Annotated in this window: 56 protein-coding genes (1 of these 56 running past the window's edge); 28 read left to right on the top strand and 28 right to left on the bottom strand. The window is 32.2% G+C overall.

From position 1 onward, the window contains the following. Window positions 1-529: the 3' portion of a hypothetical protein gene (locus ACWVCY_RS09390; RefSeq protein ID WP_455142366.1), read on the top strand. 65 nt of this gene lie to the left of the window's left edge; only the last 529 of its 594 coding nucleotides appear in the window; its start codon lies off the left edge, out of view; its stop codon occupies window positions 527-529. 42 nt (window positions 530-571) lie between these two features. On the opposite strand, the gene ACWVCY_RS09385 is transcribed toward ACWVCY_RS09390, so the two are convergent. The 7 genes from ACWVCY_RS09385 to ACWVCY_RS09355 all read right to left on the bottom strand — a co-directional run bounded on the left by ACWVCY_RS09385 (window position 572) and on the right by ACWVCY_RS09355 (window position 7,557). After that, on the bottom strand, window positions 572-1,246 hold the full coding sequence (locus tag ACWVCY_RS09385; protein ID WP_455142364.1) for an SCO family protein: 675 nt from the start codon (window positions 1,244-1,246) through the stop codon (window positions 572-574). 25 nt (window positions 1,247-1,271) lie between these two features. Further along, window positions 1,272-1,628 (bottom strand): cytochrome C oxidase subunit IV family protein, encoded by a 357-nt coding sequence (locus tag ACWVCY_RS09380; protein WP_455142362.1) that lies wholly within the window; start codon window positions 1,626-1,628, stop codon window positions 1,272-1,274. Next, complete coding sequence (locus ACWVCY_RS09375; RefSeq protein ID WP_455142360.1) at window positions 1,621-3,243, bottom strand: cytochrome c oxidase subunit I; 1,623 nt, start codon at window positions 3,241-3,243, stop codon at window positions 1,621-1,623. The genes ACWVCY_RS09380 and ACWVCY_RS09375 overlap by 8 nt, the downstream gene beginning before the upstream one ends. Before the next feature lie 14 nt (window positions 3,244-3,257). Continuing rightward, entirely contained in the window at window positions 3,258-3,908 is a 651-nt protein-coding gene (locus ACWVCY_RS09370; RefSeq protein ID WP_455142358.1) for a cytochrome c oxidase subunit II, read from the bottom strand. Between the two features lie 87 nt (window positions 3,909-3,995). Continuing rightward, the gene (locus ACWVCY_RS09365; RefSeq protein ID WP_455142356.1) at window positions 3,996-5,450 is read right to left on the bottom strand and encodes a cytochrome c oxidase subunit 3; all 1,455 of its coding nucleotides are present in this window, start codon (window positions 5,448-5,450) and stop codon (window positions 3,996-3,998) included. Next, window positions 5,451-6,239 carry a DOMON domain-containing protein gene (locus tag ACWVCY_RS09360; RefSeq protein ID WP_455142354.1) on the bottom strand — a complete coding sequence of 263 codons (789 nt, stop codon included), beginning with the start codon at window positions 6,237-6,239 and terminating at the stop codon, window positions 5,451-5,453. A gap of 508 nt (window positions 6,240-6,747) precedes the next feature. Then, on the bottom strand, window positions 6,748-7,557 hold the full coding sequence (locus tag ACWVCY_RS09355) for a BtpA/SgcQ family protein (RefSeq protein ID WP_455142352.1): 810 nt from the start codon (window positions 7,555-7,557) through the stop codon (window positions 6,748-6,750). A gap of 190 nt (window positions 7,558-7,747) precedes the next feature. On the opposite strand from ACWVCY_RS09355, the gene ACWVCY_RS09350 reads away from it, so the two are divergent. The 4 genes from ACWVCY_RS09350 (at window position 7,748) to ACWVCY_RS09335 (ending at window position 12,021) form a co-directional block, all read left to right on the top strand. After that, window positions 7,748-8,182 carry an SRPBCC family protein gene (locus ACWVCY_RS09350; RefSeq protein WP_455142350.1) on the top strand — a complete coding sequence of 145 codons (435 nt, stop codon included), beginning with the start codon at window positions 7,748-7,750 and terminating at the stop codon, window positions 8,180-8,182. A gap of 35 nt (window positions 8,183-8,217) precedes the next feature. Then, complete coding sequence (locus ACWVCY_RS09345) at window positions 8,218-8,490, top strand: hypothetical protein (protein ID WP_455142348.1); 273 nt, start codon at window positions 8,218-8,220, stop codon at window positions 8,488-8,490. Window positions 8,491-8,841: 351 nt separating this feature from the next. Next, a complete protein-coding gene (locus tag ACWVCY_RS09340; protein WP_455142346.1) occupies window positions 8,842-10,704 on the top strand; it encodes a tetratricopeptide repeat protein in 1,863 nt (620 codons plus the stop codon). A 165-nt stretch (window positions 10,705-10,869) separates the two neighbouring features. Further along, window positions 10,870-12,021, top strand: a complete 1,152-nt coding sequence (locus tag ACWVCY_RS09335) for an aminotransferase class V-fold PLP-dependent enzyme (RefSeq protein ID WP_455142344.1) — start codon at window positions 10,870-10,872, stop codon at window positions 12,019-12,021. Between the two features lie 46 nt (window positions 12,022-12,067). Here ACWVCY_RS09335 and ACWVCY_RS09330 read toward each other — a convergent pair whose 3' ends face one another. From ACWVCY_RS09330 to ACWVCY_RS09320, 3 genes are all read right to left on the bottom strand, one after another. Further along, window positions 12,068-12,694, bottom strand: coding sequence for an acyltransferase (locus ACWVCY_RS09330; protein ID WP_455142342.1), 627 nt, complete (start codon window positions 12,692-12,694; stop codon window positions 12,068-12,070). 99 nt (window positions 12,695-12,793) lie between these two features. After that, on the bottom strand, window positions 12,794-14,461 hold the full coding sequence (locus ACWVCY_RS09325) for an MFS transporter (RefSeq protein ID WP_455142340.1): 1,668 nt from the start codon (window positions 14,459-14,461) through the stop codon (window positions 12,794-12,796). Window positions 14,462-14,593: 132 nt separating this feature from the next. Further along, the gene (locus tag ACWVCY_RS09320; RefSeq protein ID WP_455142338.1) at window positions 14,594-16,177 is read right to left on the bottom strand and encodes a hypothetical protein; all 1,584 of its coding nucleotides are present in this window, start codon (window positions 16,175-16,177) and stop codon (window positions 14,594-14,596) included. 90 nt (window positions 16,178-16,267) lie between these two features. Here ACWVCY_RS09320 and ACWVCY_RS09315 point away from each other — a divergent pair, with 90 nt between their 5' ends. After that, on the top strand, window positions 16,268-17,311 hold the full coding sequence (locus ACWVCY_RS09315) for a M42 family metallopeptidase (protein WP_455142336.1): 1,044 nt from the start codon (window positions 16,268-16,270) through the stop codon (window positions 17,309-17,311). 23 nt (window positions 17,312-17,334) lie between these two features. After that, on the top strand, window positions 17,335-19,014 hold the full coding sequence (locus tag ACWVCY_RS09310) for an MBL fold metallo-hydrolase (RefSeq protein WP_455142334.1): 1,680 nt from the start codon (window positions 17,335-17,337) through the stop codon (window positions 19,012-19,014). 6 nt (window positions 19,015-19,020) lie between these two features. On the opposite strand, the gene ACWVCY_RS09305 is transcribed toward ACWVCY_RS09310, so the two are convergent. Beyond that, window positions 19,021-19,254 (bottom strand): hypothetical protein, encoded by a 234-nt coding sequence (locus tag ACWVCY_RS09305; protein WP_455142332.1) that lies wholly within the window; start codon window positions 19,252-19,254, stop codon window positions 19,021-19,023. 388 nt (window positions 19,255-19,642) lie between these two features. On the opposite strand from ACWVCY_RS09305, the gene ACWVCY_RS09300 reads away from it, so the two are divergent. The 7 genes from ACWVCY_RS09300 (at window position 19,643) to ACWVCY_RS09270 (ending at window position 26,478) form a co-directional block, all read left to right on the top strand. After that, complete coding sequence (locus tag ACWVCY_RS09300) at window positions 19,643-20,197, top strand: Rab family GTPase (protein ID WP_455142330.1); 555 nt, start codon at window positions 19,643-19,645, stop codon at window positions 20,195-20,197. Between the two features lie 20 nt (window positions 20,198-20,217). Beyond that, entirely contained in the window at window positions 20,218-20,991 is a 774-nt protein-coding gene (locus ACWVCY_RS09295) for a hypothetical protein (protein ID WP_455142328.1), read from the top strand. 17 nt (window positions 20,992-21,008) lie between these two features. After that, window positions 21,009-21,503, top strand: coding sequence for a GNAT family N-acetyltransferase (locus ACWVCY_RS09290; RefSeq protein WP_455142326.1), 495 nt, complete (start codon window positions 21,009-21,011; stop codon window positions 21,501-21,503). 111 nt (window positions 21,504-21,614) lie between these two features. After that, complete coding sequence (locus tag ACWVCY_RS09285; RefSeq protein ID WP_455142324.1) at window positions 21,615-22,091, top strand: hypothetical protein; 477 nt, start codon at window positions 21,615-21,617, stop codon at window positions 22,089-22,091. Between the two features lie 58 nt (window positions 22,092-22,149). Further along, window positions 22,150-23,217 carry a M42 family metallopeptidase gene (locus ACWVCY_RS09280; protein WP_455142322.1) on the top strand — a complete coding sequence of 356 codons (1,068 nt, stop codon included), beginning with the start codon at window positions 22,150-22,152 and terminating at the stop codon, window positions 23,215-23,217. 126 nt (window positions 23,218-23,343) lie between these two features. Beyond that, a complete protein-coding gene (locus ACWVCY_RS09275) occupies window positions 23,344-25,722 on the top strand; it encodes a HEAT repeat domain-containing protein (RefSeq protein WP_455142320.1) in 2,379 nt (792 codons plus the stop codon). Window positions 25,723-25,758: 36 nt separating this feature from the next. Beyond that, window positions 25,759-26,478, top strand: a complete 720-nt coding sequence (locus tag ACWVCY_RS09270) for an ERCC4 domain-containing protein (protein ID WP_455142318.1) — start codon at window positions 25,759-25,761, stop codon at window positions 26,476-26,478. On the opposite strand, the gene ACWVCY_RS09265 is transcribed toward ACWVCY_RS09270, so the two are convergent. The 6 genes from ACWVCY_RS09265 to coaBC form a co-directional block, all read right to left on the bottom strand. Further along, a complete protein-coding gene (locus ACWVCY_RS09265) occupies window positions 26,475-26,717 on the bottom strand; it encodes a hypothetical protein (protein ID WP_455142316.1) in 243 nt (80 codons plus the stop codon). The two genes, ACWVCY_RS09270 and ACWVCY_RS09265, sit on opposite strands and share 4 nt — an antisense overlap. A gap of 127 nt (window positions 26,718-26,844) precedes the next feature. Further along, window positions 26,845-27,657: a 3-methyl-2-oxobutanoate hydroxymethyltransferase gene (panB, locus tag ACWVCY_RS09260; protein ID WP_455142314.1), complete on the bottom strand. Its 813-nt coding sequence runs from the start codon at window positions 27,655-27,657 to the stop codon at window positions 26,845-26,847. A gap of 9 nt (window positions 27,658-27,666) precedes the next feature. After that, window positions 27,667-28,458 carry a phosphopantothenate/pantothenate synthetase gene (locus ACWVCY_RS09255; protein WP_455142312.1) on the bottom strand — a complete coding sequence of 264 codons (792 nt, stop codon included), beginning with the start codon at window positions 28,456-28,458 and terminating at the stop codon, window positions 27,667-27,669. After that, a complete protein-coding gene (locus ACWVCY_RS09250) occupies window positions 28,455-29,342 on the bottom strand; it encodes a GHMP family kinase ATP-binding protein (RefSeq protein WP_455142310.1) in 888 nt (295 codons plus the stop codon). Before ACWVCY_RS09250 ends, ACWVCY_RS09255 begins: the two co-directional genes overlap by 4 nt. Before the next feature lie 12 nt (window positions 29,343-29,354). Further along, complete coding sequence (locus ACWVCY_RS09245; protein ID WP_455142308.1) at window positions 29,355-30,275, bottom strand: ketopantoate reductase family protein; 921 nt, start codon at window positions 30,273-30,275, stop codon at window positions 29,355-29,357. Then, entirely contained in the window at window positions 30,275-31,528 is a 1,254-nt protein-coding gene (coaBC, locus tag ACWVCY_RS09240; protein ID WP_455142306.1) for a bifunctional phosphopantothenoylcysteine decarboxylase/phosphopantothenate--cysteine ligase CoaBC, read from the bottom strand. The genes ACWVCY_RS09245 and coaBC overlap by 1 nt, the downstream gene beginning before the upstream one ends. A gap of 203 nt (window positions 31,529-31,731) precedes the next feature. Between coaBC and ACWVCY_RS09235 the strand changes: the two genes are divergently transcribed. Then, window positions 31,732-32,619, top strand: a complete 888-nt coding sequence (locus ACWVCY_RS09235; RefSeq protein ID WP_455142304.1) for a sulfite exporter TauE/SafE family protein — start codon at window positions 31,732-31,734, stop codon at window positions 32,617-32,619. 166 nt (window positions 32,620-32,785) lie between these two features. Next, on the top strand, window positions 32,786-33,181 hold the full coding sequence (locus ACWVCY_RS09230) for a response regulator transcription factor (protein ID WP_455142302.1): 396 nt from the start codon (window positions 32,786-32,788) through the stop codon (window positions 33,179-33,181). A 36-nt stretch (window positions 33,182-33,217) separates the two neighbouring features. Here the strand turns inward: ACWVCY_RS09230 and ACWVCY_RS09225 are convergent, their stop codons facing one another. After that, window positions 33,218-33,526: a hypothetical protein gene (locus tag ACWVCY_RS09225; protein ID WP_455142300.1), complete on the bottom strand. Its 309-nt coding sequence runs from the start codon at window positions 33,524-33,526 to the stop codon at window positions 33,218-33,220. After that, a complete protein-coding gene (locus ACWVCY_RS09220; protein ID WP_455142298.1) occupies window positions 33,523-34,320 on the bottom strand; it encodes a fumarylacetoacetate hydrolase family protein in 798 nt (265 codons plus the stop codon). The genes ACWVCY_RS09225 and ACWVCY_RS09220 overlap by 4 nt, the downstream gene beginning before the upstream one ends. A 214-nt stretch (window positions 34,321-34,534) precedes the next feature. Here ACWVCY_RS09220 and ACWVCY_RS09215 point away from each other — a divergent pair, with 214 nt between their 5' ends. Next, the gene (locus tag ACWVCY_RS09215; RefSeq protein ID WP_455142296.1) at window positions 34,535-35,464 is read left to right on the top strand and encodes a GDP-mannose 4,6-dehydratase; all 930 of its coding nucleotides are present in this window, start codon (window positions 34,535-34,537) and stop codon (window positions 35,462-35,464) included. A gap of 20 nt (window positions 35,465-35,484) precedes the next feature. Here the strand turns inward: ACWVCY_RS09215 and ACWVCY_RS09210 are convergent, their stop codons facing one another. Then, on the bottom strand, window positions 35,485-36,483 hold the full coding sequence (locus ACWVCY_RS09210; RefSeq protein WP_455142294.1) for a hypothetical protein: 999 nt from the start codon (window positions 36,481-36,483) through the stop codon (window positions 35,485-35,487). 198 nt (window positions 36,484-36,681) lie between these two features. On the opposite strand from ACWVCY_RS09210, the gene ACWVCY_RS09205 reads away from it, so the two are divergent. After that, window positions 36,682-39,105 (top strand): immune inhibitor A domain-containing protein, encoded by a 2,424-nt coding sequence (locus ACWVCY_RS09205; protein WP_455142292.1) that lies wholly within the window; start codon window positions 36,682-36,684, stop codon window positions 39,103-39,105. Between the two features lie 2 nt (window positions 39,106-39,107). After that, window positions 39,108-39,857, top strand: coding sequence for an SDR family oxidoreductase (locus tag ACWVCY_RS09200; protein ID WP_455142290.1), 750 nt, complete (start codon window positions 39,108-39,110; stop codon window positions 39,855-39,857). A gap of 16 nt (window positions 39,858-39,873) precedes the next feature. Here the strand turns inward: ACWVCY_RS09200 and ACWVCY_RS09195 are convergent, their stop codons facing one another. Next, the gene (locus ACWVCY_RS09195) at window positions 39,874-40,773 is read right to left on the bottom strand and encodes a DMT family transporter (RefSeq protein WP_455142288.1); all 900 of its coding nucleotides are present in this window, start codon (window positions 40,771-40,773) and stop codon (window positions 39,874-39,876) included. 90 nt (window positions 40,774-40,863) lie between these two features. Here ACWVCY_RS09195 and ACWVCY_RS09190 point away from each other — a divergent pair, with 90 nt between their 5' ends. From ACWVCY_RS09190 to ACWVCY_RS09175, 4 genes are all read left to right on the top strand, one after another. Next, a complete protein-coding gene (locus tag ACWVCY_RS09190; protein ID WP_455142286.1) occupies window positions 40,864-41,727 on the top strand; it encodes a deoxyribonuclease IV in 864 nt (287 codons plus the stop codon). After that, complete coding sequence (locus ACWVCY_RS09185; protein WP_455142284.1) at window positions 41,724-42,329, top strand: flavin reductase family protein; 606 nt, start codon at window positions 41,724-41,726, stop codon at window positions 42,327-42,329. Before ACWVCY_RS09190 ends, ACWVCY_RS09185 begins: the two co-directional genes overlap by 4 nt. After that, window positions 42,322-43,338, top strand: a complete 1,017-nt coding sequence (locus ACWVCY_RS09180; protein WP_455142282.1) for a DNA-methyltransferase — start codon at window positions 42,322-42,324, stop codon at window positions 43,336-43,338. The genes ACWVCY_RS09185 and ACWVCY_RS09180 overlap by 8 nt, the downstream gene beginning before the upstream one ends. A gap of 487 nt (window positions 43,339-43,825) precedes the next feature. Continuing rightward, complete coding sequence (locus ACWVCY_RS09175) at window positions 43,826-44,029, top strand: histone (RefSeq protein ID WP_455142280.1); 204 nt, start codon at window positions 43,826-43,828, stop codon at window positions 44,027-44,029. Between the two features lie 146 nt (window positions 44,030-44,175). On the opposite strand, the gene ACWVCY_RS09170 is transcribed toward ACWVCY_RS09175, so the two are convergent. Then, on the bottom strand, window positions 44,176-44,580 hold the full coding sequence (locus ACWVCY_RS09170) for a response regulator (protein ID WP_455142278.1): 405 nt from the start codon (window positions 44,578-44,580) through the stop codon (window positions 44,176-44,178). Window positions 44,581-45,052: 472 nt separating this feature from the next. Then, window positions 45,053-45,655 (bottom strand): hypothetical protein, encoded by a 603-nt coding sequence (locus ACWVCY_RS09165; RefSeq protein WP_455142276.1) that lies wholly within the window; start codon window positions 45,653-45,655, stop codon window positions 45,053-45,055. A gap of 234 nt (window positions 45,656-45,889) precedes the next feature. Here ACWVCY_RS09165 and sfsA point away from each other — a divergent pair, with 234 nt between their 5' ends. The 4 genes from sfsA to ACWVCY_RS09145 all read left to right on the top strand — a co-directional run bounded on the left by sfsA (window position 45,890) and on the right by ACWVCY_RS09145 (window position 50,270). After that, on the top strand, window positions 45,890-46,618 hold the full coding sequence (gene sfsA, locus ACWVCY_RS09160; RefSeq protein WP_455142274.1) for a DNA/RNA nuclease SfsA: 729 nt from the start codon (window positions 45,890-45,892) through the stop codon (window positions 46,616-46,618). Between the two features lie 154 nt (window positions 46,619-46,772). Then, entirely contained in the window at window positions 46,773-47,918 is a 1,146-nt protein-coding gene (dinB, locus tag ACWVCY_RS09155) for a DNA polymerase IV (protein WP_455142273.1), read from the top strand. Between the two features lie 61 nt (window positions 47,919-47,979). Then, on the top strand, window positions 47,980-49,536 hold the full coding sequence (locus ACWVCY_RS09150) for a hypothetical protein (RefSeq protein ID WP_455142271.1): 1,557 nt from the start codon (window positions 47,980-47,982) through the stop codon (window positions 49,534-49,536). 200 nt (window positions 49,537-49,736) lie between these two features. Next, complete coding sequence (locus ACWVCY_RS09145; RefSeq protein WP_455142270.1) at window positions 49,737-50,270, top strand: hypothetical protein; 534 nt, start codon at window positions 49,737-49,739, stop codon at window positions 50,268-50,270. Here the strand turns inward: ACWVCY_RS09145 and ACWVCY_RS09140 are convergent. Further along, window positions 50,261-51,439: a M20 metallopeptidase family protein gene (locus ACWVCY_RS09140; RefSeq protein ID WP_455142268.1), complete on the bottom strand. Its 1,179-nt coding sequence runs from the start codon at window positions 51,437-51,439 to the stop codon at window positions 50,261-50,263. The two genes, ACWVCY_RS09145 and ACWVCY_RS09140, sit on opposite strands and share 10 nt — an antisense overlap. A 115-nt stretch (window positions 51,440-51,554) precedes the next feature. Here ACWVCY_RS09140 and ACWVCY_RS09135 point away from each other — a divergent pair, with 115 nt between their 5' ends. Next, entirely contained in the window at window positions 51,555-51,782 is a 228-nt protein-coding gene (locus ACWVCY_RS09135; protein WP_455142266.1) for a hypothetical protein, read from the top strand. A gap of 22 nt (window positions 51,783-51,804) precedes the next feature. Here the strand turns inward: ACWVCY_RS09135 and ACWVCY_RS09130 are convergent, their stop codons facing one another. The 4 genes from ACWVCY_RS09130 to ACWVCY_RS09115 form a co-directional block, all read right to left on the bottom strand. Further along, complete coding sequence (locus tag ACWVCY_RS09130; protein ID WP_455142264.1) at window positions 51,805-53,031, bottom strand: MFS transporter; 1,227 nt, start codon at window positions 53,029-53,031, stop codon at window positions 51,805-51,807. 413 nt (window positions 53,032-53,444) lie between these two features. Further along, window positions 53,445-55,775 carry a hypothetical protein gene (locus tag ACWVCY_RS09125; protein WP_455142263.1) on the bottom strand — a complete coding sequence of 777 codons (2,331 nt, stop codon included), beginning with the start codon at window positions 55,773-55,775 and terminating at the stop codon, window positions 53,445-53,447. Between the two features lie 5 nt (window positions 55,776-55,780). Beyond that, on the bottom strand, window positions 55,781-56,191 hold the full coding sequence (locus ACWVCY_RS09120) for a PadR family transcriptional regulator (RefSeq protein WP_455142261.1): 411 nt from the start codon (window positions 56,189-56,191) through the stop codon (window positions 55,781-55,783). A gap of 216 nt (window positions 56,192-56,407) precedes the next feature. Then, window positions 56,408-57,244, bottom strand: coding sequence for a hypothetical protein (locus tag ACWVCY_RS09115; RefSeq protein ID WP_455142260.1), 837 nt, complete (start codon window positions 57,242-57,244; stop codon window positions 56,408-56,410). Between the last annotated feature and the right edge of the window lie 427 nt (window positions 57,245-57,671).

The raw sequence follows: 57,671 nt of genomic DNA, 5'->3' as shown, positions 1-57,671 counted from the left end.
TGGAAAAGGAGGTATTTGTTCAGCTTGTGGAGCACGAGAACGTGCTTTTATACCTTTTGAGCATAAAGCTTCAAAAAACAGACGAGAATATTTAAAATTTGATGTTCATCCAGTTATAGTGCATTTCACAGTCAGCTACACCGCAACCATGGTTATTCTTTTTCTAATAAATGAATTCATAACTGATAATATTCTTGGGATGGAAATCTCTCCCGCTTTAGATCTTATAATTCTTTTACTTCCTCTTTTAGTAATGTTAGCAGGGATAACGGGCTTGATAGATGGAAAAGTTAGATATCGAAAATTACTAACTCCTTATTTACGACTTAAAATCTCAATGGGTGTAGCTTTATTTATTGATTCATTATTCATTTTATTATTTCATATATTCATTGCATCTCAAAATGGATTATTTTTTATTCTCAAAGTAATCCTCATTCTTGCCGCGATTGGATTAGCTAGCGGACTGGGTTGGTTTGGAACGAAGCTCGTTGGTTTTATTGTCCCAAGAGGGATCGAGTTAAAATAGTTTACAAATAGGAATGGGTTGTGGGAAAACTTTCTTTTTATATTAGATTAATCCAAGGATATCATCCTTTGCGATACTATAGATCCAGCTAACACTAGTATAAATTTTTCTAATCATTAGTGTTCTATCAATTAAAACACTAACCCAAGAATGAACGAGTTCAGCAGGATAAGTTTCATTTTCATGGTGAATACTTAGTTTAAACCCAGATGTGGAATTATTAATAGTAGTATTAAACCACTCAAAGAAATCTTTGGCATAAGAAATAACATTGTAATCATCAACTACTTTATTGATTTCTGCTTGAGTATGAGCAGTTAAAAACTGCCATACAGAAAAGTTAGCTCCATAATCACTCCCATATGTTTTTAATCTTTCGGGAGTATCATAAAGAGGATCCAATGTTATACTGAGCATTTGAAAATCTGTATCTAATTTTGGAAAAAGATCACTTTGAAGCAATTTAAAATGAGTTGTCATTAATGGACAGAATTCATCTTGACAAGCTGTATACATAAAACCAATTAAGATAATCTTATTCTCAAAATTTTCCAATGTTACAGTTTGATTATCTTGATTAATTAATGTAAAGCTAGGGGCTCGTTTAATTACTGTAAGAGGTTGATTCTGAGCAAGTGGTGCTAATATAAATGCCATTAAAACACCTGAAGTAATCATAAAACCAATAAATAGACCAACTAAATTTTTTTTATCCATTTTAAATCCTCAAGAAGAATATTCACTAAATCCCACAAAGGTAAACAACTGTTCCCATTGCTGGAATTAAGACAACTGGTAACGCGATAAAAAGGGGGATTCCAAACATGATGCCTGCTGTTACCCAAGGGCGTTTTTGATATTTAATTCCCATAAAAAATGCAGCAACAAGAGCAGCTTTTATAAAAGCTAATGAAATAAGAGTAATTGGAACTAATAGCTCTACAATATTCTCAAATGTCGGTATATTTTGCATAATATCCCCGATAAAACTTACATTAAGCTCTAAAATTGTAAGAATAGCTAAAGATAAAAATACTGTCGTATAAGGACGTTTTACTGGTAAGGATGGCTTTTCTTCTGGTTCTCTTTTTTCATTCAAGTTTATCATCTTCAAACGTTAGTTCTTCTGTTTTCTTTACAGGCTCTTCATCTAAGGCTGATAATCCAAAGGGATCCTCACCTGCTTCAGGTCCCCATTTCAAGCTAAAAACCATATTAACAAAAAAGATTAAAATTGAAAAAGCCATTAAAAACGCACCTATGGTTGCAAGAAGGTTTAATATCGTAAAAATTTCTACTTTACTTACTTCTCCAAAAATTCCGAACGGGATAGTCTCTGTAAACGTTGTATAATCAAAATATCGACGTGGCATCCCATAAAGGCCAACAATCATCATCGCATTAAAGGTAATGAAAACTCCTCCTAACCACGTAAAGGTATGTATCCATCCTAATCTACGATTATACATCTTTTTTTTTCCAAACAGAGTCTCTGTAAATTCAGGGAAAAAATTATAGAAGCCGCCAAATAAAGAAGTTACTGCCCCACCAATAATAATCATATGAAAGTGTCCTACAACGAATGCAGTATCATGAGCAATAATGTCAATAGGAATAATGTTAAGCCATACTCCAGTTATACCTCCAATGACAAATCCAACAACAAAACCCATAGGAAGAACCAAAGGTGATTCAAATTTTATTTTTCCGCCCCACATGGTAAGTAACCAATTAAATGTTTTAATTCCTGAAGGGATGGCAATCAAAAAGGTTAGTGCATTAAAAAATGTAGTTGTTACTGCATCTGCTGCCGCCCCATATATTGTATATTGATGATGACCCCATACGAGGAAACCAATGAATGTAATAGCTAACATTGAATATATCATTGATCTATAACCAAAAATTTTGTTTTTTGAAAATTTAGATATTAACAAAGATGTAATTCCCATTGCTGGAAGTATCATAATGTATACAGCTGGATGTGAGTAACTCCAAAATACATGTTGCCACAGAAAGGCTCCAATACCTGATCCCAAGGCAGTAAAGAATGCAGTATTAAGAACGCGATCAGATAAAAGGAGAATTAGTCCGGTAGTAATTAGAGGAGTAGCACAAAGCTGAATAATTGAAGTACACAATATCGACCATGAAAAAAGATCCATATCAAACCATTTAAGTTCAGGTCGACGCATAGATACAATCGTCATAATAAAATTGATAGCAGAAACTAATGATGAAACTCCAGCAATTAATACACCAATTATCCATGTATCAACACCAATACCCCAATCAATAGAACTTAATGGAGTATACAATGTCCAACCAACACTCGCTTCACCAAAATAAAGTAAAAGAGCTGCTGGAACTAATAACCAAAATGCAGCATTATTCCACCTAGGCCAATACATATCGGGTGCTCCAATTAATTTGGGAACTAAATAATTAGCTAATCCAGCTCCTATTGGAAAAATGACCAGAAAAATCATAGCTGTTCCATGAGCTGTGAATAAAACAGAATAAACTTCATCATTGACAATTTGACCGCCAGGTAATGCCAATTCAATACGAATAATCAAGGCTAATAATCCAGAAACCGCAAAATTGAATAAAGCAAAAACTATGTATAAAATTCCGATTTCCGCATGATTGGTTGTACCAATTAAAGTATTGAGACTTTTGTAGAAAGGCTTGTAATGAGATCGTTCATTCATATTTTAATCACCAACTAAGAAACTATAATCGTCGCTTCCATCGTATAATGACCGAACCCACAGTATTCCGCACAATGAACTGCATAGCTACCAGGTGTTGAGACTTTTAGGTAAATAATATTGAATCGTCCAGGAATCATATCAAGTTTAATTGACAATTCATGGCAATAAAAGCTATGAATAACATCTGTACTAGTTAAATTTAACTTATAGGATTTATTAACCTGTAAATATACAATGTTTGTTGTAGCATTTCCAGTTTGTTTATTATAAAACTGGAAGTAATATTGGTAGCCTACTACTAGAATTTCTTCATCATATTCTTGATCAGTCAAATAACTTGTAGTTACTGGAAGACTTGAAATGAATAGAATAACAACAATAATTGCAGCAAATAAGATCCATGCTAATTCAATCCTAGTTTCATTCTGAATTAGCTTTCTGATGGTTTTAGAACCCGCACGGAAACGTACGAGAATATAGGTCATTAAACCATAAACAATCCCTGCAATTAATAAAGAAAAAAATAAAACAACAGCGAAAAGAGACTCAAGTTGAGGGGTGTATTGGGATCCTCCTTGTCCAATGGTTTTAGAAACTAAATTCGTGACTACATAAAAAAAACCTCCCAAGCTTAAGAATTTGACAATATAATTATTCCTCATTCGTCTCATCCTTTAATTTTCACTTATTTCATCTATTTAAGATTTTTTTCGTGATATTATCTGAAAGATTTTTCTTTAGTGATTTTTTTAAATCAGATATACTAATGTGAAAAGAATAATCCAAACTAGGTCTACAAAATGCCAATAGAGTCCTACTAATTCGACTGCTCCATAATTTTCTTTTGTGAAACCCCCACGATAGGCTTTTAGTGTTGTAAAAAATACCAGCAATACCCCAAAAAATACATGAAGCCCATGTAATCCTGTTTGAATGTAAAATGTAGAACCAAATAGATTTGTTGCTGGTGTAAATTGTTCCTGAAATAAATTAGAATATTCAAATAATTGAATTCCTAAAAAAATTGTGCCTAATGTACAGGTGGCTGCTAAAAACTGCCATAAATGCTTTCTATTTCCATATTGAATTGCTTCAACCGCCTTAACCATTGTAAAGCTACTTACAATTAAGATAAAAGTATTAATGGCTGTAAGAGGTATATTAAGAATGTCTCCTGGATTTGGCCAATTAGCTCCTGATGCGATTCTTAATCCAAATGATGTGCCAATTATCATAGAAAATAGAATTACTTCAGAACCCAAAAATATCCAAACCCATCCTTCCTGAGTGTGCTTAAACAAATTCTGAGTATAAGCCTCATTAAAAATAAAACCAATAAGTAAAACGAAAAAAATCCACAACAAAGCAATTGCAGAAATTTCCTGACCTTGAGTAAATAAAAGAATCGCATAAGCAACGAATAAAGTTCCTATTGCCAAGGCAGCTGGCCATAGAACCACCTCATGAACATATTCAGTAGAACTGTTAGAAGGATCTTCTTCAATATCTTTTGGTTTTTTGCTGAATCCAATTAGTATAATAAGTATTAATCCAAGAAATGCAGCTAGGAGCACAATTGGTAATAAATCACCACCACCCCCAGGTAGGAAGTCAGATAGTATAGGAATGTCATAAATAAGAGTGCCTCCATAAACAATTATTGCTCCCGCTCCAGCAACCATTGTCAAGATTAAATAGCCAAAGATTTGACTACCAAGATAGAGAATTTGAATTAAAAAATTTTGTTTGTTATAAAGACGTTCATGACGATAATTAACAAAGTAAATGCGTATTAAACCCGCAAAGATAAAAAAATAAGTACCAAAAATTGACCAAATTACTTTATATGAAATTATTTCGCTCTTTCCTGCTAATTCGATACCCAAAAACAGGTTATCAAGATTTATATTTGATATTCCAATGTTTCCAGAAGCATCTAGGAATCCAGCAATTGCTGCAATAAATAACATGAATAAACCATAAATCAAACATATAAACGCGACAAATTCAAATTTATCAAGAATCTGAATAAATTTAGCCTCAGAAATTTTAACCCTTCTGTCAAATAGTAATGAAAATGGTTTTTTCTGAAATAGATTGAGAGCATTTAAAATTGATATGATAAAAACGATTATACTTGTTATTAAACTAGCTGCAAGTAGTGCGATATGAAAATGTAATAAAATTGGGTGTAACTCAGCCATTCAAGATTCCTCCTTATTATTATGTTTGTTATTGAGTAATTTACGCCCTTTATTATCTACATAAATTAATAAAATAAAAAGAGTTAAGAAAAATACGGTCCCTAGTAAGAATGGTGGTCCAAAGTCAACAAAATACGGACTGGCACCCTGTAAATTAAGTCTACCCGACCCACGAGTAGTTTTAACATGTTGAACTTCAAAAGAATCAGAATCAGAGTAGGCCCAAATGATTTTAATATCCCCTGTAAGAGGGATCGGCTTATCGTAGGAATCTTCTGTATTAAGTAAACGTTTAAACTCAATGGTCGTTGTACCGTCTACTTCAGTTCCATTAAACTGAATTATATCAGAAGTACCTCCAAGCTCAGAATCAGGTGGATGAGGTCCTGTTGGTCCTGTACTGAAAGCATCAATGATTTCTACTTCACCAGAGTCTGTAACCCATCCAAAAACCATATCTGCATCTTGCATTAATAAAACAGGATCAATTCCAATAGCTAGCCATCCAGTTGATTTTGCTCTCATTCCAATAATGATTTCATTCCCATTTCCACTCCAAAAAATTTGAAAGTTTCCATCAACAAAACTGATATTATGCATATACTCTCCATCTGAAATGATACCATCTATTGCATTAATTGTTACACGAGCTGAATTTTTATGAACCTGTGATGATGAAAAAACCAATAAATTTACCAATGAGGATAAGATAACTAAATTTATTATATAATTTTGAAAACGATTAGATTTCTTTTTTCTTAATGCCTGTAACAATTTTGAAGAAGTCATAATCAGACCACCGAGTGATAAACATCAAATTAAAGAGCTAGTTAAACTATAGTAGAGTCTTTTTTAAAATTATTATTCATAGAGGTATAGAATCGAAGCAGGATAATATTAGATTCATAAAAGTTTCTTTAATAAAATTACACTCTTACGAAAAAGGAAATTGAGAGGTTTTTCCTAATTAACTTGACTATCTCACATTAAATTCAAAAAGATAAAAATATAATTTAATAAATAGTAGGAAGAGATCAAATATGATCTCTTTCCGATATCGAGCGGATTGATGTTGAATGAGGAAGAAAATTAGTTCAAATTAACTATAGTGAATTTAGGATTATAAAGATTGCTTAAACATCCTTTACTATGATTTTGATCCCTGACTAACTATTCACTATTTATCTCCTTGGAATAGTCGTTAATTAAAAGCAGCGTCTTCATTGATAACGAATTAATAATTATTAATATTAATAGGGGATTGAGAAAAGAAAGTTCATATATCACTATTGTAAATTTAATATTCTTTCTTGTCTTTTTCAGATTTCCAAATTTGTGACAGTTTTTCAGCTTTATTTTGATCTATTAAAGCACTAAGATCTCCATTTTTTAAAAATGTTCCCACAATAGCCCCAGAAATATATGGAAAGACTTGTTGAACGTTTTTGCTTGTCAATCCACTTCCCAAAATAGGTTTAATTCCTGTTAATTGATACAATTTTTGTAGGTCAACAAGATGAATCATTGATCCTGTTTCTCTTCCTGAAACAATTATAGCATCAGCTTTTCCTCGGATTAAAGCATTCTTAGAGGCCTCTTCAAGAGAAAAATTCCCTAATGGAGAAGCATGTTTAACATGAACATCAGCTAATATCATAATGTTTAATCCAAATATGTTCTTCTTTCGAATAACATCATATGCAACGCTTTCTATTTTACCTTGGTCTGTTATATATGTCCCTTCCCATACATTACAGCGAATAAAGGCAGCTCCATGTACTGCAGCCATGATTAAAGCCTGTTTACAGGCATTACGTAAGATATTGATTCCAAAAGGAATTTTTATTTCTTTAACTATCTCTCCCACGATAGTACTCATCACGAGATATTTATAATCATCTAGACGGTATTTTGGAAAGGGATTATCATGAAAATTCTCGATTAAAATGGCATCAAATCCTGTTTCTTGAAGAACTTGTACATCACATAAACAGTGTTCGATTACTGAATCTAAAGATTTTTCACTAGGCCTTGGAAAAGGAGGTAAATGAATCATTCCAATTAAAGGTTTGGTTGTTAGGTCAAAGGAATTAATCAGCTGAGCCATGATACAACCTCTTATTATTCTACTTCATTTATTAAATTATTTGAGAATCTTATATATATAAGATAGCTTTTGATGTAAAGTTTAAAATACTTTTAATCTATTTTCAAATCACCAAACAATTATTACGAAATATTATAACAAAGAAATATAATTAAACTTTAATAAAATCGTTTTATAAAGAGGGATATTCTTGTCTGAGTTTGACACACCAATAATTCATAAAACTTTTATAAAAGCGAAAAGAGAAAAAGTATTTAATGCAATAACTACCTCAGAAGGTCTAGATGGGTGGTTTACTAGAGGTACATCAGTCGATCTCAAGCCTGGAGGAATAATGCATTTAAAATGGGTAAATTGGGGCGTAGATAAAATTACCACAGAGGCAGTTTGTCCTATTATTGATGTAATTATTCCTGAGAAATTTTCTTTTAAATGGTGGGAAGATCATTATACTACTGTTGAAATATTTTTTGAAGAGGTCGAAGGTGGCACTATTGTCATGTTAAAAGAAACAGGTTACCAAGATACAAAGGAAGGTCGTCGAAGATGTCTTGAATGTGCTGTAGGTTGGGGAGAAGCATTAACACTTCTCAAATTTTTTGTTGAATATAATATTAGATATTAAAAGAAATAAACAATCTAGCTAAAATTGGAATTTAGATGCTCGAAATTCATATTTATGGATCATTCAAAACCTTATTTGTTCCAAAAGCTTCTTTAGCAGAAGATACAATAGTTTCACGAGATTTCTTACCAAATGAGGTTTTTAGTCAACTATTAGATCGATTAAATATTAGCATGGAAGTATGTGGGGATTGCTTCATCAACGGTAGATTAGCAAAACAGACTGATATCATTCCGAAGGGAGCAAGAATTGGAATTTTTCCGAAGGGAATGAATTTAATTGATGGAGGTCTATATCTTAAGATATAGTAGATTTATGATCTCTAAAGAAAAATTCTTAAACTAAATCCTATGAAGTTTTCGTGCATGACAAAATATTGTTATGTAATGACGAAGGTTTTACCGACTGATGATCCAAGTTTTTGCTTAGGAAATGATGAGAACTGGCAACTGACTAAACCTTTAGTAGGGAAAGGGATTAATACGGCTCACATTGTACAGATTCCGATTTTTTTCTCCCCTAGCGTGAAATATCATATTATTTTGAATATACTCTCCTTTTTAATTTTAACATTTAACCTCAATTTTAAATATCTCGTTTTTCTATAAATTTAGTGTTCCTTAATAGGTTCAAATTTTTAATAGGGATGAAGTTCAGAAATGAATGAGGAATTATACAACAATGTACGTAAATTTCTTCTACAAAAAAATCTAAATGAAGCGGAAAGCCTCTATTATAGTAATTTGGAAACTAATCTCTCTGATACAAACTTTGAAGCTTTTTATTGGCGTTCACTTATTGAAGCGGAAATTTTTAGGACAAAAAATGAATATAGGATCTCTAAAGAAAAATTAATGGCAATAGTTCGAAATAGATTTAATACATCATTGAATTTTTCTCAACGTCGACGATTATATGGACGTTTAGGAGTTATTTCATATAATCTAGAAGAGTACGAAGAAACTGTTAATTGGTTAGAACCTGTACTCCCTCTTTGTACTGAAAATATAGGAAGATATAATTATTACAATTTTTTTCTGTTAAAATCCCTTAAACAGCTTAATAACCAAGAAAAATTCTCAAATTTTCTTTTCCAAGGATTATCACTGAACCTTAATATTTTTAATGAAACCAGGCCTTCTTCGACTTTAAATTATTTAAATGATCTTTTAGTAATTTTACAAGAAAGCCCAAATTATCGAATTATTATATCGAATGTTGAAAATTTTATTGGAGAATCCCAGAATAATTATGCTGAGATATTATTATCCTATTTCAAAGCCATAGCGTCATCTAAATTAAAAGAATTGTCACAATTTTGTGATCAATTACAAATATGTGTCGAAAAAATAACGCCTTTCTCCAAAGAATTAAAATTCCAACTATATTGGAATCTTAGTTACCAATTAGAAAACACCTTTAGCGATTACCAAAGAGCAAAAGAATTATTAGAAAAATGTTTAATAGACTACCCAAATCCTTGTTGGCAGCGAATATCACTTTTAAATAAGTTAGGTTCTTTATTACGGTTTATAGGAGATTATAACCAAGCAATTAACTATTTAGAAGAATCTATTGATATCAACACCAAATCTATAAATGATACTTGGTATAAATCGTATTCTCATAACACTCTTGGTATGATTCACACATTTTTGGGAGATGTAACGTCTGCACACAATCATTACGGGGCGAGTTTGTCACTTAGTGAGAATTCAAAAGATTTTTATAGTTTGGGTTATGTTTATGGGGCATTGGGTTGGTTAAATTCCAATCAAGGAAGTTTAATAAAAGCGAAACACTATTATGAAAATGCAATCAATACTTTTTTGAAAATTTCAAAATCACCACCCTCAATCATCCTTCTTGCCTATGCAGAAATGTTAGCTCAGCTTGATTTCATAAAAAACCAAGAAGAGATTGAATCTCTATTAAAAAAGGCAGAAAAATTAGTTGAAAAATCTCAACGACCTTTGGATTATGGTAGATATTATAACTCTAAAGCTTATATTCTTCTTCATCAAAAAGAATTTCAGAAAGGACTTAAAACTTTTAGAAAAGCATTGGAATATTCAGAATCTTTTGAAGTTGAGACAAGAACACTTTTAGGAATGAGTCAAGCTTCTCTTGAGCTCTACATTAGTATCGGAGAAGAGGAATATCTGAATAAAACTGAATTGTATCTTAAGGACTTAAAAAATGCTGTAAAAGCTTCTAAAATTATAACAGGAGAGGTAGAACTTCTACTTGGTATCATTACTTTACATAATTTACAATTTTCTGAAGCTAGGGACTCATTTGAAAGACTTTTGAACTTTATACATCTTAATAATCTTACACAATTAGAAGAAAAAGTATATAAACAATTTAAAATCCTTCAAATTCTCCAAAAGCAACAAGATTTAGATGCTTTTGTTCATTCAAGTCAAGAATTCGTCGAATTTAAAACAACCTCGATACGTGAAATGATTGATTATATTAAAGAAATTTTGATGCTTCTTAGTGCATATGATGAGAAATAATGACCAGTAATTCAACAATAAAATTATTTAGCCTAGGTATTCAAGTAAAAAGGATTATCTTTAGTCGAAAATAATAGAATGATACAGATAAAATATTATTAAATTTATACAATTGCTATCTAAATTTCCATTATCTATAAATTGAAAGAGTTGAAGGAATAGTAAATGAATATTACTCAACTAAGAGAAAATTTTCCAGTGGTTGAAAAAGCTATCTATCTCAATCACGCTGCAATTGGCCCCAGTCCATTACCAGTCCAAGATTTAACCCAAAAATGGATGGTTCATCATAAAACTTATGGAGAGTTATATTTCAGACCATTAAATCAGATGTATGAAGAGATAAATAAGGATCGGAGAACTGTAGGTACTTTCATTAACGCACAGTTTCCTGAGGAAGAAATTGCCTTTACTTACAATACTAGCTATGGTCTTGCTGCTATTGCAGAAGGTATTGATTGGAGAAAAGGTCAAGATAAAATCATATTGAATGATCTCGAATATACCTCGAATTCTTACACATATCAGGTATTAGCACAAAAATTTGACCTTGGTACATCTATAATACGGAATAAGAATGGGATTCTAGAATTAGATGATTTTAATCTTGATCAAGATACCCGACTGGTTGCGATATCTCATGTACAATTTGGAAACGGTTTTCGTATTAACCTTGAGGAATTAGCTAAAATCGTCCATGAAGTCGGAGCTTATCTTATAGTTGATGCTATTCAATCATGCGGAGCTATTCCAATAGATGTTCAAAAAATGAATATAGATTTCCTCGTAGCAGGTGGTTATAAATGGCTTCTTGGACCTATGGGTACAGGTTTTATTTATGTGAAGAAAGACCTTGCCAATCATTTAAATCCTTCCTTTGTAGGATCAATGTCTGATATGAACCCAATGAACCTTTCTCATCATGATTATGTTCCTGGAACGGGAGCAAAACGATTTCAAGCTTCATTAGGACCAAATTCAACACTTTTAAGTGAGGCAGTGAAATTTCTAGCAGATATCGGAATAAATAATATATATCATCAGATTGAAAAGCTTACTTCATTGATTATTGATATTGTACTCAACACACCTGAATTTATATTACAGTCTCCTATCAAGCAGAAAAGTATGCGAAGTGGGATTATCAACTTTAAATGCCCACGAGCAAAAGAAATTGTATCTGAATTACGATATTTACCTAAAAAAGTCGCAATTTCCTATCGAGAAGGTGGATTAAGGCTTTCTCCTCATTTTTATAATACAGAAGATGAGATTATTGAAAGTTTAGAACAAATAAAAAAACTTTCACAGAAATAAACTTGATTTCATTAACTCTTTATTTTCTAAAGAATAGAAGTTATTCTTATTCGCCATTTTTTGACAAGCTACTCCATGGACTCTCACCGTGCCACTCACGAATTTTTTTGACAGGACTACCCGCATAAACCGAGTTGGAGTCAAGGGTACGATTGGCAGGAATCACAGAATTTGAAGCTACGATAACCTGATCTCCGATAGTTACACCAGGAAGAATAATGGTACCTGCACCAATTGTACAGTTTTTCCCAATTTTTATTCGCTTTCTGAATAATTCTCCTTGAGAAATAGCATGCCCTCCAATGATACATCCAGTTCCAATCGAAGTATAATCTCCTACTTCAATTAATTCCACATCCCAAAGTCTTGTGTAAATTGCTACACCTTTACCGAGATTTCCACCAAATAATTTATAAAATATGGCAGGAAATATTTGGTTAATGAAAAATTTGTTAACCATATAGTATGCAGTGTCTTGACAAGTCATGGCAATCCCCCATAATGCCATATCTCTTCCAGAAAGGATTCCTTCCTCATTACGCATGAATGATCTAGCGATTTTATGGATCATTGCAAAAACGAATAATGATGAAAAAAGTGTGAATAATAAAGCCATTAAAAGTGAGAAAAAGAGTTGTAGAGGAAATCCTTGAAAAAGCTCAAAGAATATCAAAAATGAATTTACTCCGATAAAAAGTGTCAAAGCAAGTAGTATGATTTGAAAAAGAACCCATGCAACCAGTGTAATCACCTTAAAACGATTATTTTCAATTTATGTAACATTCTGTTCGAAGTTTATTGAGGGAGCAAGATGACCAAAAACTTCTTCTGCAATATCAACTGCTCCATCAAATAAAGATCGGGAGCCATTCCATGTTTTTAATGTTTCAGAATATCTAGCAACAAATTTTTCAAGGAATTCTTTCAAAGCAAACTGAAGCTCAGGATCTTGTTTATTACTAAATATAGCAGCAGAAGCACCTTTCTTTTTTTCAGTCAAAATAAAATGATGTCCATGCTGAACAAGATTTAAATCGCCTTTCTCTTTCATTGTTTCGCTCATAAAGGAGGCGACAGCAGTTAATGCTCCTGCTAGAAGTGTTAATTCAACTGAGATCTCAATCTTTTTTTGGAATAAGTAATCGAAGATTGGTAATCCTCCTTCTTCCATTACTAGTAAGAGTGTGAAGTCTAATGGTTTATAGCTATCAGAAACCCAAAATAAAGGAAACGCAGAAAGAATTGCCAGTATTATCAGTAAATAAGTAAGAAATTCAATATTTCCACCAATTGGAACAATAATCCATTTTCCTAATCCCGATCCAACCCCTAATCCTAATGTTAGAGAGATTAAACCTAGAGAAAAATATCTTCCTAGTCCATCACGAGGTGATAGATCAGCCCAAATTGAGGAATCAAGAGTAGAATGAATAAAAGCAAATGAAATCCCAAGAATCATCGCAGAAAGCAGATAACTTTCAAAACTTTCTCTTTGCAGACCAAAAATCAATGTCGAGAAAACGATGCCATATATTGTAACAACAATAAGGCTTTTTCGCCCTATTCGATCAGCAAAATATCCTGCAGGCAGTATTGCTATTAAATCACCTAGTAAGACAATAAACCAATAAGTTTTATCAGTAGGTAATTCAAATTGACCAACACTGGGAATAGTTACGCCTAAATCAACATTAAATTCCATCCCAATTTTAGAGAAACTCGTAATTACAAGTCCAACCATTGCATAAAGTAGGAAATGAGTGATTAAATAAGCCTTTACAGAACGTCTTCCAACTATTTTTCCAAATTTAGTTGGCCATTTATCATTTTTCCAAGGAGTTCCTAAATCTCTGGATATTAAGAAAAAAATTAGGGTCAATAGGAATCCAAGAACTCCTATTATTGGCAAAATTACAGCCCAGCTGTGGCTAAATAGCTCTGTATCAGTAAATCGATGAGAAATTAGCCCTCCTACTATAATACTAATAAGCGTGAGTATTATAAAAGAAAAAATAACAACTGAATAAGTCTTTCCCCTACTCCACATATCAGTAAGACCACCAAACAAAGTACCGCTACTTGATAATAATATTGCAAAGGAAATAACTAGACAGGTTAAAGAAAGAAGTAAGATGAAGCTTTGATCGATCGTAAATGTAAAAAAAATTATTGAAATAGAACTTCCTAACATACCGATTATCGTAGTAAGACGTAATCGTTCAGGATATTTGTCTAAATAAGCACCAGTAAAATATAGTGCTATTATAACCAAAATTAAAAAGAAACTTAATAAAACAAGTCCAAAGCCTGAAAAGGGATTATTTGGAGAGTTTTCAACATAATCTAAGATGTCAAATAAATAGATTAAAAGGAGGAGAGAAGCTAAAATCCAAGAGAAGATCGAGGGAATTGTTATTGTTAGTATAGTTTTAACTTTCATTCTTTCACTATCCTAATCTGGGAATTTTTTATTCTTATGACTAAGATTAGTCTCATAACAGAAATTATCTCTATATATTACAATTTAATCTTGATAATAGCGAATCATTTTTCCATATAGAAAAACTTGTTGCTACCAACTTTTACCACTTCGAGCTGGGATTAATGGACCAAATATTTCCTCTGCGTCTTGAACTGCAGAATGAAAAATTGAAGACAAACCAATCCATTTTACAATATCCTGTTGGAATCGTAAACAAAATCTAAAAACAAATTTATCAAGATTCTTTTTTATTTCAGAATCTAATTTGTTTGTAAAGATTGTTCCAAAGATTGTTTTTCCATCCACAGTTTTTACTTTAGATTGAATAATAAAAACATTACCATGGCGAACCAAATCTAAACCACTCCCTGAATTTTCATCAATTGCTTCAAATATTGTACCTAAAGCTGATAATGCTCCACTAACCAATGTTAAATCCTTTCGAGATATATCATCTTGAGATTCAAAGTCATGATGAAACATCAAAATACCACTAGTTGAAACAAGTAAAAGGTAAATTTCAAGGGGTTTATAGGAATCAGCAATGAAAAATAAAGGTGATAAACTCAAAACAGCCAGTGCAATTAATAGATATGTAACTATATCAATTCTACCTAATGGTGAAATTAAAAATCCAATTATAAAACCTAATCCAATCCCCTGTAATAATGAAGTAATATTTAATGCAGAATAACGACCAATTGAATCTAAAGGGGCTAGATCTGCCCAAACTCCACTATCTATCGAAGGATGCATCATTGAGAAACTTATCCCTAATAAAATAGCAGATACATAATACACAACATAAAAATCAGTAACTGCACCAATTAAAACTGAAAAAACAATCATATAAGTTCCAAAAACAAATAAATCTTTTCTCCCAATACGATCAGAGAGTTTTCCCATTACTATAACTGAAAAAAGATCCCCTAAAAATACAAGAACCCAGAATAGATTTGGTTCAATGACCATTTGAGAAATTGTTGTGAAGGCTACCCCAAGCATTATATAAGTTAGGAGATGAGCTATTGTATAAGCTTTAACGGATCTTCTTGTTATTATTTTCCGTGTAGAAGTAGGAAATTGATCATTAACCCATAGAAATTTAGTCTTAGTATAATAAAAAATAATAATTGATGCAATTAAAGAAAAACATCCTATGATAAACAGCGGGACATCAACATTTGATTTTAAGATTTCAAAAATAATAATAAAAATTAATGCAATAAACATGCTAGTAAATACAGCACAAGAATAAATAAAACCTCTATCAGTAGACTTTATATTAACTGTAAATATTGAATGAGCTGCAACAGCAAGTATTCCTAGACTAAATCCTAAAAATGGTAATCCAATTATTATAAAGTGATTGAACGATAAACTGAAAGCGGTACAAATGAGAGAAAGGCCATTTAATAATAATGATCCAGCTATAAGCTTTATAGTATAGGTAGGTTGTTTATCAATAAAGTAACCACTTCCTACTATTGAAAGAGTTGAAATACCAGTTATTATAAATAATAAAAAAGTCCCAAAACTCGTAAATGGATTTGACATTTCTGTTAACGGAATGGAATCTAATAGCTCAAAACCATATATGAATATGAAGAGAGAAGTTTCCAACCAGACTAATGTAACAGGTAATAGGATTAAAAATAGTTCAAATTTCCGCATTTCTGATCACAAATAGTAATCAAAGCATAAGTAGAAATTTGGTAATTTAAATTATTTTAGCTATTACATTCCCTGGAGAGAAATTTGAAAATGCTTGAAAATGAATTATTCAAAAAAATAAAAATGTATAATGAAGTATTTGGCCCAGTGGGGAGAGAAGAGCAAGTACAGGAGTTAGTAAAGAAAAATTGGGAAAAGTTTGGAGTCTTAACAAAATTTGATAATATTGGGAACCTTTTTGGACGAATTGATGGAATAGGTCGGCATTGGGCCATCGTAGTTCACGCTGACTCTATAGGTTTTATAGTCCAACAAGTTCTTGATGATGGTTTCATAAAATTATCGTTTAATACAGCTGCAACAACCCCTGATGCGAGATTCTTATCTGGAGTACCACTAAAATTCTTTACACGAAAAGATACTATCGTAAAAGGGTATTTTGGTTTAAGAAGTGGTCATATAGCTGGTATCGAAGGTAAAGTAACACCTATTCTTTTCGAGGATCTCTTTGTTGACATTGGTGTTTCATCCAAACAAGAGGCGATAGATCTAGGAATCGACATTGGAACTCCCGCAGTTTTTGATATTGAGGTGAAAACAATTCAAAAAAATCTTGTTGGTCCCTCTATGGATAACCGAATAGGTTTAGCTGTTCTTAACTTACTGTTAATGGAATTAGTCAAACTAGAAAAAAAACCTAATCTTACTCTTATTTCAACGGTTCAAGAAGAAATGGGTTTAAAAGGAGCTACTGCAGCTGCCAAATCAGACCAGTTTGATACAGTAATAGTATTAGATATAGGATTATCAGGTGATATTCCAAATACTGATAAAGATTTTATCCCAACAGCTCTAGGAAAGGGCCCTATAATAGTTTATAAAGATTTTTCAGTGCATTATCATGATTCATTAATCAAAGAAATTGAAATATTGGCTGATACAGAAGCTATTCCAATTCAGCGAGCAGTATTTAAGAATTATCGTACTGACGGAGAAGTATTTTTTATGGAGGGACATTCAACTGTGATGCTAGCAATTCCATGTCGCTATACTCATACATACTTTGAAACAGTACGGAAAGAAGATATTTTTAATATGGTAAAATTAATCATCCATTTGATTAATCCAAAATAACAGTTCAGGTGAGACAAGAGTCTATGATTAAAAATTTCACTTTAATTAAATTAGGTGGGAGTTTGATCACTTATAAAAAAGATGAACAGTTGATAAAAAGCTATTTAGATGAAATTAATAGATTTCTTCATAAATCATCTTCTCTTACAGCTCTTACTAAATCTATTTCTGATTTAACAAACTTTTTGACTTTAGAGAAGATATTTAAATCATTAAAAAATTTCATTGACCGCTATCCTAATGAAAAGCTCATTTTAATTCATGGAGCAGGATCAATAGGGCATTCTTTAGTTTTATTTCTACAGAATTATTCAAAAAGTTTCAAAGACACTTATCCAATAGTTAAGCTTGCTGTAGGAATTCAAAATCAGCTAATCATCGGCAAAGCGATTCAATATGGCATTAATGCAATTTCAGCACCTTCCCATCTGATTATACAAGGAGAATCAACACAAGGAATTTCAACAAAATATGGAGATTCACCAGATCTTTCACTTCTTGAAGAAATATTAAATAGTGAAATTTCTCCTATACCTTTTTTTTATGGAGATATAGGATATACAACCAATGGATGGAAGGTTTTTTCAGGGGACATTATTCCAGGCGCATTAGCACGAAAGTTCGCAAAATCACGTATTTCGCGAGCAATCTTTCTAACTAATGTCGAAGGTAAGAAAACAGGGATTTATTCCAAAGATCCAATTGATCCTTCTGCAGAATTTGTAACAACAATTTTAGTATCCGAAAATAACATTGAATATCTAAATTCTAATAACAAAAAATTATTTTTCCATGCTCATGAAAGTTTATCTAATTATGATGTAACAGATGCTATGACTGGTAAATTAAGAAATCTTGTAGAACTAGCTAGAACTAATACAGTCTCATGGGTTATAGGGCTTGAAGAGTTTAATCAAGCTTTAAATGGGGAAGTATGTGGCACAATAATCCGATCCAAAAGAGTCTATTCCAATTACTTAACATTCTATGGTATTGGTGATGCTTTTTCATCTGGAGGAAAAAATAGTTCTGCAATTTACTCTTGGATCGATAATAAAGGAATATTATTAGATTGTGGTCCCCAAACGCTTTCAACCTTAAAACGACATAAGAAAGGAACAGGGGATATTGATTTGATTCTAATTTCTCATTTTCATGGAGATCATTTCGCTGGTTTACCTTTTATCTTACTCGAAGCAATGTTGCTACAAAGAAGAAAAAAGAAACTAACTATTATTGGTCCAGAAGGAACCAAAGAGCAAGTTGAAAATCTATTTAATCTACTTTACCCAAGTATTGCATCATTAGAAAAGGGATTCCCTTGTGAATATGTAATAATAAATGAAGATTTTCCAGTTGAATATGAGGGCATTAAAATTTCTGCATTTAAGATGAATCATACACCAGAAGCTTTAGGATATCGAATAGAGGTTAAAAATAGTTCAGTTGCATATTCGGGTGACACAGGATGGACAAATAACTTAAAAAGTCTTGTTCAAGGTACTCAATTTGCAATAGTTGAATGTAGCTTTCTAGAAATCGAATTAGAGTCACATTTAAATCTACAGGAAGCCTTAATTTTAGCGCCTCTCACCAAAAGGCTTGTTCTTACTCATCTAGGGCAGGATGTTCTTGATCAAACTTCAAAAATCAAAAGGGAAAAGATAATAATCCCAGTTGAAGGTCAAACGTTATGGTTTTAGCTAGATTTAATCGATTTTTAATAGAAACCAAATTATCCTTTTACTCCCTTCTTCTTTCACTTTATCAATTCTATATCCTACCTTCCCTTGCAACCGCAAGGTTGTTAATACATGAGGAATATTATCAGCACAATCGGTATTAAAAATAGCAACACGATTTATAATTTCCTCAGTTGTGGCTTCTTTTAACTCCTTTAATACTAATTCTATCCATTTTTCAGTTCCTGAAAATTCTGACACTTACTAAAGCCGCCTTCTAGGATAAAAAATCAAATATTTAGACATAAATAGAAATTTACCTTAGTTTGCGTTTTTAATCAAATAAAGTTGGTTCCTTTTCATCTTAAGGATGCAGGCTAATAAATTCTTCTCAATACCCTAAAAAAAAATAAGTATTTTAATCTCTAATTCATTTTTTCAGAAATCTTGATTTAGAGTTCTTTTGAATCCTTTTAAAGGAAAAAGCTTAGGTTTACAATTAACTCTCAATTAAATATCATGAAAATAAAAGAATTGATGGATGAAATTAGGAAAAGACAATCCTTTAAAATCAAGATATGATAAAGATTTAGCTAAATTTCTTCATCTATCTTAGAATTAAATCTAAAATAATTTTGAAGTGGATATCTTGAGTAAAGAAGTTAGGCACATATTGAAAATTTTGTTACTTGGAGATGGTGCAGTTGGAAAAACGTCCCTTATACTTCGGTACATCGAAAATAAGTTTAAGGAGGAATATAGCATGAGTCTCGGAGTTGATTTTCTCACTAAAACAGTAAAATTCATTGATGAACAAGATGTTCTCCGTACAGTATCATTACAACTTTGGGATATTGCTGGACAGGCATCTCATGTGAGCTACGCTCATTTGTACCTTAGGGGGGCACATGGAGCGTTATATGTGTTTGATTTAACTCGAAAAGCTACTTTACTTCAGATTCAAGAACGATGGCAATCTCAAGTCCTTCGAGTATCTCCCAGGTGTCTTTCCGTTCTTATTGGGAATAAAGCTGATTTAAAAAAAGAACGTGAACCTACAAAGGCTGAATTAAAAAGAATTCAAGGAGCCATGCATGTTATTGAATATATTGAAACCTCTGCAAAAACAGGTAAGAATGTGAATGAAGCTTTTGGGACTATGACGGCAAAAATTCTCAACGTAAATCCAAAAGAATTTCTTTAGTCACTATAGGAGAAATATTTATGTCTTTAGACGAGTTCAAAACTATTAAAGCATTTTTTATTTTTCAAAAGGACAGTGGTAACACAATTTTAACACGTTCATATGAAATAGATAAAACAACTACACCAGATCCCCATCTAGTAGTTGCTTTTTTATCTGCAATGTTCTCCTTTGCTAGATCCTCAGGATCACTTAGTGATCTAAAAGTTGTCGATATGACTGATATTCGTTTTTCATTTATTGAAAAAGAGGGATTAGTCTTTGCAATATTAGCTTCCCCTTTAGTTTCACCCTTGGATTTACAGTTCAAACTTACAACAATAGCAAGTCTTTTTTTAGCGGATTATGGAGAAGAAATTAATACAATGCATATTATTGATACTGATGCTTTTGTTTCTTTCATTGGAAAGGTAGATGAGATTTTTAAGGGCGAAACCCGAGAGATGCTTAGTTCATCGAAAAACGCTGCTTTATTTTACTTAAAAAAATTAGTTCACAACCCTGATATAGGAGCACGAGGAGCAATGGTTGTTTCTTTCACTGGGGATATTCTTCTTGAATATAATATGGATAAAGAACGAATGGCTGGAGCAATCCGCATTCTAAATGTTAGTACCTACATGCGGAATCTGAATTATCTTGTTGTGTCATCAGAATCGACTCATCTAGTAGCATATAAAATCTCGGAGGGTTTAGTGCTCTACGTTGATGGTGAGCCAAAATCAGGACTTGAGAATCTTGTTGTCAAAGTTTCAGATACAGTCAGACAGATTAAGGAGATAATTCCTTACTAAAAACAGGGGAATTATCCTTGTTGAAGGAAAACCCTCCAAAGGATTTAATATATTTTCGTAAGGCTAAAATGAATGAAATTTCTTTAATTGAAGATATTTTACAGGAAGCTTATCAACCAATTGTTAAAACTCTTTCTCGCCTTCCTGGGGCTTTAGTTGAGACAAAAAGAAAATTATTAGATGATTTTCATAATAATTCTCTATTTAGTATAATCCACAACAATAAAAACATGATTGGCACTTTTTCATTGCGAAAAATTAACAAAAATATCATGAAACTTTATCATTTTGCAATTGATCCCTCCTTTCAACATCAAGGATTTGGTAAAAATATCTTGAACCAAATAAAGGAGGAAATTAGGAACAAGCACCAAGAAATTAAAATTTTAGCAGTTGAAGTCTATCAGAAAACACCAGAGTTACTAAGGTTTTATGAGAAAGAAGATTTTATTTTATTTGATGAGAAAACAATAAATCTTGAGAAAATATTGATTCTACATCATGGAATTTGATGAAAATTTTTTTTTGATTTTCTCACCAAAATGTTATTTAAATCACAAAAAAGCTGTTCTCTTAACATTAATCATTGAATTACTCCCTTAAAGATTATTGAAGGTGTCTAAATGGAAGATTATAAAAGTAAATCCCCTTTCAATGCCTTTCCGTATAAACATGCTCTACAAATTATTGATAAATTAGAATATTTAGGTGAAGAAGCAAGTCCTTATGAAATATCTCCTGGAACGGATTTATGCATTAGTGATACATACTATACATTAGGATTTTTTAATTATCTTCATGCCTTTGGAAAAGTTGTTAAGGATGGGGAAATATGGAATTTAAATCCTAAAGGAGAACCAATCCCTGAAAAACCTTATAGATATGCCCTAATTGAAGATGCTGTTAAAATTTTAAATGTATTACATTCTGGACCTAAAAGCTTAGAAAAGATAGCTGATGAATTGCCAGATTTCTCAAAGACTGAAATAGAAGAATATCTTAATGTCTTAGCTGCATTAGCGCAAAAAGGAAAAGTCAAACAAATATCGAAGGGATGGGACGCAACTTTTGCACTTACTGAATGGACATCTAATGATTAAGCCTTCAAAGTGTAATTGTCGTTCTTAAGCCTAAATTACCTTTTTGAGTTGAATTCCAATGGATTTAGAGAGTATAAAGACCATTCAGGGAGAATTATCTGAAATTATTGGCGTTAGTGGATATGAAAAACCAGTAGTGGATTATATCATTCCTCATATTGAAGGATATGTGGATAAATTCTGGATTGATCGCCTAGGATCGTTATTAGTAGTCAAAAATGGCAATTCAACTAGTGATACGCCCGAAAAGATAATGTTAGATGCCCATATTGATGAAATAGGATTTATGGTAAGTCATATTGAAAAAAAAGGATTTTTAAGATTTGTACCGATAGGAGGGTGGGATACTCGAACATTACTAGGACAAGCAGTAAAAGTTCTTGGAGATAACTCTAGAAGTCATGATGGTATTATTGGATCTAAACCACCTCACCTGACAACAGAAGCTGAAAGGAAAAAACCTCTAGAAATAAAAGATATGTATATTGATTTAGGAATGAATGAAACTGAATTACAAGAGGCAGGAATTTCTATCGGATCAACAGGAACATTATATGATCCCTTTGTTGATCTTGGGAATGGTATGATTAGAGGAAAAGCGTTTGACGATAGAACAGGCGTGAATATCCTTATTCATATAATTCGTGAATTTAGTCAAATTTCTCATGAAAATACCTTAGTATTTAGCTTTTCAACCCAAGAAGAAGTCGGTGGGCGTGGAGCTGCAACAGCAACTGCCCAATTGAATCCTACAATGGCTATAGCTTTAGAAAATACAACAGCAGGAGATGTTCCAGGCATTCCAGACGCTGAATGTCCAGCATATATCGGAAAAGGACCAGCTATTACTGTTGCAGATCGTTCTATGCTGGCACATCCCATGATTAATCGACGTCTTATTGAAAATGCTAGAATGGAAGGGATTCCTTTTCAAATTAAAAAACCAATATTTGGTGGGACAAATGCAGGACGTATTCATCAAATTGGAGAAGGGGTTCCTGCATCAGTAGTTTCAGTTCCCTGTAGATATATTCACTCTCCTACATCATTATTAGCCTTAAGCGACATTCACCATAGTATAAGAATGATTTCAGTCTTTATTCGAAATCCAGCAGGAATTAAATAGCTTTAATTCCAAAAACAATAACTCTAAAATAATAGCTTAGATTTTTTTTTCCGCCTATGAAAAGTAAAATCTTATAATAATTTTCCCTGTTGAATATTAAGTTGAGTATAAAACAAAGTGATTATTATGACTGAGGAATCTGTGATTATCGATTTACAAAACCTTAAGAGTAAGGACTCAAACCAAAAATGGGAAGCAGTAAACAATCTAAAATCTTTCCTGAAATCTAATCCTTCTGATTATCGATCTAAGTTAATTGTCAAATCTTTTTTAATATTAGTAAAAGATTCGGATGATAGAATTAGAGAAACAACCTTTTCAACCCTTATTACGATACTTACAGATTTTAAACAAGTCGAAGATCTCGTTATTAATGGATTTAATGATGCCAATCCTGGAGTAAGAGCTCTCGCCTTAGAATGGATGAATGTAAATAAACATCCTAAATTGACTGATTTTACAATACGTTCTTTGAAAGATCCTAAGGAAGTTGTACAAAAAATTGCACTTGATATAGTAGCGTCACAAGAAATTCATGGTATTGAAAATATTTTAACAAATATGCTTCAAACAAGTATAAATGCCTCAACGGGACTTCGAAGATCTATAATTTATGCTCTAGGAAAACTTAAAACCGAACAAGCCATAGGATTGCTTCTAGAAATTATGCAGAACAAAAATTATGATGATTGGACCCGAAACCAAGCAAGTTCAGCTTTAGAACATATGGGGGGTAGTGAATTAATTATTCCTTTTCTTAAAAACTTAATTGACCCTAATGAATATGTACGAGAAACTGCAGCTTCTTATCTTAGTAAAAATAAAGAAAATATTGTTCCAATTATTCGAAGATCAAGGCAGATTGAATTTCTAGCTTTTTTAAAATTTGGATCTGAAAATACTAAGAAGGATTTTTCTGATAATTTACACATTCTTTTGATTGATTTAGAGCCAGAGCTGAAAGAATTTCATAAGAAATTGCTAGAAAAAGAAAAATTTACATTCAAAGAAATTTCTAGTCAATTAAACACTAGTGAATTAGCAGTCAAAATATTAATTAATGAAATTTTAGAAATTCCACTTTTAGAGCTAAAAGATGGCAGTTTAATGACTGAAACAGGGCTTATAAAGCTAATTACTAGTTTGATTAATGAAAAAAGATCTCTATATTTCCCTGAGTTAATTAAAAAGGATCCTTTTAAAGGAATTCAGTCAGAAAATATTAAAGCTATTTCAAATAAAATAGATAGTATACAATGGAGTTCTCCGAATTTTATTGTCCATAAAACCGAGCTAGAAGAAATTTACAATACCCTACAAACTTCAGGAATATTATCGCTAAAAGAAATAGCAAAAATGCTTAATCAACCAGTTGAAAGAATTAAAATCGAGCTAATAGATGAATTTAAAGAGGAAATTCAAGGATGGTATAATTCCTTAGGAGAATTTTTTACAATAGATTATTTAACTCGCATAATCAATGAAAAAATTTCAAAGGATAAAATTTTAGCAGTCCCAGTACTCTTAAAATCACTTGGTAATCCAAAAGTCGATACTGAAAAAATAAAAGAAATAATAAAGCATACTCATGAAGGGAAATGGCTCGATGATATTCAAGTTTTTATTGACATTTCTGAATTTAATAACCTGATAGAGAACGCCTCTCGTTTAGATGAGGGAATAGTTCAGCACTTACTGAAGCACATAGATTTAAACTTTTCTATTTTTTTAAATAGCCTTAAAAAGATTGTAACCATTAAAACATTTAAAACAAAAGATGGAAAATTAATATCTTTGGAATCATTGTATCAACCAATCCAAGAAAGAATTATTGGAAAAGGTTATCTTTCAATTTTAACACTTTTGAACGAATCTAAGCTCGATAAATCTCTTCAGAATGAAATATTAGATTATATCTCCAATGAGTTTTCAGGACGTTTTAATATAGATAAAACATACTTTTTCTCTGAAGAGTTAATTCTTAAAGTTGAAGAAGAAGTAAAATTATTTTCCCGTTTAAATTTCGATATAATAGCTTATAAGCTTGATCTACCTAAAATTATTGTAGAAATAATAATTCAACAAATTTTGGTTATTAAAGGCTTTGTGAACAAGACTGGGGAATTTATTACTAGTAAGGGTATAAAAGAAGAAATTAATCGAATTCTTGAATACAAAGGAGAAATTCCTTTGGGAGAATTATTTGAGGTATTAGAAATTTCTGAGGATGAAAAACATCAAGAAACAGTTCGTAATTTGATTCTTTCAGAAAAAAAATTCATTCAGGGAGCAAATCAACAAATATTCTTTACACAAAAGAGAGCAATGAATATCGTTTTATTTTTTTTAAAAAAACCTGAAACAAGAACGAAGGAACTTATTGAATGGGCTGAATTGATAAATTTAACTAATCTTCCTAAAGAAATTCTCAAACAAATTTTAGAGTCATTGGTATCTAATCAATTAATTCCAGGTGTCTTAGATAAGAAAGGTTATCGTCCATAAATGGACTATTTCAGATCTCAAGAATGTGAATAAGTAATGTCGAAGCTATTACATATTATTGTAGATCATCGTGAACCCAATTCATTAAAAAACCATTTACGTAAACTAGAAATGAACGTTGAAGAAGCACATCTTGATATTGCCGATTATATCATCTCAGATCAAGTAGCGTGTGAACGAAAAACTGGGACTGATTTAATCGCTTCTATTATGGATAGTAGATTGTTTGAACAAATTGATCGCTTAATTGAAACTTATGATCAACCTGTTTTAATCATTGAAAATTTAACAGCTGCATTTGAACGAGTTGAATGGAAAAAGAGGAAAAAGCATGTCTATGGAGCCTTGACTTATATTTTCTTAAAACGTCAACTTCCAATAATTCCAACGTCAAAAGTGAGTGAAACTGCGATAGTTCTCAACCGAATTGCCTCTTGGGTTCAGGAAGATAAATCTGATCCTTTAATTGCTAGGAAATCTCCTAAGAAAAGAAATTTAAGAGACAATCAAATATTCTTTTTACAGGGATTGCATAATACTGGTCAAAAGAAAGCAGAAATACTTTTAGATCATTTTAATCAAAGCCCAACCAATGTAATAAAAGGAATATTAAAGTCCAAGGTAATTTATACAAAGACAGGAAATCCTAAAGGATTGGAGGGTCCATTTGAGAAACTGGAAGGATTTGGACCTAAATATTTAATAGAAAATAAAAAAATTCTAGGTTCTTCTGAAAAAGAAAAAAACCCTAATTAAATCTTTGACCAATGAAGTGTAGATTCCCATACCCCTATCTCAATCATATCACTTAAAATACATCCAAGACGTAGATTTTGACGACAATACATAATCCAAGGACAATCCAATTCACAAAATGGGTGTGGAGGATTTTCTAGTCGTTTTTTTAATATTAAAAGTTCTTCTAAGAATAGTTGTTTAATGATGGATGGTTTTACATTATCTGAAAAAAAATAATTAACAGAGTCGGATTCCATCCTTCAATCAAATGATTTTAAAGCTCAACTTCTTTAAAAACGCTTCTATCAGCTTTAAATATAATTTAAGACAGGGAGATAATTGAAAGTATTGAATGTGAGGTGATTCAATAATATGAAAAATCATTCATTTAGAGGAAGGCATTTCATAGCTAAAGGTTAAATCTGGAAATACTTTTTCTCGAACTTCTTTGTTGTATTGCTGAACAGCTAATAATATTTGATCTTTTATATTGGCATACCTCTTTACAAATTTAGCCTTAAAATCAAAGTAACCTAGCATGTCATAAGTAACAAGGACTTGACCATCACAATAAGGACCAGCGCCAATACCAATTGTAGGGATTGAAATTGCTTCTGTTATTTTTTTTGCTACTTCCCATGGTATTGCTTCTAATACCAATGCAAATATTCCTGCTTTCTCTAATGCTTTAGCTTCATTTAATATAAATCTAGCTGATTCCTCAGAACGAGCCTGTACTTTAAATCCACCAAATTTATGATAGGATTGAGGAGTTAGTCCAAGATGGCCCATAACAGGGATTCCCGCATCTAGAATTTTCTCGATTGATGTAACCCTCTCACTTCCACCTTCTAATTTGATTGCCTCTGCATTTCCTTCTTGAACAAGCTTCACTGAATTTCTCACTGCTTCTTCAGGAGATACTTGAAATGTACCAAAAGGTAAGTCTCCAATTACTAAAGCAGATTTCGCTCCTTGAGCCACAGCTTGCGTATGACGAATAGAATCCTCTAGGGTAACTTTCAATGTCGTTTGATGTCCAAAAACAACCATTCCCATGGTATCACCTACGAGTAACATGTCAGTCCCTGCTTCATCTAATATTGATGCCATTACATGATCATAAGCAGTGAGCATAGTAATTTTAATGTTATTTTTCTTCATTTCCATTATATCAATGACATTTTTCTTCTTCATCAGATCACCTTAACTTAGATTAAACAATTTCTCTTCACGAGAAAGTAAAATTAATCGATCAGCCATAAATTTCAATGATTCTTGCAATAATGCTTTATTATTTAATTTCATAAGTTGATTCGTTATTGAATCATGAGAACATGCTCTATATTCTTCTACAAACTTTATCATTTCTGGAACTGCCCTGATGATATTGTTTGTTATTGTAACTGAGGCAGCAAGTGATGTTCTGGACAAAGGGTTGAGGTCGATTGTTATAACTGATTTTCCTAATTTTCGTAAAGCCAGAGTACGATCCCCATCTTCAAGGGGAACGAAAACACAATCTGAACTTGCAATCCCACGAGAATCAACAATTCTACGAGAATGAGACAATTCTTTTATAATCTCCTGATAGTCTGGGTCTATACCAAGCAAATGATCAGCCCCTGCTTTTAATAAAACCTCTTTGATAGCGTCTTCACGCTCTTTTGACCTATAAAACAGATTTATTTCAAGAGGAGCATTGACTATTTTACTAAATCGAACAATATCATTAGGACAAAGTGCTGCTACATTCCCATTCACAGAAATAATTGGATGTTTTGCTTCTAAAAGATTTAATACAGCTAATCTTTCCTGTTTTAACGCAAATGGAGGAGTTTCTTCTCCTAAAATATAATCAAAAGCCTCTCCTCTTCCATGAGCTATTAAACCTGCTTCAGCTACTACTTTATTATGCATGCCATTTATAATAGATTCTCTTATAGTTAATGATAGATATCTAGGATGATCTTTAGGAATTTGATGGTTTCTCATCATGATAACCTTTGTAAAGTTTTATAACAAATTTCTTCTTTTCGTATTAAATCTGAATCTAGGTTTAACTCATTTAAATCATCATCATTCTGATAAAAAAGTAAAATTGCGTCTCCTAACATGATTTGAGACCCAAATATGCTACTAGGAAGATTTAAAATAATTTTTTTAACTTTCTCAGACCAAAGTTGAACACCTAAGGTAAATTTATTCGCTATTTTGATAAAATTACTAAATATAGGATTAAGAAGTAATTGGTCAATCAGTGCTGCCCCTGTTGAATTAACCCTAAACCGTTTATCAGAATCTGAAAGTACACTTGATGTAGGTAAACCACTAAAGGATATAGTTGCGATTTTCCACTTTTGATCCATTTCTATGCCAATTGTTTCTCCATAACCAGGAGCCCCTGCTCTAATACGGATCTCTAAGCCTCCTTGATATAATGCAATAATATCACCTAGTCCAGATTTAGTTAAAACTTCAGATCTATGGGCAATTTGATATAATGTCAAATCATTATAACCTAATTCAAAAAAATCGTTAATACAGAACGCTGCACCTAATGCTCCAGCAGCAGATGCTCCAAATCCTCCTCCAATTGGGATATCAAAAGAATGACTAATTATGAAATTTTGTTGTTCTTCTGGAGAAAGTAATAAATTCATAACTTGTACGGAGACCATTGAATCTGATAAAGGCTGATTTTTGCCATTGAAATGAATTTCAGGCTCTTTTTTATTGTTATCTAGGATGGTAGTAGTTACACCTCTTTTAATAGAAATTCCAGCACCACGAGAACCTTTTTCTAATATATTAGATGATTGGTCACGAATTTCAAAAATGCAAGTCAAATGAGCCGCGATCCAATAACTAGGACACTTCATTAAGCTAATCCTTCAGTTCAATGAATGATGTTCAATATGATGTATTAAATCTGTTATAGCTGTATTTATTGGGGCTTTTAATCCTAATCGACGGCTTTCACGTACAATAAATCCATTAATAAAGTCAATTTCAGTTTTTCGCTTCCTTTCAACGTCTTGAAGCATACTACATTTATTTTTCTTCGTTTTCTCAAGTACACTAAGTGTAAAGTCTCGAGTCTCAGAGAAATCAACTTCAGGGAGGTTAATTTGAGCGATAGCCAATCCTTCTTCTATAATTGCATTAAAAATCTTTTTAATAGAAGATTTCTCTAAAATCTTTCCATTAGGAACCTGTAAAATTGCTCCCAAAGGACAAATAGCTGCATTTACCAATAATTTCTGCCACATTTTAACTTCTATATCAGGTGTAAATTGAATTGCAAAACCTGAACTTGATATAATTTTTTGAATTCTATTACTAAATCCATTTTCAGAACCCTGAACTTGACCAAAAACTGTTTTCCCAGATGCAACATGATTAACAATTCCAGGATAGACTAACTCAGCTGCTTCTGTAGTTATTGCACGGAAAATCGGATTTCGAGAAAATTTAGACATAAAAATTTCTTCATTTCCCATACCATTCTGGAGTACAACTAATGGGACATCAGCTCGAATTTTCTGATGGAGACTATCTGCAACAATTGGATTGGAATATGCCTTTGTAGTAATGAAGATTGCTTCAGAAGAGACTATTTCATTGGGAAATACAGTGTCAGCAGGTAAATGGGTTAGTATCTCTTCATATTCCTCAATAATCCGTAATCCATGGCGATTAATCTCTGATATGTGAGGATCTCTGCCGATTACAGATGTTGAATGGCCCGAGTAGGCTATTTTCCCAGCAAAAAGTGATCCAATACTCCCAGCACCAAATACAGTTATAGGCATTATACTCCACCTCCTAATTGAAAATCTTCAATAATTAATTTAACTAAATTATGTGCTATTTGATCTTTTCTAGTTTTAAGATGAATTACTTCTTCCTTACCCTTTCTTAGAATAAATACCTCGTTTGTTTTAGCAATAAAACCCTTTTCAGGCTCTCCAACCCAATTTGCACAAACAATGTTTAAATTTTTAGAATTAAGTAGTTTTCGTCCTCTAGTGATCAATTCACTTTCTGAAACTCCCACTTCAGCTTTAAAGGCTAAAATATAAAGGTTTGGATATTGAGTTCTGACTTTATCAATAATCTTAATTGTAGGTACTATTCGAATAAACAAATCTTGTTGTTCTGAAGCTATTTTTCCTTTGGAAAACTCAGGTTTATAGTCAGATACTGCAGCAACGGATATGAATCCATGATAATCACCATTGGACAACTCTTCATGTATTAAATTATACATATCAGAGGTTGACCTTACGATCATTGTTTTAAATGCATTATATTCATCTTTAATGTTATTACCCTCTCCTAGTATAAACATAATCTCAGCTCCCTCCGCAACAAGTGCTTTACAAATTTGAAGTGCAGTAAATCCTGTGGAGGGATTAGAGAGAAATCTAACATTATCAAAATACTCTCTTGTCGCCCCACCACTAATCAAGAATCTTTTTCCTGTTAAAAACTTCTTCGGAAGAAGGATTTGAAAAATTAATGTCATTAATTGCTCAAGAGGAGGAAATTTAAACTTTTTTTCATCTTCGGAAACTGGAGAAAAATAAGTACCAAGTTCTTTAAGGAATAAGACATTTCGTTCTGTAACAGGATTTTCAAGTAAGACAGTATGTGCTGCTGGAACTATTAATACTGGTATTTTTGCTCCAATCGCAGCTAAAGATACAAGGGTTACTGAAGTATCTGCGATACCATTTGCTAGTTTAGAAATAGTATTGGCAGATGCAGGGCAAATCATGCAAAGATCAATTTTACTGTTTGGATCTACAGTCCACTTTATATGTTCTGATAAGCCTGAAATTTCGGTAATGGGTGGTTTATCCATACACCACGTAAGGGCATCAATAGCAACAAATCGAGTAGCTTCTGGAGATAATACTACGATTGGTTCCCCTGAATGTCGGATTATTTCACGAATTAAATGAGGTACTTCAATCGCTGCTATAGAGCCAGTTACGCCAATAAGAATGCGTTTACCCTTTAAATTGGAACTTTTTGTCCCATAAATTTCTAGTATTCCCATCAATAAGCTCTATATACGATTTAGTTATTTATAATTCAGGGTTATACCCCTTTTTGATGTATATACATATTATACATTGGTACAATTTTGATTAACATTTTATGAAAACAAATAAATGTATGCTCTTTTTACTCCTATAACCAATTTAATTAAATACTTAGGGATTTTTTATCTACACTCATTTTAGACAGAGCGAGAAGATTATGGTAATTACACAATTAATCGGAGAACTAATCCTGAACAATTTTTTCGAAGGATTGCTCTTTACTTTTTTTGCATTTTTTGTTGGAATAATTTCTTCATCTTTAGGTGTTGGTGGAGGATTCATCACAACTCCTTCTCTAATAATTTTAGGAATAAATGAAGCTTTTGCAGTAGGAACAGTGTTATTTATGATTATATTTACAGCAATATCATCTACGATTGCATATTCACGACAATCAAATATGATCCAATTTCGAACAGGACTTTTGGTAGCGATAACTAGTGTGATTGGTGCCGTTTGTGGAAGCTTTACTAGTTCATACTTTGCAGTTGAATCCCCTGCATTATTTCGACTTATTTTTACCATCTGTCTTATTCCCATTGCCATTAAAATGATTCTTTATCCTAAACAAAGGAAAAAAGGAATTAATACAAAAGGGGAAGGAGAAATAGAACATGATGAGATAATTTGGTTTGGATTTGAAAAACGTGAAATATGGTGTACTTTGTTCGGATTCATCGCTGGTTTCTCATCAGGATTGTTGGGGATTGGAGGAGGTGTTGTAATGGTTCCAATATTAATCCACCTCGGAAAGATTCCAATGCATAAAGCTGTAGCCACTTCAATGTTTATTATGATATTCACGAGTATTGCAGGAGCGGTAATCAAACTCGGTATGGGACAGGTCCATCCAGATTTAGCCTTATTTCTTATTCTAGGAATAATTTTAGGGGCCCAGATTGGCCCGTTAATTGTTCAACGGATTGACACTGTAAATTTACAAAAAATTTTTGGAGGGATGATGATAATAGCTCTTATTTCGATAGCAGTAGGTCGAGACCAAGTGGTTGGATTTATCCAATCTTTTTTATCCTTATTTAAATAGTGATTTTTCATGATATATCTAAATAATATCCTCGAATTTTTCAAAATGATATGGTTATATACTATAAATTAAAAGTAAATATTAGAAATTTGATATAAAAAACTCAATTACTAAAAAGGCCTTAGATCTATTGAATACAATTCCAATACACCTAAGAAGTGAGAAAATGCAGGGAGATATGATTTTTGTTGTCGATGATGAAGAGGACACTGTTGAACTCGCTCGGATGGTGCTTGAATACGAAGGCTATCAAGTTTTTTCTGCTAGTAACGGAGAAGAAGCTATAAAATTCCTTAAGAAATCAACCAATAAACCAAATCTTGTTCTTTTAGACGTACTAATGCCAAAGATGAATGGACTAGAAGTCTGTAAATGGATTAAAAATGATGATAGACTAAATACAGTACCTGTTCTTTTATTTACAGCAAAAGTTGGAAAAAAGGATAGAATAGCAGGAGAAGAAGCAGGAGCTGACGCGTATATAAATAAACCATTTAGTGCCGATGATCTTGTCTCTTTGATAAAAATGCATCTTGAAAAGGCTAAAAATAGAGCTCAATGATCTGATGTACATTTAGACTCAAAAAGTCATTCTTTGCTATAAAAATGAAGAAATTATTGGAAAAATAGCTTTTAACTCCTTAAAGAAGTTAGAACTAGGATTATAAACACGAAGAGTAATATTAAATGGTATCTTATGAAAAAAAAGAACAGAATGAATATCTAACCAGTAATCACGAGTTTCTACAAACCGTAACTTAAAAAAATTAAGATTTAATTGGTTTAAATATTTTAGTACTTCCAATTCAGGAACTACAAGGAGAATATTAGATGGAGAACTTAGAAGCGCTAGAGAAGGATTGAAAAAATTCGATACTTCGGATAAAATTAAATCAAGGCTGCTCATTTTTTAACTCCAACCTTTAAAACGCCTATTGGATCTATAATTGCTTCAATTTCATCTCCTACATGTAATGGCCCTACTCCCTCTGGAGTACCAGTTGCGATAATATCCCCTGGTTCAAGTGTAACAATAGAACTACAATAACAAATAATATTTTTAATATCAAAGATCATATCTTTTGTATTTCCTTTTTGTCTGAGTTCCTTATTTACATATAATTCTATTTCAAGATTTTGAGGATTTTTAATCTCATCTGGAGTTACAATCAATGGACCGAGCGGAGCAAAAGTATCATAACCTTTTGCTTGAAACCATGGTTGACCATTTTTTTTAGCAATGGTTTGAATATCTCGAGCAGTTATGTCAAGTAGGATAGTATAACCGAAAATGTAGTCTAAACTTTCTTCAACAGAGATATTTTTACCTTTTTTGCCAATGATGACTGCTAGTTCCACTTCATGATGAATTTCCTGAGAATTACTGGGAAATATAATGTAATCATCTGGACCTATAAGTGTAGTTGATGGTTTTAGAAATAGTGAAGGTGTTTTAGGTAAGATTTTGGGATCTACACCCATTTCTTTGGCATGTTTTTCATAATTTTTTGCTAAACAAATTATTTTGTTTGAAATAATTGGCAACTCAAGATCTGGAGAAGATTGTAATTCTTCATATTTAGCCAACTTTAGAATTGATGGATTAAGTATAACATCTAATATATTTTGAATTTGTGGATATTTTCGAATTGTATTATCTTTCCAGACAATTAAAGAGCCTTCACTTTTCCCAATTTTCATAAAGCAACCTCAAAGCTTTCACTTTTGATTAGAAATTAATAGTTAAAATTCTTGATCAAACAAAAAATATCCTTTGTTAAATATTCTTATTGATTTCTCATTAATTGATTAACATAATACCTTTTATCAAATCATGATTATTTTTTTAATTCTGTTCTTTACTAAAGCAATTATATAGTAAAAAGAGTAATAACCAGAATATGGAGAGTTGAATTTGAAAATCTTGATTACAGGAGGAGCAGGATTTTTAGGTAGTCATTTAATTGAAGACTTGTTGTCACAGGACTATGAAGTCACTTGTTTAGATAATTTCAGTACGGGTAAATTGAGGAATATTGAATCATTTAAAAAAAAGATAAATCTAGTAGAAGGTGATATTCGTGACTCAAAAATAGTTATGAATGCTTTGGAGGGTGTTGATTTCACATTTCATTTAGCAGCTCAGATTTCTGTATCTCGCTCAATGAGAGATCCTATTTTTGATGCCTCTGTTAATATAATCGGATTTCTCAACCTACTTGAATCAATGCTAAAATGTGGAATTAAGAAATTAGTTTATGTATCTACCGGTGGAGCTATTTATGGAGAACCTAAAGAAATACCTGTACAAGAAACTGCATTTGAAAATCCCATCTCCGCATATGGGTTAAGTAAACTCGTTGGAGAACGATATCTGAAATTGTTTCATGAAACCTATGGTATTTCTTACTCAATAATTCGCCCAGCAAATATATATGGACCGAGACAAGATCCAATGGGGGAAGCAGGTGTAATATCGATCTTTTTAGGAAATTTCTTAAATAAAAAACCAGTTGTAATTTTCGGAGATGGTTACGATACACGAGATTACATTTATGTTAAGGACATTACAAATATGTGTATTAAAGCAATGCATGCTAATCAGAATGCAACATTTAATGCAGGAACTGGTATTCAAACAAATTTAATAGAATTAGTTAATACTATAGAAAAAGTAACCGAAATGAAAACAATACGAAATTTTGAGTCGCCACGCCCTGGTGACGTTAAACATATATCCTTAGATTCCAGTAAAGCAAAAAATAAACTCAATTGGGAGCCTAAAGTCACTCTAGAGAAGGGAATTAAGATAACTTGGGATTGGTTTAGGGATTTTATGAATTAAAGCCATTAAGAGTATTTAATTCATTTTATTAAGTCTTTTATTATTGATACTTTTTGATGAAACCATTCTTCATTGATTTCAGGATAACCAAACCATTTCCAAAAACTTCCTACAACCCAAGGATCAAGTTTGACTTCAGTTCTGGGATTTTGTGCTACAAGAAAATATGCTTGCCATAATTCACCAATTGAAGTCTCAAAAAGTCGAGTCGATAGATTTATGTCGTATTCTTTGGCTGCAATACTTTGGGTTAATCTTTTTTCTGATTCATTAAGAGCCACAAAAGCTGCTAGTATCCACATCTCACGATCGGTTTTGATATTATCTAAATATAATCGATCAGCAAGTTTTTCAAGTTCTCTCCTTGACTCTTGCAATTTCTCTATAGAAAACATTTCAATTCTTAGAAGAGACTTGAAAAATAAAAAAATATCATTATGATGATCTCTAAGAGTATCTAATAAAAGAGGAGCACTCCCAAGACCAAAAGAGTTTTGTTTCATTAGAGGAACACATATTGCTTCTTCCGCAGCCTTAATCAACCATATATAGGCATCAGCGAGCATATCTTCTTTAATAAATTTTTCCATACGTTGTAACAATGATAAAGTCGTTTGTTGTTTTAATTGAATCACATCAGGAGTCCACTTAATTTGATTTATTCTATTAACCCACTCCTTTAATCGGCCTTTGGGGTCATAAATGATTTCACTATTATTTAAAACACGATAAACAGTAGCTACTTGCCAATAGGGAGTATTTCGTCCATCTAAAACTTCCAAAAAGAATGAAGGAGGAGCATAAGTAAGTTTGAGTTCTAGCTCTGGTTGTTCAACCATTGGGGTAAGAGCTACTTCCTTTAAGTCTCGAGCACTTTCCTGTACAGCCCAAAAAGTTATATGTAAATCAAGGGTATCAAAACTATCCTTGACTAAAAAGCGACCCCATTCCTGATTTTTTGCCTCTATTTTTGACAATACATACTCTATTACTCTTTTTTTGACACTTAATTCAACCATTAGCTTTTCTTTCCATCAAAAATAGTATTATTACTTATTTGATAATCAAGACTTTATAAAATCTAATTTTTTAAAATCTGTTCACTGATTTTCTATCTAAAAATATTAAGAGTATTTTTTTAACTACGAGATAAGGGATGATATTCCTTATATTTTAATCTGAATGGTATTCATAATAGACATTCAAGGTGAGTCTCAATGCCAAAACGATTTTGTTTTACAATTTATACCTTTTTTGGCTTTCTAATTTTAATATCGCTCTTAACATATCATTATTCGTCAATTAATGGTGATAATACAAAAGTAAACATAAATTTAAAATTTAATATCTCACAAACGACTTTAAACGTCTTGGTAGTGTTAATGGAAATACCAGATGATCCTTATAATCCAATGCACACACCTCTGCACTATGAAGATCTATTTTTTTCAACTGGTACAGATTCGATTCGACAATATTATCAAAATGTTTCCTATAATGAAGTATCATTAACAGGAGAAGTTTTAGGATGGTTCCCAACCTTAAATAATCGTAGTTATTATGGAGCTGGGGAACGAACCCCACCTGGACAGGATTTCAGAGCAGATGAAATAGCATATGAGGCTAGAGGCCATGCTATATCTAGTGGGAAAAATCCCCAGAACTATGATCTTTTTGTTGTTATACACTCAGGAGATGGACAAGAGTATTCAGGAGATTCTGAGGATATATGGAGTCATCAATGGAGTTTATGGCGATTTGAGCTTCCTGAAGTAGTCTATTCCATGAATCATGAATATGTAGATTATGAAACACCCTCACATGAATTAGGACATGCTCTTGATTTTCCAGATTTATATGATCTTAGCTATACACATGATTTTGCTGGTCCATATTGCATTATGGATGGGGGTCCTGGACACTTCTCTATCTGGAATAAATATTATAGTCATATATCAAAAGCTAGTTCCCCCCAATTTATCAGCAGTAATCATCGATTACAAATTAATAATTATTCAAAAGATACTATTGTAACAATAAATCCAATTGCATCCAATATACCTTCTGGAATTATGTGGCTAGAATTAGGATGGAATTCCTCAGGTTTCATTAATACAGAACATGGAAGAGGTTGGACGGTAACGGTTAGAGAAAATTTAGATTATGACAAATATCTTCCTAAACATGGATTAGTAATTGCTGAAATTCAAGTCGGCCCACGCACTTCAGGACAAACCCAAGTTAGTTTGGATGTTTCCCCTCCATGGAATGTGATTGATTCAATTCCTGAAACAAGTGAAAATAAAGATGATGCTGCATTTTCTTTAGGTAATGGAGAAGTCTCATCCTATTCATCAGGAAAAGGTTGGGCTGTTCAAATAATTGAAAAATTAACAAATTTATCCTACCGTGTACGTGTCACTAATGAATCAAATATTCCCAAAGTCTCATTAATCCATCCTCTTAGTTCAGTTTCCGATAATTATTCCCTACTTGTTTATACAGATATTACATCTAAAGCATCAATAGAATCAGTTGAAGTATCAATTGATTATGGACCTTGGAGTGAATGTTCTGCTGTATTAGAAACTCCAAACTTGTACACGTTCACCTGGCAAACTGATCTAGAAAGAGAAGGCAGTCACATAATCAGAGCTAGGGCTTTTGATAATAGTACAATCCCTTATATTGGTTATTCAGATTTTAAAATCTATGAAGTGGATAACAATAATGGTTCAATTTTGGTTATTGATGATGATTTAGGACGAAATTCTGAAGCTTCTGTTCTTAGTACTTTAGATTTGTTAGGGTTAACTGGAGATTATGAAGTATTTCAAACTTCCTCATTTATTAATGCAGAAATCACTGCAGAAGAATTATGGAAATATAATCTAATTCTTTGGGTCGGAAATCCAGCAATCAGTCCTCTTAGTAACTCCCATATTAATTATAATGAATTTTTAGTTATTAAAGAATATCTCACAAATTCTCCTTCTGAAAAAAACCCTCGAATAATATTTATGTCTAGCTATAACATTTTTGATTTTAGTAATCAGGGAGATTCAATTCAGCAAGAAACATCTCTCATTTTTAGAGCAACAAGTCCTAAAAATTTTAGGGCTCCTAGTACAAGAATTCATGGATTGGAATTCCTCAGTACACTTCCTACATTCACACTCGGATCAAATGATACATTGAGAGCAACTCGAAGTAGTGATGGTGAAGTGGTTAACTTACTTTCAGGAGCAGTTTCTATTTTAGAAGATGAACTTCCTGTATTTCCAGGATATAAATCTAAAGGCTATTATGTTGATAATGGAAAATTTCGCATTTTAAATTATCTATTCCAGCCAGAAATGGTTCCCGAATATATTTTAAACGATCTACTGTCACTTTCCATCAATTTTATGAATTCAAATATTAATTCAACATTCTCATCGACTTCGTTAACTTCAACATCAAACACTATTTCAAAATCAAATGGATTTCTTGATGGTTTAGGACTTATTGATGATCCAATTCTTATTTTAGGGACATTAGTTTGTGCAGGAGGCCTTTCAGTCTTTATTCTGTTCAGATTACTTAAAAAAAGAAAAACAACCTCATCTCGTTCTTACTGGCTTAAAAAATTTGATCAATAAAGGTGATAAATATAATAACTAATCAACGGGTAGTAATTACTGGTGCAGCAAAAGGGGGCATTGGAGAGGCTGTTTTAAAGAAAATTAGCACACAAAATAATACTATTATTGTTTCAAGTAAAAATATATCATCAAATAGATTTCCTGGCTTCCATTCTTTAGCAGTAGATTGTACAAAAGAGAGGAATATCCGAAATCTAGAAAATTTTATCAAAGAAACCATGGGAGGGATGGATTGCCTCATCAATTGCATAGGAGGGTCATTGAGAAGTATCAATCCACTTGAAGTAACTGAGGATTTTTTTCAGCAAGTTCTATCACTAAATCTTACATCTGCTTTTTTATTATCACAGATGGCAACTCGACTTATGAATAAGATGGGGGGTTCTGTCGTTCATATTGTTAGTTCCTCTGCTTTTGAGCCAGAGATAAAAAAAATGCCCTATGGAATTGCAAAGGCAGGATTAGCATACTTAATAAGATCTTTCGCAGTTTATTTAGCTCCATTCAATATTCGGATTAATGGGGTTTCACCAACCTATGTGTTTACTTCTCGCCATATAGAGGAACTTCAGAATACCTCACAAGATTCAATATCCTCATATGATGAATTAAAAGCAAAAAAAATCAGCAAACAACTGCTTCAAAAACCACTTTTACCCGAGGATTTACTTGATATGATTGAATTTGCTGCTGTTTCCCCAATCATGACAGGAAAAATATTACACGCAACATTAGGTAGAATTATTTAAACTTCTATTCAGATATTCAACCTTCAGACTCATAAATAACATTAAGAGCAATTCCACTTAAAATAAACGAACCTGCAATACCAATAATTGGGGATAGAGATTCACCCAAAATAATCCAACTGAGAAAAGAAGCTCCAATCGTTTCACCAATTACTGCTAATGATACTGTTCTGGCAGATAACTGCTTCATAGCATATGTAAACATAGCATGACCTAATAAACTTGGTCCAAGAGCTAATAATATGAACCATACTAAATCTATAATGGGAAAATCAATGATGTTGTTCCCTAAAATCAGAGAAAAAATTAATAAAAAAATAGAAGAATAAAAGTTAACAAAAAAGACATAAGGAATATTTGGTACAGTATAATTTGCACGCATTCTTCTTCCAATAATAAAATATGCAGCAACCATATTTGCACCAATTAATGCTAGCACCACACCGACGATAAGATTTGAACTAAACTCTCCAGAAAAATATGTCCAAGATATTAGGATCATCCCAATAAAAGTGAATAATACGCCAAGAATTTGGATTTTATTTATTTTTTCTTTAAAAAGGAGGAAGGAAAGTATTATAACCCAAACAGGAGATGTATTTACTACCAGAACCGATATTGCAACAGTTGTATATTCTAAACTTTGAAACCATGTAAAAAAATGCAGGGCAAGAAAAAATCCTGAAATAAAAAAAAACTTCATATATTTTAACTGTAGAATTGCTGAAAAATGTAACCTTACATTCTTAATTAGCAATAAAGGAACAAGAAAAAGAACAGAAAGAAATAATCGCCAAAATGCAGTTACTACAGGTGGAGATTGTGCAAAACGAATGAAAATAGAAGCCCATGATACAAAAAATATCGCGACAAATATACTAACCTTACTTTTCTCACGATATAATTGGTTAAACATAATTCAACATCTTTAAACTTTTCAAATACCAACTCTTCAAATTATTTTTCTGACTAATCTATAAAAACAAATCTGATTATGGTTCCAATAATGCCAATTCCAAAACCCAGAATAGGTGCTCATAAATCTATCTCTACTTCTATTGATCTCTCAATAGATCGTGCTATTAAAAGTACATGTGAATGTCTTCAGATATTTACTCGCCCACCAAGAAGATGGGAAGCTGGAAAAAATACATTATCCAAATCTTCAATAGTTAAATTCATAGAAAAATCTGAAAAAGCTAATTTCTTTGATACAACAATACATATGCCATATCTTCCGAATATTGCGACACCCTCTGAAGAACTTTTTAATAAATCAGTCAAGGTCTTGATTGAAGAAATTACTACTTCAAAAATTTTGAAAATTCCCTATATTGTAACACATCTAGGGAGTCCATTAAAAGAATCGGAATCATTTGCTTTAAATAAAGTTGTTAAGGCACTTGATATAGCCTTGGAATCTAATTCTAATCATGTTTTAATTTTGCTAGAAAATTCAACTGCCAAAAAGCAAAAGTGGGGAACATCTATAGAACAAATGGAGGCTATAATCAAGAAAATTACTCAACCTGAAAAAATTGGAATCTGTTTTGATACAGCTCATGCCTATTCCACAGGATATGATATAAAAAATCCAGAAATTTTGCATGAGATTTTTGACCAGATTGATGAGATTTCACATGATTTGGTAAAAGTAATTCATATTAATGATACCAAAGGAGGATTAGGGTCAGGTATTGATCATCATGAGCACTTAGGCTGTGGTAAAATAGGAAAGGAATGTTTTCGTGAATTGATGCAACACCCAAGATTCCAAAATATTTCAATGATTCTTGAAACTCCTAAAGAAGATGAAAAGAGTGATCAACGAAATCTCGAATTTTTACGGAATTATCGGAAATTAAATTGAATGAGTATTTGAAAAAGGTGAGAAAAATAAAACAATCAATTGAAAATTTAGACCTTGCTTATAGATTCCTCTACCCCCGATTGACTATTATAGTGTCATGTGGTACAATGGAAAAAGCTAACGCATTAACTATTGCTTGGTCAACCCCTTTATCTGTTAATCCTCCTCTAATGGGAATTTCTATAACAAAAAAACGTTTTTCACATCAAATAATTAAAAATCAGGGAGAATTTGTTATAAATATCCCTAATTTTTCCCAAGTAGACTCAGCTTATTATCTAGGCACAATTTCAGGGCGCGAGGATACAAATAAAATCATTAAAGCTGGATTTACACTAGAAAGATCATCTAAAATAGATGCACCTAAGCTAAAAGAATGTCTGATTAATATAGAATGTAAGTTAATTGAAATAGTACCAACAGGTGATCATGATCTTTTCATTGGTGAAGTAATCAATTTAACAATTGAAGAAACCATTAGAAATGACTGGGGAATCGATATACATAAATTTGCTAATATTTATTGGAGACAATCCAAGAGAAAAGACGATATTTTTATTCTTAGTAAAATTAGCTCATCTAGGAAAGAAAATAATGAATAAAGAAAAATTGGAAATCGCTGATCAAGTGATCTATTTTGGTTCTGCACAATCGATGGCTGAAATTCCATCTGAATCGGTTACTCTTATAGTAACATCCCCACCTTATTGGAATGTTCGAGATTATGGAACTTCTCAAATTGGTTTTGGTCAAAGTTACAAGGAGTATATTTCTGATTTAAATCATGTTTGGAGAGAATGTTACAGAGTATTACAACCTAATGGAAAATTTGCCATTAATATTCAACCTCTTCCGATTGCAAGCGATCAGTCAGGGTATAATCGACGTGTTATTCAAAATATAATGTGGGATATAGAACACTTCATGCGAAAAAATAATTTATATCTTTCAGGAATGCATTATTGGTCTAAAATACCCTATATCTCGAATGTTTCATGGGGAAGCTTTCCAAAACCTACAAATATTGCTTCAAATACTGCTTTTGAACAAATTTATGTTTGGGTTAAAAAAGGATCCACCAGAAAAATCTCCAAGGATATTTTAGAAAAAAATCTTTTAACAAAAGAAGAATGGAGACATTGGGCTGTTAGATGCATTTGGGATGATATAGTCCCAGTTTTCAAAATTAATTCAAAGGGAGAAAATATCTTTGGTCATTCTGCTCCATTCCCTGAAGAAATTCCTTATCGATTAATACGAATGCATACTGTTAAAGGAGAGACAGTCCTTGATCCTTTTCTTGGATCTGGTACCACTTTGAAAGTATGTCGTTTAATTGGTAGAAAAGGAATTGGATATGAAATTAATAAGAATTATCGAAACTTGATAAAGAATAGAATAATGGAGGAATGGACACCTGAGTGCATTCAATCACAATATAAAGTTTTTGGGACATCAGATTTTCATGAAATTATGAAATTTCTTATTATTAAACTGAAAAATAATCCGGAAGAAAACTTCAAATCACTCCTAAGCTCGCTACACAGACAATATCCCGAGAAAATTACAAAATCTTGGGTAAAACATTTACTAAGTCAAAAGAAAATATAGAAAAAATTTTAGCTTGAGCTTAACCAATAAATCTCCATTTTTTCTATTTATAATAGTTAGGATTTCTGACTAAATTCTAGGTGATAATAAATTCCTTCTAAATGTTTAAAACAAGTAGTAATCAATTTATTAATGAGTTTTTATTAATTTTTTTAAATTAAAAAAGTCTTTTAAAGCTTAGAGTAAAAATTAGACCATTTATTAGAAAAAAATCCAGTTTTAACAGAGTTTGAAATTTTATTTTTGCCACCTCAACCACCACACTAGTTATACATTTTCTATAATCATGACTAGTTACCACTATCACTTATACAATATATGTGTTCGGTAGGCTAGGAACATCCCCCGTATAGGTCACTAGAACACAAACAAAAAGAAAAACTTTTTAAAGATTGAAGGAAAGAGGGAATTCGCTGAAGAATATTCAGCGCTAAGATAAATTATCTTAGAAACAAATAAAAACTACGGAGAAAAGGTGAAAAGAAAAATGGCCGGATTTGCTTCCGCACGTGTTGAAAAAATCATTCGTGATGCTGGTGCCCGACGGGTTTCCGCAGACGCGATTAACAGACTGAATGAAATTCTTACTGACTATGGTATGGGCTTAGCCAAATACGCAGTCGAAATTGCTCGTCATTCTGGTCGAAAAACCATTAAGGAATCAGACATTAAACTAGCAGCATCCAAATAAATGGATTAAAGCTTTATTTAATGCTGTTTTTCCTCCTCCCTTTTTTTTCTCATGATAATAATATAAAATTATTTTAAATAAATCAAACTTTCAAAAGAGATACTGCCCCTTCATTAATAAATTTTTATATTAATTAGGAAAAAAAATCATGGGATTGAAGTTGATTGCTGCAATTTCAATCTTTCAGATTGTAATTTTTGAATCCGATCGATTTCAGCTAATAAGGTACGAATACTTGTGGGTTTAGTAAAAAATCCAATCGCTCCAGATTCTAATGCTTCCTTCTCGACACGTTTCTCTGCACTAACAAATAATACCTTAGCATCAGGATTTTTCTTAAGAATTTCTTTCATGGCTACCAATCCATCCAGAACAGGCATACGGTAATCCATAATTATTATGTCTGGTTTTATTGGCAATTCTGCGAACTTTTGAATGGCTTCTTTTCCATTAGAAGCATGATCTACTACATCGTGACCTTCCATCATGAGAAGTTTAGTATAGATTAAAATTAGATCACGTTCATCGTCAACTAAAAGGATTCTTGCCATTTGATTTCCTCAGTAATTACAAATAGATTTTTGGGATAGAGGTGCAATTTCATTTTTTGTTTTCAATATCTTATATATCTTGTTAAACAATAAAAAAATCATTTGTTCAAGTTTAATAAATACTCGTATAATAAGGTGTCTTTTTCTTTAAGGAAATAGAATAAATTTATTGATCGTGACTTATTCATCAATTCTTTATTAGGATATTTGCTTAGGTATAAGTCCTAAGAAATTTTTAAGTTAAAGAATAATTTTGGAAAGGGTAGAATAAAAATAGATTGGTTTTAATCGTGAAATTTAAATCCTTTTTAATTCATAATGGCCAAGAGAATGAGATCATAACTCTCAGAAATATTTTAATTATGAAATAACGAAATACCATGGTTTAAAAACCCAGAATTTACTAAAAATAGAGGAATAAATGTTTGATCTATCATCTAGAGAGTCTCAAACAATATTGGTATAAAATGAATTAAAGCAAGTCTAATGCATCTTTAAGTCGATCTTTCTCCTCATCTGTTAATCCAGCCTCACTAGCGATTAAAAGGTCTGCTTCATCAGACAATTGCATTGAAATTTGTAATGATTTTTCTAAATAATAAGCAGCCTTTTCTTCCATCTTTTTAAACTTATAGGCGGCAGAGATGATATAAAGACTCGTAGCAATACCTTTTTTATAACCTATTGCCTCAGTAACTTCTAGAGCTTCTTCAGTAAAATCAAAAGCTTTAATAAAATCTCTCCTCTCCATAGCAAGAACCCAAGCAAGGTTTAATAACGCCTCTGCTATCCCTTTTTTATATTTATGGGCCTTAGCAAGCGCTAAAGATGATGCAGTTATTTCTAGAAAATGTTGGAAGGAATTATTTTTCCAATGTAAAATCCCCAGTTGATTTCGGACGTCTACTTCAGGTTGAATCATGGATAGTTTTTCAGCTTCTACAAGCTTCGATTCTAAAAAACTAATTGCCTTTTGGAAGTTGCCTTCTTCAGCTAGAGATACAGCTTTTTTTATTACCTCACGATATTGTGATAAAACCTCAGAATCGATATCCAGTGCATTTATTTCAGCCATTATATTCACTCTAGCTGCATTAAAGTTAATTTAAACCTTTCTTGTGAGAAAAAGTTTCCTTGTTAAGAAGCTCACGAGAAGTTAGTATTTATCATGATATTTTAAGCCATTCGTTTTTATCTTTTTCTTGATAATGAAGCATAACAAACATTTGTCTAGTATATCCAATAATCTCCTGAATTTTTTTAATAGAAAAATTAAAAATCTTTTGAAAAACATGGAAGCAACTGGGCAATGAAATATAAAGGAAATTTTTATTTAGCTAGTTTTAAATCTCGTCCTAACCGATTTCTTGCATATGTAAAATTATTAACTAGTTTTGAAGGCAATAAAATTTCACAGGTTGTCCAAGCTCATGTCCCTGATCCTGGAAGGCTTGAAGAGTTATTAATTCCTCAAGCAAAAGTAATATTACAAGAAAAAATTAACCCAAAACGAAAAACTAATTTTTCTCTTATAGGAGTTTTACATAATAAAATTTGGGTAAATATTGATTCTCAACTGACAAATGAATTGTTTCAGGCTGAATTTCATAAAATACCAAGGTTTAAAGATTATCATATTTCTAAACCAGAATTTACCTTTAAAAAAAGCCGTTTTGATTTTTTAATGGAAAATTCTATAATTGATAAGAAAATGCTTGTAGAAATTAAGAGTGTTACTCTAGTAAAAGAAGGTATTGCCTTATTTCCTGATGCTCCTACGGTTCGAGGTAAAAAACATGTGAAAGAATTAGTAGAAGCCTTAGAAATTTTTGATTACGCGATTATTATCTTTATAGTGAAAAGAAGTGACGTTTACGCATTTTCACCTAATAAGCAAATTGACCCATATTTTGTAAAAGCTTTACAACAAGCTATGGATCAAAATGTTGAAGTACTTGCATTAAAATGTCACTATGATCCAATTAAGACACAAGAAATAACAATAATGAATGAACTAGAGTTTATTAATGTTGAGTAATAAAATATTTCTTCTCAGCCCAAAGAAAAATATATACTATCAAATTTATTTAAAATTCCAAAGGAGAATGAAGAAGCGATGAGTTAAAGAAATATATTGGTGTTTCAAACACTTAAGTAGCTAATCATTTTTATTACTAATGGTGTTAAAATCATTGGAATGGCAACATGTGATTATTCATGTTGATTTAGATTGTTTTTTCGCCAGTGTTCATATAAAACACCACCCATTCTTAAAAGGTTATCCAGTGATTATTGGAGCTGACCCATCTAACGGAAGAGGAAGAGGAGTCGTTTCAACCTGTTCATATGAAGCAAGAAAATTCGGGCTCCATTCTGCAATGCCAATTTCACAAGCTCATAAGTTATGTCCTGATGGTATATATATTTGTTCAGGTCATCAGATAGGTTTTTCAAATTATCATGAAGAATCAGAGAAAGTTATGACAATACTAGAGAAATATTCAAATAAATTTCAACCAGCAGGAATTGATGAAGCATATTTAGATGTAACAAAAAATTGGAGAAATTATGGAGAGACTCCATATGCTATCGCAAAGGAAATTCAGACATCTATCCGAGAAAATTTATCGCTTCCTGTAAGTATAGGCGTAGCAGAGACGAAATCTATTGCAAAAATAGCTTCAGATTTAGAAAAGCCTGAAGGAATTTCTGTAGTTCATAATTCAGAACTTAATTCAAAAATTTATTATCTTCCAGTAAGAAAAATTATTGGTGTGGGAAAAAAATCAGAAGAAAGAATGAATAAATTAGGTATTAAGACTATTGGAGATATTAATGACATAACAGAACAAAAATTATATAATTTGTTTGGTACTTATGGATTATATTTAAAAAAGGTAGTTTCTGGACAAAATTTTAAAGAAGTAGGAATAATTAGGGGAGAAAGAAAGTCAATAAGCTCAGAAAGAACCTTTAGTATGGATCAACAAGACTGGAAAGTAATAAATATAAAAGTTAAGGAATTAATTGGAAAATTGGTACATCAGTTACATAATTATGACCTTGTAACTAGAACTGTGTCAATTAAAATTCGATTTCAAGGATTTGAAACATATACGCGTAGCTTTTCTTATCAAAATCATCACGCTGATGAAAAAGTAATTCTTCACACTGCTCTTTCCTTATTACAAGAATTCCATTCTAAAACTAAAAAAATTAGGTTAATTGGTGTACGTGTTTCCTCACTAAAGAATAATAGAAGGCAAATGCCTTTAACGATATTCTTCAATTACAAAGGGCGAGAAAATAGTAAGGAAAAATATTCTTTAGATATTTGATAATATTAAAAAAACAAGAAAGCTAAGTTTTTTTATGATTATTCTAAAGGAATGATTAAAAATGGTATACCGCCTTTCTACAATGCGTAATCGTACTAAAATCACCTTTTTCATTATAATTTGGATTTTTTCCGCTCTTTGTGCTGTTTTAGGCACAATTTTTATCTCTACAGCTGTTATACTCCCTCAAACTCCTTATGAAATCCAAGAAAATGAGATAGTATCTCAAATTCGTCAAGAAATGGGTCAATTGATAGGATTTTCTTATTTTAATCCGGATGCTACTACAGCATATTACCAAAATATCACGATTCAATTCAAAGAAGGTCGGTTACAAGCCATAGATATTGGAGGGAATATAATCCCTGATTTTAAATTGTGGAAAGTGGAAGAAAATAGAGAAAATGGAATGGTATTCTATATCCAAGAGACAGGAGTTTTAACATTTCTTCTGTTTAATAATACTGCTTATGAAGTAAAAATTAAGCATCCAGAATTTTTGTGGATTGATCTATTCCCATCTAGAAGATTGTCTATTCGTTATCAGCCTGGAGAAGAATTTTCTATTGTTCAACGTTATTATGATGATGTTGATCAACGTGAAATTGTTTTAAACCGAGGTAACTACTTTATCGTTAAAAATCGTCCTTTTCTTCAATGGATAAGTGAAGTAGTCAATACTATCTGGGAAAACTTCTTTGACCAATTTTCCTATGTTGCACAAACTCTTCTTCAAACAGTTGCCATTGGAGGAGGAGCAGGAATCATTACAGCCTTCGTGTTAATAATAACACGTATCTCACGATTATTTAGTGGAAAGTTTTGGGGATATCTAATCCTGAAAAATCTAAATGGTAAATTAGGAAAAATTATCGGATTAATCCCATTTTTTGACTTCAATGGCGAATTTTTTGTAGAAGAACGCTTTATTGACATAATTGATCTGTCTAGCTCTTGGTCAACTTTTAAAGAACTTTTTCGACAAAGATGGTATGATATGATTTTTTTCCCTACTGCATTAGCTGCTATCATAACAATAATATTTGTACAAAGCTCTAAAAATAATAAACTTATAGCTTTAGTTTGGTCCCCTGTTCTTTCTCCTATTGTATTAATCTTCCTTCTATTATACTTCCCAACTATCTGGGCTTATAACGAAGGAGGATTTAAAAGGATGGAAATAAGTCCCCAAGGGGATATAATTGCTATAAAACCTCTCGGAAAAATCTTAAGAGATGGAATTGGAATTATTGTCGGATTTTCTGGTATTTTATCTCTTGGAGCTTTAGCAACTGAAATCACCCAAAGTGTGGCTGGTCAACCTACAACTACTGGTCAAATTAATGTAGCAGGATTTACATTAGATCTTTTTGGCCTTTTACTCCTTGTCTTGTGGACTATTGGTTTGTTCTTAGTTTTATTGGGATCTATTATTGTTGGAGCATCACTATTAGCAGTTAATTATCTTCAGACCTCTCATTTGAAAAATATTGAATATTTACGAAAACAATCAGACAAAGATAAGCTAATCACTAATTGGGGATCAGTTACCTACCAGTTCACTCCCATGGCTAAAAAAACTATCTATGTTAAGGATGATAAGGAACCATCTCTTTAATTCCCTCTTCTTTTTTTCCAAAACCCTGGAAATTACACATATCCTAAGCTATTTCTTAGAATAAAGTAGAATTACCCGATTCAAATAACTTTGAATCATGAAACATACAATGGTTGAAAAAGAATTACGATACCCAAAAGCTAGTCAACAAATATTCCTTGATAGATGATTGAATTAAAGTATTAGGAGTTTAATTCCATTTGAATAAAACCGATTTATATAATTATTTTAGGTCTAATTATGATTATCTTGATCCTGAGGATTTTTCAGGAATCTTTCGTTTGGTTGTGGATATAGTCGGTAAATTTTTTAATAAGTCACGAGCAGGAATTCTTTTAGGTTTAGTCGAACTCGGATATGATCGGGGAAATTTCATTGGAGGATTCCATAGAGTAGGAACAAACGAAATTTACCTAAATAAGAGTGCTTTACGAATTATGAGAAAAGAGTCAAAATCAGAATTATATAAAGCATATATTTTCCATCTATTGCTCCATGAATATATCCATGCAACAGGAGTGATAGATGAATATAAAACACGAAAATTGACAGAAAATCTATCAATAGCATTATTTGGGAGGCATCACCCAGTTGGGAAAATAGCTATTTTTGGACTGGGATCCTTTTTCCCTTATAATTTTAATCAAGAACAATATTCCCCCTCGCCAACAGAAATCCTGAATCCGGAATACATTCTATTACGCCATCGAGACAGCGAATTAACTTATATCTGAATATTAAGATATCTAAGAACTGTTTCTGCCATTATAGCAGTTCCGAGATAAAGAACTGAATCATCTATGTCAAAATTAGGAGAATGGTGAACTCGAGGAGGAGTCAGTGCTGTACCTAAATAAAACATAGCTCCAGGAATTGATTCAGAATACACAGCAAAATCCTCAGCACCCATTCCTAAGCCACCTAAAAGAATATCTTCTGGAGGAAAGATATTTTTTGCTACTTCCTGTAGTAATTTAACTAGATCTAGGTCATTATTTATTGATGGATATCCTTGAATTATTTTAAGCTCATAATTTCCTTTAAAAGCTTGTGAAATCTGGAAGGCACTCTCTAGATCTTCATGAAGTTGTTTTCGAACCTTTGAACTTAAAGAACGGATTGTCCCAGAGAGAGCAATTACTTCAGGAATTATATTAGGCGCAGTCCCTCCAGAGATCTCACCGATCGATATAACTGCAGGTTCTAATGGATCTATACGACGACTGATTATGCCTTGAATGGTATTAATGACTTGAGCGGTAATAAATGTCGGATCTACTGAATTATGGGGATACGCTCCATGAGCTCCTTTCCCATATATTTTGGCATAAAAAGTATCTACTGCAGCAGAAAAATAACCTGGTTTTATTTGGAATGTTCCTGCTTTTAATTCAGAATGCACATGTTGACTAATAATTGCATCAACACCCTCAAGAACGCCGTCTTTCATCATCGCATCAGCACCTCCAACTCCATCATCATCCTGGCCCTCTTCAAACGGTTGAAAAATATATTTAACAGTCCCTGTTTTAAAATATTTATCAAAACCTTTCAAAATTGTGGCAGTTCCAAGCAACATTGCTACGTGAGCATCATGTCCACACGCATGAGAAATCCCTGGGTTTTGAGAAGCATAGGAGACTTTTTTACCATCTACTAAAGGAAGGGCATCCATATCTGCTCGAAGAGCAATACAAGGTTTTCCATTCCCAAATGTGGCTGTAACACCAGTTCGTCCAATTTTGGTTTGCACTTCTAAACCAAGCTGGGTCAATACTGACACAATTAAATTAGCGGTTTCAGTTTCCTGAAATCCTAACTCGGGATTAGAATGAATATTCCTTCTCCATTGAATTATTTGTTCTGATAATTCTTTGCATTTTTCCAATACTAAATTTGGCAATATAATCCAGTCCTATTTACTCCTCTGTAAATTATATGATGAAAAAGTAAAGAGTTTTAAGCTTATAAAAAATAGTACATTCCTCAAAAAATAACTGGAAATGGAGTAGAAAAATGTGAAAAGACTTGGAGGACTCGCTAAAGGCGCTGGAAAGGAAGCTGTAAAAATTGCTCTTAATTCAGCTGTCGAAGAAATTGTTAAAGAAACAGGAGTGAAAGATTTAGCTAAAGAGAAGATAATAGAAGCGGGAAAGAAAATAATCGGGGATGAATCTATCCCAAATAAAGATAAGATCGAAAAAGAGATCTTAAAAACCCTAATAAAAAGAGAATTAGGACTTTAAAAGGAAAAAAAGGAAGGGAATCTTATTTAATTAAATGAATTTTACTTGTTCTACTGGTATTTTTAAATAAAATTACCAGAAATAGACCCAATAAACCACAGATTCCAGATACACTGAGAAGGAGGGTAGAATTACGGGAAAAACTACCAAACTTTACAATCCAAGAGATTATTAAGTAGAAAGTCGATCCGATCAATGAGATAATAGAATTGAAAGTCGCTCGTTCATCGGAAGCCAAGTTATTCTGCATAATTGATTGAATCAATGGTGTGCGAGAACCACGGGTTATTTGTCCAATAATGGCAACAAAAAGTACTCCAATAATGGTTTGAACTTGAGTAAGGGCAATAAGATAGAGTCCTTCGAGAATTATAAGACTGATAAGAACAATGGTAGAGGTTAACTGAATCACTCTCGATCGAATAATCACTGAAGTGAATGCTGCGCTAACATTAAGTATAGCCATTATAATTCCCATAGCAAATGGATTAATAGCATAATCATTCACAAAAATATGTTGAAATGCCCAAAAACCCACTCTAGCGAATACAAGTCCTGTTAAAGATACAAGTAGTATTAACTGTAAGTATGGTTTCCTTAGTAGAGAATTACATGCTTTTGAAATAGCAGCTCTTGGAGTTCTAGCTCTGACACGAGGTGGTTCAGTGTATCCATACAATACAATTCCACTAAAACTCACATGCCCCATAAATGTTATGAGGATCGGAAGGCGTATTTGAGTAATTAAGGCAATTATTCCACCTATAATAGCACCAATAGCATTACCAACAAATGTAATGATCATTCTATTGGCAACAATACGCCCAAAGATACCATTAGGAGTTCCTGAATGAACTGATAAAGAATCATAAATTAGGGCAGTTTCAGAACCTGTTTTGAAAGAAATGGCTACACCAGCAAGTAATTCAGCAAAAGCAAATACTACAAAGGAATCTCCAACCGCATAAAGAAACATCCCTAAGCCAAATAATAGATGGAATAAAACGATACAACCTTTTCGTGACCAATAATCAGCGAGAGATCCGCTAGGAACTTCTAGAAGGATAATTGGTAATACAAAGATCCCCTGAAGTAACAACATTTCATCAAAATTTAATCCTGCTTCTAACCAGACTAAAACAATCACAGGAGTGATAAGGACAGTTATATCCAATCCAGTGATAAGAAAGATTTTTTCATTTCGATTTAATTGATCTAAAGTGAAGTAACTCCGATCTTTTCTGGACATTCTACTCACTTCTCAGACATCTTCTCATAATTTTTCAACTCAGGTAGATAAATTTAGACCTAAAAAACTCAAAAGGATGGAATCCATAAGATAATGGCATTAAGTATGATTCAGAAGACTATCCTGACGACGATGAGAAAAAAACACGTTTTGGTTGGAGTTTCATTCAAATCTTCAAAAATTTTAGCCAGACACGGTATCAGGAGTAACGAGTGCTGCAAAAATTGTACAATACTGAGCATTCGTACTCATCATCGATATTCCAACCAAAAATTCAAAAATTGAATCCTCTTTTTAAATGTTTAAGATTAGCCAATCCAATTAAGTCATATAACTAGCATAACTTGATGAAGAATAAAAAAGGAACAAGATAGGTTCCCCTATCTTTTTTTCTTATTTCCTCAATCTTGGTTTCATATTTCGTTTTTAACTGATTTTTTCGAGGTTTTAGAAGGCTTTGGTATTACAAGTCCTAATCTTTTTCGATCAGAACGAATTTTTAGATTCGCAATTTCAAAGAAAAACGTAATCAGAAGAATGCACATTAATCTAATTTGAATGAAAATATCCCAAACCCATCCCCAAATTAGAAGATAAAGAAACATCCACAGAAGATAAATACGAGTAAGACCTCTTCCAATCCTTAAAAGCGAACCCTCTTGATCTCTCTGAAAGAGGCTATACATTCCTAAGAAAATTACAATAAATGCATGAATTGTTACTAAAATTAACGCATAATAAATCCATACTGTATATGGTCCTAGTTGTTTTACATATGGAAATCCAACAAGAAAGGAGAGGTCAATAGAAAAAGTAGGTATAACATAATATCCTTCAACATTATTCCCAGTAACCAAAATCACGTACATTATTACAATTTCATAAATTGTTGCTATAAATATTGCTAAAGTTATAGTTATAGCTCTAATAAAAGGATAAAAGACTGTAAAGACATTTTTCAAAAAACGACCAATGGATTTGAAGAAAAAGAACAAAAATCTTGTTAGTCTACCTTTTTTAGATGCAATTAAAGTCGAAGGGGGTTCCTGAACACTTGGAGGACTTGGGGTTGTGCTTTTCACTTTATTTTCTTGTTTACTTAATGGCGAAATCATCTTTTGAAATGAAGGTAGATTTGGTGTAGTTAACTTTTCTGAGGGAATAATCTGAGTTGGTTTACCAAATGAGGTGGGTGAGATGGTAGCATCAATAGGTTTTATTTTCTCTGAGCTCTCAGCACCACTAAGAGTTAAAAGAAAAGCAGCGAAAAGTGTTTTAATCAAAGATCCGTCAGTTTTACTTAAGAATAACTCAGAAAGGAAAAAAAGACTGATAATTAAAAATGCTAGAGGAATATAATCGAAATGACCACCATGCATCCAAGTTATAACACCCATTTGAAGAAGAACTAAACGATTTAACCATAATTGTGGTTGTAATCCTGCTTCAAAAATAGGTCCATGATTAAGAATAGTAGTATTTAATATATGTTTTTGAAATCGGACTATTACTGAGTAAAAAATTGTTAATGCTATAACTCCAATACCAACCTGGTTAAATATGGTTACGTAATACCAAAGACCGGCAATGTCATACCCTGAACGAGTCCAAGTTTGTGAAGAATAAGTTGTGATTGATAAAAATGTGAAGGGAAAGAGCATCATAATCAAAAATAATAGAAAGGTAAATATAAATAGAATACGTTGTGGAATTGTCATATTATAACGGAACCATTCCAAGTTGAGGAATGAAGGTTTATTCTGAGAATCTGATTTATAAGAGGGATTTGTTAGGCTTAAACCAAAATTAGTTATCCAAGGAGCAATCCTTTGGGCCCATAAGACCGAATTCAACTGACGTTCTAATAAAACAAATAATATAATCCAAACTGGTAAGAAAAAAATGTAATAAGGTACATACAACGCTGCTCCTTTGAAAAGAAGAAGAAGAAAGCCAAATCGAGATACCCAGATAATTAGAGCATCATCAATCCGACGATTAAAAGAACGGGTGAAATGAAGCCAAGTCTTAATTCTATGAATCACAATACCTTCCCAAAAAACTAGTAATATACTCGCTATTGTATAAGTTGATAGAAGGTTGTTGGTTAAATAACTGGCTCCATTTACATCTAATATAATTAGTTCAGGATTAATATAATATGGAGCAATGTCGAAGTAGTAACTAAATATGTCTTCGGGACGACTTACAATTAATGAAATAAAAATAAAACTGATGAAGTAAAGAAAGAAAAATCGATAAAAAATGAAGATTAATGATTTACCATATGAATTCGAGATAGATTGAATTAAAACAGAGAAATAATTACGAGCCTGGATACGGGAGTCAGCAATTTTTTCTTGATAGACAGATTTGGGGGGTGTTGATGGATGAGATGTAGCAGAGGAAGCTTTTGAAAGATTTAGTTTATCAATCATGGGAGATGAAACCCCTATTCTCTTCCAGAAATCCTCACTAGACCCCCCTTCTTCTTGTAACTCCAAAAATGCATCACCAATTTCAGATGGCGACCCACACTCATCAATAGCTTTTAAAACAACATCATAATGCACACGGTCTTCTTCAGATAGCTCCCGACTCCTCAAATGGATAAAATCGTTTATTTCATTAAGGAGGGAATCAATTTCATTGGGGTGTAGATTACCCTTGTTACGGAGATATTCCTCAATACTATCAACATAATTACGAATAAGATGCTTTGCATCTACATCTAATGATTTCATATAATTCACCTTTTACTTGTGTGATTCTTTTCAATTTCATAATAAAGTGATTCAATAATAGCATCATAAGACCCATAGATTTGCATCATTTGGTCAATAATCTGATCACCAAATGAGGTAACAGTGTACATATTTCTTGAGCTTCCAGTATCTGGATCATAAGCGAGATTGGCTGAAATAAGCCCATCTTTCTCCATTCGTCCCAATAAAGGATAAATGGTGCCTGCTTTTATTGTTTTAATTCCTGTATCCTGAATTAATTTAATTAAACCATAACCATGGGCTTCAGGAGTTCGTAAGCGGATGAACATGAGTATCATGAGCTGAAGAAGACCACGACGGAGATCTTTCTCCCACCGATTAAGGAGTGTAACAACATCATAGAAACTATCACTTTGAGACTCTTCATGACCCAATAGAAGTTTACTCCTGAGGTTAAAGTTTTTCTTTTCAATTGTACTCTCTTGTTAGTTAGACTAACACATGTTTGTATGACTAACATATCCTACTAATAAACTTATCATTGAGGCAATTGAAATCTCTCCATACTCCTTTAATCTAAGTACTAAAACATAAAACCACGCTAATTTTCAAAAGGAGTTAACAAAATTAAGAACAGATTAAAGAGTTTTTCATGGAATTTGAATATCTAGGATAAAAGGTTCAAACATCTTCAATCGGGAAACAACCAAGGCCTGATGAGGCTTTAATTGATAATATTGTTGATACAAATAAGATTTCATTTTTCTATCTGTATCTAAATTGTCTATTAATTCCTTTACCTCTTGTGATTTTACGCCAGGAAATAGGATGAAAATATTGAATAAAGTCCTAGCAGGATAAGAAAGATTCACATAACTCTCTAAAGACAATCCAAAACGTAATCCATAATCATCCCCCCATAAATTAAGAAGACGAAAATGCTCGAAAGTTTCAATATCTTCAACGAATAGGGATTTGTCTAACCAAACAAAAGCATGGGGAATACTTTCTACATGCCCTTCAACGAAGAATTTTCGAATTTGAGTGTTAAGTAATTGCCAGTACTTAATACGAAAGGGTGTGGATAATTCTTTCACCGAAATTATTAATCGTGGATTAACCTGAAACAGATCTATAAGACTTCTACTGTCTATGCTTCCATCTAAAATAGCACGTCCTGTTATTTTATGTAGTGCCCAACTAGACCTCAAAAGGGATTGAATAAAATAATTTTCTTTATAATCATAGATAATATAGAGTATAAATTTAAATTGTTTGACAAACAGGTTGTTAAGTTGCTCTTGAAACTCTGGATACCCCCGTGTATTCCCTAATACTATTAACCCACTCTGAGGATGGGCAAATTTTATTTTTTCCTGCAAAAATTCTATGGGAAGGAACTTTTTCACTCGCAGAGTGGTATTATTCCATCTATTCCAGCTTAAGAGAATAACCTCCAGATTAACTGTACTATTCTGATGAACCACTGAATAACTTTCATTGAGTAAAATTTTTCTGATTTAGGAGGAAATTTTGGTAAAGATCTGCTTTAGGTGTTTAATTTCTATTATAGCACTTATTAGTTAAAATTTGATTTTTATTGAGTATTTTCAAGTTGAATTTTCGTAACAATTGGCTTCTCTGTATACCGAAGAGTACAAGTTACAATTTAGTTATAGATAAAGTACCCGGAAAACATAAATGTCTATCTAACCAATTTCTCCGCAATCCTAGAGAAACTCTCCGTATATGAGGATTGAGAGCCTCCTTCACTAATGCAACTTTGAAATCGTTTATCAATAACTTAATATTTTAAATTTCTTTTCTTTAAATATTCTAGTTTTTGTTAAAAGATATGGAACATCCTCTATTAGCATTTATTCATTATTTCTTAATTTTTTTTCTTCTTGTATT

This window comes from Candidatus Hodarchaeum mangrovi (genome assembly GCF_975850365.1).
The sequence above is the reverse complement of the archived record's forward strand: the minus strand, read 5'-3'. Positions and strand labels throughout refer to the sequence as shown.

Coding starts and splice junctions, on each gene's coding strand:
- ACWVCY_RS09385 (WP_455142364.1), bottom strand. CDS start 1,246: ATGGATAAAAAAAATTTAGTTGGTCTATTTATTGGTTTTATGATTACT.
- ACWVCY_RS09375 (WP_455142360.1), bottom strand. CDS start 3,243: ATGAATGAACGATCTCATTACAAGCCTTTCTACAAAAGTCTCAATACT.
- ACWVCY_RS09370 (WP_455142358.1), bottom strand. CDS start 3,908: ATGAGGAATAATTATATTGTCAAATTCTTAAGCTTGGGAGGTTTTTTT.
- ACWVCY_RS09365 (WP_455142356.1), bottom strand. CDS start 5,450: ATGGCTGAGTTACACCCAATTTTATTACATTTTCATATCGCACTACTT.
- ACWVCY_RS09360 (WP_455142354.1), bottom strand. CDS start 6,239: ATGACTTCTTCAAAATTGTTACAGGCATTAAGAAAAAAGAAATCTAAT.
- ACWVCY_RS09355 (WP_455142352.1), bottom strand. CDS start 7,557: ATGGCTCAGCTGATTAATTCCTTTGACCTAACAACCAAACCTTTAATT.
- ACWVCY_RS09345 (WP_455142348.1), top strand. CDS start 8,218: ATGCTCGAAATTCATATTTATGGATCATTCAAAACCTTATTTGTTCCA.
- ACWVCY_RS09340 (WP_455142346.1), top strand. CDS start 8,842: ATGAATGAGGAATTATACAACAATGTACGTAAATTTCTTCTACAAAAA.
- ACWVCY_RS09335 (WP_455142344.1), top strand. CDS start 10,870: ATGAATATTACTCAACTAAGAGAAAATTTTCCAGTGGTTGAAAAAGCT.
- ACWVCY_RS09325 (WP_455142340.1), bottom strand. CDS start 14,461: ATGAAAGTTAAAACTATACTAACAATAACAATTCCCTCGATCTTCTCT.
- ACWVCY_RS09320 (WP_455142338.1), bottom strand. CDS start 16,177: ATGCGGAAATTTGAACTATTTTTAATCCTATTACCTGTTACATTAGTC.
- ACWVCY_RS09315 (WP_455142336.1), top strand. CDS start 16,268: ATGCTTGAAAATGAATTATTCAAAAAAATAAAAATGTATAATGAAGTA.
- ACWVCY_RS09310 (WP_455142334.1), top strand. CDS start 17,335: ATGATTAAAAATTTCACTTTAATTAAATTAGGTGGGAGTTTGATCACT.
- ACWVCY_RS09295 (WP_455142328.1), top strand. CDS start 20,218: ATGTCTTTAGACGAGTTCAAAACTATTAAAGCATTTTTTATTTTTCAA.
- ACWVCY_RS09285 (WP_455142324.1), top strand. CDS start 21,615: ATGGAAGATTATAAAAGTAAATCCCCTTTCAATGCCTTTCCGTATAAA.
- ACWVCY_RS09280 (WP_455142322.1), top strand. CDS start 22,150: ATGGATTTAGAGAGTATAAAGACCATTCAGGGAGAATTATCTGAAATT.
- ACWVCY_RS09275 (WP_455142320.1), top strand. CDS start 23,344: ATGACTGAGGAATCTGTGATTATCGATTTACAAAACCTTAAGAGTAAG.
- ACWVCY_RS09270 (WP_455142318.1), top strand. CDS start 25,759: ATGTCGAAGCTATTACATATTATTGTAGATCATCGTGAACCCAATTCA.
- ACWVCY_RS09265 (WP_455142316.1), bottom strand. CDS start 26,717: ATGGAATCCGACTCTGTTAATTATTTTTTTTCAGATAATGTAAAACCA.
- panB (WP_455142314.1), bottom strand. CDS start 27,657: ATGAAGAAGAAAAATGTCATTGATATAATGGAAATGAAGAAAAATAAC.
- ACWVCY_RS09255 (WP_455142312.1), bottom strand. CDS start 28,458: ATGATGAGAAACCATCAAATTCCTAAAGATCATCCTAGATATCTATCA.
- ACWVCY_RS09250 (WP_455142310.1), bottom strand. CDS start 29,342: ATGAAGTGTCCTAGTTATTGGATCGCGGCTCATTTGACTTGCATTTTT.
- ACWVCY_RS09245 (WP_455142308.1), bottom strand. CDS start 30,275: ATGCCTATAACTGTATTTGGTGCTGGGAGTATTGGATCACTTTTTGCT.
- coaBC (WP_455142306.1), bottom strand. CDS start 31,528: ATGGGAATACTAGAAATTTATGGGACAAAAAGTTCCAATTTAAAGGGT.
- ACWVCY_RS09235 (WP_455142304.1), top strand. CDS start 31,732: ATGGTAATTACACAATTAATCGGAGAACTAATCCTGAACAATTTTTTC.
- ACWVCY_RS09230 (WP_455142302.1), top strand. CDS start 32,786: ATGCAGGGAGATATGATTTTTGTTGTCGATGATGAAGAGGACACTGTT.
- ACWVCY_RS09225 (WP_455142300.1), bottom strand. CDS start 33,526: ATGAGCAGCCTTGATTTAATTTTATCCGAAGTATCGAATTTTTTCAAT.
- ACWVCY_RS09220 (WP_455142298.1), bottom strand. CDS start 34,320: ATGAAAATTGGGAAAAGTGAAGGCTCTTTAATTGTCTGGAAAGATAAT.
- ACWVCY_RS09210 (WP_455142294.1), bottom strand. CDS start 36,483: ATGGTTGAATTAAGTGTCAAAAAAAGAGTAATAGAGTATGTATTGTCA.
- ACWVCY_RS09205 (WP_455142292.1), top strand. CDS start 36,682: ATGCCAAAACGATTTTGTTTTACAATTTATACCTTTTTTGGCTTTCTA.
- ACWVCY_RS09195 (WP_455142288.1), bottom strand. CDS start 40,773: ATGTTTAACCAATTATATCGTGAGAAAAGTAAGGTTAGTATATTTGTC.
- ACWVCY_RS09190 (WP_455142286.1), top strand. CDS start 40,864: ATGCCAATTCCAAAACCCAGAATAGGTGCTCATAAATCTATCTCTACT.
- ACWVCY_RS09180 (WP_455142282.1), top strand. CDS start 42,322: ATGAATAAAGAAAAATTGGAAATCGCTGATCAAGTGATCTATTTTGGT.
- ACWVCY_RS09175 (WP_455142280.1), top strand. CDS start 43,826: ATGGCCGGATTTGCTTCCGCACGTGTTGAAAAAATCATTCGTGATGCT.
- ACWVCY_RS09170 (WP_455142278.1), bottom strand. CDS start 44,580: ATGGCAAGAATCCTTTTAGTTGACGATGAACGTGATCTAATTTTAATC.
- ACWVCY_RS09165 (WP_455142276.1), bottom strand. CDS start 45,655: ATGGCTGAAATAAATGCACTGGATATCGATTCTGAGGTTTTATCACAA.
- sfsA (WP_455142274.1), top strand. CDS start 45,890: ATGAAATATAAAGGAAATTTTTATTTAGCTAGTTTTAAATCTCGTCCT.
- ACWVCY_RS09150 (WP_455142271.1), top strand. CDS start 47,980: ATGGTATACCGCCTTTCTACAATGCGTAATCGTACTAAAATCACCTTT.
- ACWVCY_RS09130 (WP_455142264.1), bottom strand. CDS start 53,031: ATGTCCAGAAAAGATCGGAGTTACTTCACTTTAGATCAATTAAATCGA.
- ACWVCY_RS09125 (WP_455142263.1), bottom strand. CDS start 55,775: ATGAAATCATTAGATGTAGATGCAAAGCATCTTATTCGTAATTATGTT.